The 57,178-nt window shown below is 65.6% G+C and carries 48 protein-coding genes and 1 pseudogene (2 of these 49 only partly in view); 26 read left to right on the top strand and 23 right to left on the bottom strand.

All coding sequences use genetic code 11. The features are described from left to right. Positions 1-922, bottom strand: the 5' portion of a protein-coding gene (locus tag ACZY0R_RS04695; protein ID WP_488857345.1) for a LacI family DNA-binding transcriptional regulator. 134 nt of this gene lie to the left of the window's left edge; only the first 922 of its 1,056 coding nucleotides appear in the window; the start codon lies at positions 920-922; its stop codon lies off the left edge, out of view. 122 nt (positions 923-1,044) lie between these two features. On the opposite strand from ACZY0R_RS04695, the gene ACZY0R_RS04700 reads away from it, so the two are divergent. The 9 genes from ACZY0R_RS04700 (at position 1,045) to ACZY0R_RS04740 (ending at position 8,813) form a co-directional block, all read left to right on the top strand. Continuing rightward, a complete protein-coding gene (locus tag ACZY0R_RS04700; protein ID WP_488857346.1) occupies positions 1,045-1,893 on the top strand; it encodes an SDR family NAD(P)-dependent oxidoreductase in 849 nt (282 codons plus the stop codon). Between the two features lie 85 nt (positions 1,894-1,978). Further along, positions 1,979-2,986: a Bug family tripartite tricarboxylate transporter substrate binding protein gene (locus tag ACZY0R_RS04705; RefSeq protein WP_488857347.1), complete on the top strand. Its 1,008-nt coding sequence runs from the start codon at positions 1,979-1,981 to the stop codon at positions 2,984-2,986. Between the two features lie 40 nt (positions 2,987-3,026). After that, complete coding sequence (locus ACZY0R_RS04710) at positions 3,027-4,583, top strand: class I adenylate-forming enzyme family protein (RefSeq protein WP_488857348.1); 1,557 nt, start codon at positions 3,027-3,029, stop codon at positions 4,581-4,583. Further along, positions 4,580-5,299 (top strand): SDR family oxidoreductase, encoded by a 720-nt coding sequence (locus ACZY0R_RS04715; protein WP_488857349.1) that lies wholly within the window; start codon positions 4,580-4,582, stop codon positions 5,297-5,299. The genes ACZY0R_RS04710 and ACZY0R_RS04715 overlap by 4 nt, the downstream gene beginning before the upstream one ends. Next, complete coding sequence (locus ACZY0R_RS04720) at positions 5,296-6,072, top strand: citryl-CoA lyase (RefSeq protein ID WP_488857350.1); 777 nt, start codon at positions 5,296-5,298, stop codon at positions 6,070-6,072. Before ACZY0R_RS04715 ends, ACZY0R_RS04720 begins: the two co-directional genes overlap by 4 nt. Positions 6,073-6,146: 74 nt before the next feature. Next, positions 6,147-6,689: a carboxymuconolactone decarboxylase family protein gene (locus ACZY0R_RS04725; RefSeq protein WP_488857351.1), complete on the top strand. Its 543-nt coding sequence runs from the start codon at positions 6,147-6,149 to the stop codon at positions 6,687-6,689. Beyond that, on the top strand, positions 6,682-7,539 hold the full coding sequence (locus ACZY0R_RS04730; RefSeq protein WP_488857352.1) for an SDR family NAD(P)-dependent oxidoreductase: 858 nt from the start codon (positions 6,682-6,684) through the stop codon (positions 7,537-7,539). Before ACZY0R_RS04725 ends, ACZY0R_RS04730 begins: the two co-directional genes overlap by 8 nt. Before the next feature lie 86 nt (positions 7,540-7,625). Beyond that, a complete protein-coding gene (locus ACZY0R_RS04735; protein WP_488857353.1) occupies positions 7,626-8,636 on the top strand; it encodes a Bug family tripartite tricarboxylate transporter substrate binding protein in 1,011 nt (336 codons plus the stop codon). 42 nt (positions 8,637-8,678) lie between these two features. Further along, positions 8,679-8,813 (top strand): helix-turn-helix domain-containing protein, encoded by a 135-nt coding sequence (locus ACZY0R_RS04740; protein ID WP_488859502.1) that lies wholly within the window; start codon positions 8,679-8,681, stop codon positions 8,811-8,813. Between the two features lie 174 nt (positions 8,814-8,987). Here ACZY0R_RS04740 and ACZY0R_RS04745 read toward each other — a convergent pair whose 3' ends face one another. The 4 genes from ACZY0R_RS04745 to gabT form a co-directional block, all read right to left on the bottom strand. Further along, positions 8,988-10,577 carry a gamma-glutamyltransferase family protein gene (locus ACZY0R_RS04745; RefSeq protein WP_488857354.1) on the bottom strand — a complete coding sequence of 530 codons (1,590 nt, stop codon included), beginning with the start codon at positions 10,575-10,577 and terminating at the stop codon, positions 8,988-8,990. Positions 10,578-10,634: 57 nt separating this feature from the next. Continuing rightward, entirely contained in the window at positions 10,635-11,618 is a 984-nt protein-coding gene (locus tag ACZY0R_RS04750) for a Bug family tripartite tricarboxylate transporter substrate binding protein (protein ID WP_488857355.1), read from the bottom strand. A gap of 186 nt (positions 11,619-11,804) precedes the next feature. Continuing rightward, a complete protein-coding gene (gabD, locus tag ACZY0R_RS04755; protein WP_488857356.1) occupies positions 11,805-13,262 on the bottom strand; it encodes an NADP-dependent succinate-semialdehyde dehydrogenase in 1,458 nt (485 codons plus the stop codon). Positions 13,263-13,341: 79 nt separating this feature from the next. Then, a complete protein-coding gene (gabT, locus tag ACZY0R_RS04760; protein ID WP_488857357.1) occupies positions 13,342-14,604 on the bottom strand; it encodes a 4-aminobutyrate--2-oxoglutarate transaminase in 1,263 nt (420 codons plus the stop codon). A 669-nt stretch (positions 14,605-15,273) separates the two neighbouring features. Here gabT and ACZY0R_RS04765 point away from each other — a divergent pair. Further along, on the top strand, positions 15,274-16,077 hold the full coding sequence (locus ACZY0R_RS04765) for a BPL-N domain-containing protein (protein ID WP_488857358.1): 804 nt from the start codon (positions 15,274-15,276) through the stop codon (positions 16,075-16,077). A gap of 4 nt (positions 16,078-16,081) precedes the next feature. Here the strand turns inward: ACZY0R_RS04765 and ACZY0R_RS04770 are convergent, their stop codons facing one another. From ACZY0R_RS04770 to ACZY0R_RS04785, 4 genes are all read right to left on the bottom strand, one after another. Beyond that, positions 16,082-16,477: an avidin/streptavidin family protein gene (locus tag ACZY0R_RS04770; RefSeq protein WP_045242567.1), complete on the bottom strand. Its 396-nt coding sequence runs from the start codon at positions 16,475-16,477 to the stop codon at positions 16,082-16,084. A 44-nt stretch (positions 16,478-16,521) separates the two neighbouring features. Continuing rightward, positions 16,522-18,012: a TAXI family TRAP transporter solute-binding subunit gene (locus ACZY0R_RS04775; RefSeq protein ID WP_488857359.1), complete on the bottom strand. Its 1,491-nt coding sequence runs from the start codon at positions 18,010-18,012 to the stop codon at positions 16,522-16,524. 2 nt (positions 18,013-18,014) lie between these two features. Then, positions 18,015-19,199 (bottom strand): sodium/glutamate symporter, encoded by a 1,185-nt coding sequence (gene gltS / locus ACZY0R_RS04780; RefSeq protein WP_488857360.1) that lies wholly within the window; start codon positions 19,197-19,199, stop codon positions 18,015-18,017. Positions 19,200-19,265: 66 nt separating this feature from the next. Next, a complete protein-coding gene (locus ACZY0R_RS04785; protein WP_488857361.1) occupies positions 19,266-20,369 on the bottom strand; it encodes an AI-2E family transporter in 1,104 nt (367 codons plus the stop codon). Between the two features lie 340 nt (positions 20,370-20,709). Here ACZY0R_RS04785 and ACZY0R_RS04790 point away from each other — a divergent pair, with 340 nt between their 5' ends. Continuing rightward, positions 20,710-22,206, top strand: a complete 1,497-nt coding sequence (locus ACZY0R_RS04790; RefSeq protein ID WP_488857362.1) for a patatin-like phospholipase family protein — start codon at positions 20,710-20,712, stop codon at positions 22,204-22,206. A gap of 37 nt (positions 22,207-22,243) precedes the next feature. Here the strand turns inward: ACZY0R_RS04790 and ACZY0R_RS04795 are convergent. After that, a pseudogene (locus tag ACZY0R_RS04795) lies at positions 22,244-22,808 on the bottom strand (MFS transporter); the annotation flags it as partial. A gap of 174 nt (positions 22,809-22,982) precedes the next feature. Here ACZY0R_RS04795 and ACZY0R_RS04800 point away from each other — a divergent pair. Then, positions 22,983-23,981, top strand: a complete 999-nt coding sequence (locus tag ACZY0R_RS04800; protein WP_488857363.1) for an AraC family transcriptional regulator — start codon at positions 22,983-22,985, stop codon at positions 23,979-23,981. Here the strand turns inward: ACZY0R_RS04800 and ACZY0R_RS04805 are convergent. Continuing rightward, positions 23,963-25,621 carry a 3-(methylthio)propionyl-CoA ligase gene (locus ACZY0R_RS04805; protein ID WP_488857364.1) on the bottom strand — a complete coding sequence of 553 codons (1,659 nt, stop codon included), beginning with the start codon at positions 25,619-25,621 and terminating at the stop codon, positions 23,963-23,965. The two genes, ACZY0R_RS04800 and ACZY0R_RS04805, sit on opposite strands and share 19 nt — an antisense overlap. A gap of 329 nt (positions 25,622-25,950) precedes the next feature. Here ACZY0R_RS04805 and ACZY0R_RS04810 point away from each other — a divergent pair, with 329 nt between their 5' ends. After that, positions 25,951-27,735, top strand: coding sequence for an acyl-CoA dehydrogenase (locus tag ACZY0R_RS04810; RefSeq protein ID WP_488857365.1), 1,785 nt, complete (start codon positions 25,951-25,953; stop codon positions 27,733-27,735). A 53-nt stretch (positions 27,736-27,788) separates the two neighbouring features. Here ACZY0R_RS04810 and uraD read toward each other — a convergent pair whose 3' ends face one another. Beyond that, positions 27,789-28,334, bottom strand: coding sequence for a 2-oxo-4-hydroxy-4-carboxy-5-ureidoimidazoline decarboxylase (gene uraD, locus ACZY0R_RS04815; RefSeq protein ID WP_488857366.1), 546 nt, complete (start codon positions 28,332-28,334; stop codon positions 27,789-27,791). A gap of 124 nt (positions 28,335-28,458) precedes the next feature. Next, positions 28,459-29,409 carry a LysR family transcriptional regulator gene (locus tag ACZY0R_RS04820; protein ID WP_441636420.1) on the bottom strand — a complete coding sequence of 317 codons (951 nt, stop codon included), beginning with the start codon at positions 29,407-29,409 and terminating at the stop codon, positions 28,459-28,461. A gap of 344 nt (positions 29,410-29,753) precedes the next feature. On the opposite strand from ACZY0R_RS04820, the gene ACZY0R_RS04825 reads away from it, so the two are divergent. The 4 genes from ACZY0R_RS04825 (at position 29,754) to ACZY0R_RS04840 (ending at position 32,574) form a co-directional block, all read left to right on the top strand. Beyond that, a complete protein-coding gene (locus ACZY0R_RS04825) occupies positions 29,754-31,112 on the top strand; it encodes an MFS transporter (RefSeq protein ID WP_488857367.1) in 1,359 nt (452 codons plus the stop codon). 1 nt (position 31,113) lies between these two features. Continuing rightward, positions 31,114-31,662 (top strand): hydroxyisourate hydrolase, encoded by a 549-nt coding sequence (locus ACZY0R_RS04830; protein WP_488857368.1) that lies wholly within the window; start codon positions 31,114-31,116, stop codon positions 31,660-31,662. A 76-nt stretch (positions 31,663-31,738) separates the two neighbouring features. Next, entirely contained in the window at positions 31,739-32,074 is a 336-nt protein-coding gene (uraH, locus tag ACZY0R_RS04835) for a hydroxyisourate hydrolase (protein ID WP_488857369.1), read from the top strand. Positions 32,075-32,106: 32 nt separating this feature from the next. Continuing rightward, the gene (locus ACZY0R_RS04840) at positions 32,107-32,574 is read left to right on the top strand and encodes a nucleoside deaminase (protein WP_045237026.1); all 468 of its coding nucleotides are present in this window, start codon (positions 32,107-32,109) and stop codon (positions 32,572-32,574) included. A gap of 119 nt (positions 32,575-32,693) precedes the next feature. Here the strand turns inward: ACZY0R_RS04840 and boxA are convergent, their stop codons facing one another. The 4 genes from boxA to ACZY0R_RS04860 form a co-directional block, all read right to left on the bottom strand. Next, positions 32,694-33,974, bottom strand: a complete 1,281-nt coding sequence (boxA, locus tag ACZY0R_RS04845; RefSeq protein WP_488857370.1) for a benzoyl-CoA 2,3-epoxidase subunit BoxA — start codon at positions 33,972-33,974, stop codon at positions 32,694-32,696. Between the two features lie 101 nt (positions 33,975-34,075). Continuing rightward, the gene (gene boxB, locus ACZY0R_RS04850) at positions 34,076-35,503 is read right to left on the bottom strand and encodes a benzoyl-CoA 2,3-epoxidase subunit BoxB (RefSeq protein WP_488859503.1); all 1,428 of its coding nucleotides are present in this window, start codon (positions 35,501-35,503) and stop codon (positions 34,076-34,078) included. Positions 35,504-35,610: 107 nt separating this feature from the next. After that, positions 35,611-37,269, bottom strand: a complete 1,659-nt coding sequence (boxC, locus tag ACZY0R_RS04855) for a 2,3-epoxybenzoyl-CoA dihydrolase (RefSeq protein ID WP_488857371.1) — start codon at positions 37,267-37,269, stop codon at positions 35,611-35,613. Between the two features lie 116 nt (positions 37,270-37,385). Continuing rightward, positions 37,386-38,345: a helix-turn-helix transcriptional regulator gene (locus ACZY0R_RS04860; RefSeq protein ID WP_488857372.1), complete on the bottom strand. Its 960-nt coding sequence runs from the start codon at positions 38,343-38,345 to the stop codon at positions 37,386-37,388. Positions 38,346-38,434: 89 nt separating this feature from the next. Between ACZY0R_RS04860 and ACZY0R_RS04865 the strand changes: the two genes are divergently transcribed. The 4 genes from ACZY0R_RS04865 to ACZY0R_RS04880 all read left to right on the top strand — a co-directional run bounded on the left by ACZY0R_RS04865 (position 38,435) and on the right by ACZY0R_RS04880 (position 43,975). Next, positions 38,435-38,899 carry a DUF4863 family protein gene (locus ACZY0R_RS04865; RefSeq protein WP_488857373.1) on the top strand — a complete coding sequence of 155 codons (465 nt, stop codon included), beginning with the start codon at positions 38,435-38,437 and terminating at the stop codon, positions 38,897-38,899. Between the two features lie 10 nt (positions 38,900-38,909). Further along, positions 38,910-40,454 (top strand): 3,4-dehydroadipyl-CoA semialdehyde dehydrogenase, encoded by a 1,545-nt coding sequence (locus ACZY0R_RS04870; RefSeq protein ID WP_488857374.1) that lies wholly within the window; start codon positions 38,910-38,912, stop codon positions 40,452-40,454. Between the two features lie 49 nt (positions 40,455-40,503). Next, positions 40,504-42,075 (top strand): benzoate-CoA ligase family protein, encoded by a 1,572-nt coding sequence (locus ACZY0R_RS04875; RefSeq protein WP_488857375.1) that lies wholly within the window; start codon positions 40,504-40,506, stop codon positions 42,073-42,075. Positions 42,076-42,577: 502 nt separating this feature from the next. Further along, positions 42,578-43,975: an MFS transporter gene (locus ACZY0R_RS04880; protein ID WP_488857376.1), complete on the top strand. Its 1,398-nt coding sequence runs from the start codon at positions 42,578-42,580 to the stop codon at positions 43,973-43,975. 163 nt (positions 43,976-44,138) lie between these two features. Here the strand turns inward: ACZY0R_RS04880 and ACZY0R_RS04885 are convergent, their stop codons facing one another. After that, the gene (locus ACZY0R_RS04885) at positions 44,139-45,404 is read right to left on the bottom strand and encodes an MFS transporter (RefSeq protein WP_488857377.1); all 1,266 of its coding nucleotides are present in this window, start codon (positions 45,402-45,404) and stop codon (positions 44,139-44,141) included. A 97-nt stretch (positions 45,405-45,501) separates the two neighbouring features. Here ACZY0R_RS04885 and ACZY0R_RS04890 point away from each other — a divergent pair, with 97 nt between their 5' ends. From ACZY0R_RS04890 to ACZY0R_RS04905, 4 genes are all read left to right on the top strand, one after another. After that, entirely contained in the window at positions 45,502-46,467 is a 966-nt protein-coding gene (locus ACZY0R_RS04890) for a LysR family transcriptional regulator (protein ID WP_488857378.1), read from the top strand. Positions 46,468-46,547: 80 nt separating this feature from the next. Continuing rightward, positions 46,548-47,057, top strand: a complete 510-nt coding sequence (locus ACZY0R_RS04895) for a DUF3016 domain-containing protein (RefSeq protein WP_488857379.1) — start codon at positions 46,548-46,550, stop codon at positions 47,055-47,057. 148 nt (positions 47,058-47,205) lie between these two features. Further along, complete coding sequence (locus ACZY0R_RS04900) at positions 47,206-47,778, top strand: helix-turn-helix domain-containing protein (RefSeq protein ID WP_488857380.1); 573 nt, start codon at positions 47,206-47,208, stop codon at positions 47,776-47,778. Between the two features lie 6 nt (positions 47,779-47,784). Next, a complete protein-coding gene (locus ACZY0R_RS04905; RefSeq protein ID WP_488857381.1) occupies positions 47,785-48,321 on the top strand; it encodes a GNAT family N-acetyltransferase in 537 nt (178 codons plus the stop codon). A gap of 197 nt (positions 48,322-48,518) precedes the next feature. On the opposite strand, the gene ACZY0R_RS04910 is transcribed toward ACZY0R_RS04905, so the two are convergent. The 4 genes from ACZY0R_RS04910 to ACZY0R_RS04925 form a co-directional block, all read right to left on the bottom strand. Beyond that, a complete protein-coding gene (locus ACZY0R_RS04910; protein WP_488856969.1) occupies positions 48,519-48,818 on the bottom strand; it encodes a hypothetical protein in 300 nt (99 codons plus the stop codon). Between the two features lie 12 nt (positions 48,819-48,830). Next, entirely contained in the window at positions 48,831-49,913 is a 1,083-nt protein-coding gene (locus tag ACZY0R_RS04915) for an IS630 family transposase (protein WP_488857382.1), read from the bottom strand. 318 nt (positions 49,914-50,231) lie between these two features. Further along, positions 50,232-52,286 (bottom strand): NAD(+) synthase, encoded by a 2,055-nt coding sequence (locus ACZY0R_RS04920; protein ID WP_488859504.1) that lies wholly within the window; start codon positions 52,284-52,286, stop codon positions 50,232-50,234. 230 nt (positions 52,287-52,516) lie between these two features. Further along, the gene (locus ACZY0R_RS04925; protein ID WP_488857384.1) at positions 52,517-54,079 is read right to left on the bottom strand and encodes a hybrid sensor histidine kinase/response regulator; all 1,563 of its coding nucleotides are present in this window, start codon (positions 54,077-54,079) and stop codon (positions 52,517-52,519) included. Between the two features lie 294 nt (positions 54,080-54,373). Between ACZY0R_RS04925 and ACZY0R_RS04930 the strand changes: the two genes are divergently transcribed. After that, positions 54,374-56,686 carry an ATP-dependent DNA helicase gene (locus ACZY0R_RS04930; RefSeq protein ID WP_488857385.1) on the top strand — a complete coding sequence of 771 codons (2,313 nt, stop codon included), beginning with the start codon at positions 54,374-54,376 and terminating at the stop codon, positions 56,684-56,686. Between the two features lie 25 nt (positions 56,687-56,711). On the opposite strand, the gene ACZY0R_RS04935 is transcribed toward ACZY0R_RS04930, so the two are convergent. Continuing rightward, a protein-coding gene (locus tag ACZY0R_RS04935; protein WP_488857386.1) for an MFS transporter crosses the window boundary here: on the bottom strand, positions 56,712-57,178 show its 3' portion. Its footprint extends 1,147 nt past the window's final position; only the last 467 of its 1,614 coding nucleotides appear in the window; its start codon lies beyond the right edge, outside the window; it ends in the stop codon at positions 56,712-56,714.

Below are 57,178 nucleotides of genomic sequence, written 5' to 3' on the forward strand. Positions count from 1 at the left end.
CAAGCATCAGATGGGCGGCAGCCTCCGCGGCGCGCTCGATGTCAAAGCGTAAGGTGGTTAACGGGGGATACATCAACTCAAGCGTCTCAGGCGTACCGATGCCGATCACCGAAAGGTCTCCGGGAATATCCAGCCCCGCCTTGCGCGCAACATAAATGGCTCCGGAGAGCAGGCGCGTTCCTAGTCCTATGATTGCAGTGGGGGGCGCGGAAAGAGCGAGCATGGTCGCCATTTGGGTGCGTGACGAATCGATCGCCGAGCGTGACATACAAACTAATGCGGGGTCGAACACCAAACCCGCCTCCGCAAGCCCATCCCGGTAGCCGAGCAGCTTTTCGCGCCCTGGACGAATGTGCTCGCCAGGCCCGAAAAGCGCGATGCGGCGGTGACCCAATGAAATCATATACGCCATCGCCTGCTTCACACCGCTACGATGGTCCAGATAGACCGCATCCATTGGTAGAGGCGTCTCCCGATCAAGAATCACCACCGGCAGGCTGCAGCCGCTGAACAGGCTGTTGGCGGGGTCCGCGCTCTCCAGGCTCGGCGCGGCAATGATGCCCTCCAGCCGGCGGCTCTCGAACAGCGCAACCAGTTCGCGGTCTCGCTGTGGCTGGTCCAACGTATTGCCGACCAGCATGGAGTACCCGGCGGCCTGCATATGCTTCTCGACTTCGCTGAAATGCGCCGCAAGCAGCGGGTTGCCGATATTCGAAACCAGATAGCCGACCGTCTTGCTGCGCCCGGTGCGCAGATGGCGGGCGGCAAAGCTGGGCTCGTAGTTCAGTGCCTCCACGGCCGCGTGCACCCGGGCTCGCAGCGCCTGGCTGGCATAGCCGGTGCCGTTCAGCACCCGCGACACGCTGCCGATGGAAACCCCCGCCGCCTCAGCCACATCCCTGACGGAAATCCTTTGCGTCATGGTCTTCCCTAATGAAAACGTTCCACAGTTGGACGCCAAATTTGTTGCCTGATAAGTTAGCACAAACGGAAATCGTTTTCACATTTCCGCCGACATCAACTTAAACAGCGCCAAATTATCCAATGCAACCAGACCGTCCTTCGTGCCCCGCTGCCGCATCCCCCGGCGCCGACCTTGCGGGCGAGACCACGTGTGGATCGCTGGGCGGCCGACGCATCCTCGTCGTCGGTGGCGGACAGGTCCCTTCGGCCGATGCCGGGAATCCGGTCAACAACGGACGCGCCATCTGCATGGCCCTGTCCCGCGCTGGCGCCAGCATCGCCTGCGCGGACAAGAGCACCGAGGCAGCGGAACTCACCGTACGCAGTGTGCGGGACGGCGGCGCGGTGGCCATCCCGGCCGACGTGGCCAGCGTCGCCGGCATCAAAGGCATGGTGCAGGCCGCACGGACGGCGCTGGGCGGCCTCGACGGACTCGTACTGAACGTAGGTATTAGCCGCCGCGAGCCCCTGGCGGAACTGACGGCAGACAGCTGGGATGAGGTGATGGCGGTCAACCTGCACGCGCACATGCTGACCGTGCAGCAAGCCCTGCCGCTCATGTCCATGCACGGCGCCATCGTTTTCGTGTCTTCAGTGGCGACCAGGCTGCCCGCGGGTATGAATCCGGCATACGAAGCCTCGAAGGCAGCGCTCGGTGCCCTGTGCCGCGCGACCGCGCTGGCCGGGCAGCCCAGCCACATACGCGCCAACGTGGTCATGCTCGGCCTGATCGATACGCCGATGGGCCGCGCGGCCTCCGCGGCGCGGCCTGGACGCACCGCCGCCTTGCCGTTCGGGCGGCAAGGCACGCCCTGGGAGGTCGCGCATGCGGTGCGCTTTCTACTATCGGCGCAAGCCTCCTATATCAACGCAGTGGAACTTCCCGTGGACGGTGGCCTAAGCGCAGGCATCGCGTCCGCGCCGTCCTGAATCCCGCCAGGCGGAGAGCAGTAAGCCTGGCGCGGCTCCGTCCGGAGCATGCCGCTGGCAATGACAACGACAACGGAGACATCCCATGCTTCACAGACTGATCTGTGCGGTCGCGGCCGCGCTCGCCCTGCACACCGCGGGGCCGGTACTGGCCGAAACCTATCCCTCACGGCCAATCCGATTGGTGGTGCCGTTCCCGCCCGGAGGCGCCGCGGACATTTTCGGACGGCTGCTCAGCCAGCAGCTTACGCAAAGCCTCGGGCAGCCGGTGCTGGTGGAGAACCGCGCCGGTGCGGGCGGAAACATCGGCGCGGCCGCCGTCGCCAATGCACCGGCGGACGGCTACACCTTGCTGCTGGGCACGATCGGCACCCATGGCATCAACCCGACGCTATACGCCAGCCTTCCCTACGACCCGAAGAAGGACTTCCAGCCTGTGGCCCTGGTCTCTTCCGGCGCAAATGTGCTGGTCGTCAACCCCGCGTTGCCGGCGCGCAATGTGAAGGAGCTGATCGCGATGGCCAGGCGCTACCCGGGCCAGTTGATGATGGGCTCGTCCGGCAATGGCAGCAGCATCCATATGTCCGGCGAACTCTTTGAGCATATGACCGGCACGCAACTGACGCACGTGCCCTACCGCGGCGGCTCGCCCGCACAGACCGACCTGATGGGCGGGCGGGTGCAGTTGATGTTCGACAACCTGCCCACGTCGCTGCCATTGATCGCCAAGGGCCTGGTACGCCCGCTCGCCGTGACCTCGGCGCATCGCTCGTCCGCGCTCCCGGATGTGCCGACTGTTGCCGAGGCCGGCGTGCCGGGCTACTTCGTCAGCAACTGGAGCGGCATCTTCGCGCCGGCACATACGCCCCCCGACATTGTGAACCGGCTCAATGCCGCTGTTGGCCAGGCTGTGACAAGCGCGGCGCTGCGCAAGCGTTACGCCGAAATGGGCGCCGACAGCGGCACCGACCTCGGACCCAACAGGAACGCAGGCAGCCGGCCGATGAGCGCGGCGGAATTTACCAGATTCGTCGATGAGGAGATGAGCAAATGGGCAAGGATCGTAAAGGTATCGGGAGCACGGGCGGAATGAAAGGAATGAAAGGAATGAACGGGACGCAACGGATGAAAGCATGCAGCCAATCGACTATCTGCTGAGGACCGCGAACGCCACGCCGGCGCGCATCGCATTGCAGGCCGCCGGAGAATCGCTGACCTACGGCGAACTGACGCAGAAGGTGCTGGCGCTCGCAGCGGCCTTCCAGGCGCTGGACCCCACCTCCGGATCGCGCGTAGGCATCTGCGCCGGCAATAGCGTGCAGCATGTGTTGGCGCTGCTGGCTACGCTGGCCGCCGGCAAGTGCTGGGTGCCACTGAATCCGCGCGCCTCGGTCCACGAACGGGCCCGCATCGTCGACTTCACCGAGCCGTCCATCCTGGTGATGGAAGACATCGGCCACGGCCAGGCCGGCACGATCACGCCTGGCACCCGCGTGATCGCCTGCGGGCCGCAGGCATCCGGCCCGGACAGCATTGCCGCGCTACTCGCTGCCTGGCGCGGCCGCGTCCCGCTACGCGTGCAGCGCGAACTTGGCGAAACGCAGGCCATCAAATTCACCGGCGGCACTACCGGTGCGCCCAAGGGGGTCATGCAGTCGCTGCGGTCCTGGAACACCACGGTGGTTTCCATCCTCACCGCGATGCAGTTGCGCGAGGACGAGCGCTATCTCGCCGTAGCCTCCATCACCCACGGCACATCCACTTTCCTGCTGCCAGTGTTCGCGCGTGGCGGCACCCTCGTGCTGGCGGATTCGACCAGGCCGCGCGCCCTGCTCGATCAGCTGGAGCGCGAGCGCATCACCGCGGTGTTCATGCCGCCCACGCTGATCTACGATTTGCTGGACGAGCCCGGCGTCCGCGAACGGGACTGGTCCGCGCTGCGTCACCTGATCTATGCGGCAGCGCCGATGCGCGCAGACCGGATTGCCCAGGCCATCGATGTCTTCGGCACCCTGGAGACCTCGTTCGGGCAAACCGAGGCCCCCGGCATCATTGCGTTCCTGCCCGCCGGGGAATTGCGCGATCCCGCCCGCCACGGCAGCGTCGGCCGTGCCACCTGCCTGACCGAACTCGCCATCATGGGACGCGATGGCAAGTTGCTGCCGGCTGGCGAAACCGGCGAGATCGTGGTGCGCGGCGACCTCGTCATGTCCGGCTACTGGCGCCAGCCCGGCAAGACCGCCGAGGCACTGGCCGATGGCTGGCTGCATACGGGCGACGGCGGCTACCTGGACGCGCAAGGCTACCTGTACCTGAAAGACCGGCTGCGCGACGTCATTATCACGGGTGGCTTCAACGTGTACCCCAGCGACGTGGAGAACGCGCTCGGCGCCCATCCCGCGGTGTGCCGCTGCGCCGTGCTCGGCATGGACGACCCGCGCTGGGGAGAGGCCGTGCACGCGGCCGTGCAACTGCATGCCGGCGCCACCGCCAGCACTGCCGAGCTACAGGCGTTCGTCAAGGAACGCCTGGGTTCGGTACAGGCACCAAAGCGCATTCATTTTGTGGAAACCCTTCCGCTCACTGCCAACGGCAAGGTCTCGAAGCTCGAGGTCAAGACCCGGCTCGCCGCCAGTGCAAGCAACTACGCCAGCAACAACCCTCAAGGCAAGGAGCCTCTTTCATCATGACACCAACAGATATCCTGGTAACCGGCGGCTCCGGCGGCATCGGCTGGGCCCTGTGCAAGACGCTGCGCGAGCGCGGCCACACGGTAGTGAACTTCGATCGGGTGGCACCTCCCGAGGCCGGCGTGACGCACTTCGTGGAAGTCGACATGGCCGACGCGGCACAACTCGCCGCCGCGCTCGGGGAGGCATCGGCCCGCTATGTCTTCACTGCCCTCGTCAACAATGTGGCGACCTTGCGGGCGGCGAGCGTGGAGGAAACCGGCCTTGACGACTTCGACAGGCAAATCGCCGTCAATGTCCGCGCCGCGCTGCAATGCACCCAGGCGTTGGTGCCTGCCATGCGAAAGGCGCGCCACGGCCGCATCGTCAATATCTCCAGCCGTGCCGCGCTGGGCAAGGAACTGCGCACGGCGTATTCGGCCAGCAAGGGCGCCCTGAACGCCATGACGCGTACCTGGGCGCTGGAACTCGCGGCGCACGGCATCACCGTCAACGCCGTCGCTCCGGGCCCCATCGCCACGGCGGCGTTCGGCTCCGTCAACCCGGCCCAGGATGCGCTGACGCAGCGCATTGTGAACGGCGTGCCGGTCAGGCGGCTCGGCACGCCTGAGGACATTGTTCACGCCGTCGAGTTCTTTCTCGACGAACGCGCGTCCTTCGTCACCGGACAGGTACTGCATGTCTGCGGCGGCATCACCGTGGGGCTGAGCGCATGAACGGCATCCGCACCGAGATCGGCTACACGACGCCAGATCGCATCACGCTGCGCGGGCGGGACCTTGCCACCGAGGTGATCGGCAAGCTGGATTTCGTTCAGATGCTCTGCCTGGTTGCGCTCGGGCGCCTCCCCGGCGCCGCGGAGGCGCGGATGATCGACACGCTGCTGGTGACCGCGGTCGACCACGGGCTGACGCCAAGCGCGATCAGCGCCCGCATGACCTGGCTGGGCGCGCCGGAATCCTTGCAAGGTGCGGTCGCTGCGGGCTTGCTTGGCGCTGGCGAACGCTTCCTCGGCACCGTGCAGAACATGGCGGAATTACTGCTGCAAGAAGGTGCGTCGCTGGCGGCCGATGCCGACGCAGCCGCCATTGCAGAGCATGCCCGGCGCATCGTCGCCGCCTGCCGGTCAGCCGGCAAGCCGATACCTGGCGTCGGCCATCCAATACACGCGCAAGGCGATCCGCGCGTGCCGGTCCTGATGGAGACCGCGAGCGCGAATGGCTTCCACGGCAAGTACTGTCGTCTTGCCCTGGCGCTCGGCGACGCCTGCGGCGACGGTACGCGCCGTGTCCTGCCGCTCAATGCTGCCGGCGCCATCGGCGCCATCCTCGCCGAAATGGGGCTGGACCCGCTGTTCGGCCGAGGACTCGCACTGATCGGACGCTGCGCGGGACTGGTCGCCCACCTGATCGAGGAACGCGAGCGGCCGGTCGGCCAACAGGTATGGAACCTGGTCTTGCGGCAAGACCCGCGCAACGTGCTGCCGTAAGCGGCCAACTCCTATTTGCATTATTCCCACCACGACATTACCTGCCGCGCGGCAGGAAACGGAGACAACACAACATGGCCAGACTGCCTTACTTCGATGTGGACAACGTGCCCGGCCGCCTTGGCGAGCAACTGCGCGGGCGTCCCGCCCTCAACCTGTACAGGATCCTGCCGCATGCGCCGGAGATCGCGCTCGGCTTCCTCGGTCTCGGCCGCGCCATTCTCACGGAGGCCTCGCTGCCGCCCACGCTGCGCGAGCTGGTCATCCTGCGGGTGGGCGCGCTCAGCGGCGCCAGTTACGAAGTGCATCAGCACCGGCGTGTGGCGCGCGCCGCCGGTGTGCCGGAAGAAAAAATCGATGCCGTGCTGAAGCCGGATGCCAACGGAGACTTCAGCGAACTCGAGCGCCTTGTCATCGCATTCACCGATGCCGTGGTGCATGACGTCAAGGCACCGGCGCCGCTCTACGCCAAGGTTGCGGCGGCCCTGGACGAACAGATGATGGTCGAGCTGCTGGCAACCATCGGCTTCTACATGCTGGTGTCGCGCCTGCTGGAAAACCTCGAAGTCGATATCGAAAACCCGCCGCTGGAAAAACTGGAGCTGCGTCATGACTGAATCCCTGGAAAGCCGTCCGGACCAACAACTGTTTGCACCCGCGCTTGGCGTGCCGCGCCGTGACGGCCGGCTCGCCGGGCGCCGCATCCTGGTGGTAGGCGCGGGCCAACGCCGCACCGTCGATCCGGTGCCGTCGGTAGGCAATGGCCGTGCCATGTCAATCCTGTTCGCCCGCGAGGGCGCCGCCGTGGCGTGCGCCGATATTGATGCCGGCGCCGCGCAGGATACGGTCGACCTGATCCTGCGCGAGGACGGCCGCGCGGTGCCGGTCCAGGCCGACGTTGCGGACCCCGCTCAGATCTCGCGCATGGTGGCCCAGGCCGCGGCCGCGCTGGGCGGGCTCGATGGCCTGGTGGTCAACGTCGGGATCGGCAACCAGAATCGCTTCGGCGCGGAGACGCCCGAAGACTGGGACCGGGTCCAGGACATCAACCTGCGCGCCCCGATGTTCTGCGCCCAGGAGGCCGCCGCCGTCATGCCCGCTGGCAGCGCCATCGTGTTCGTGGCCTCCACGGCGGCGATCTCGCCGCTGAGCGGCCTGCCGGCCTACGAGACTTCCAAGGCAGCCTTGACCGCGCTGGGCCGCGCGGTGGCATTCGCCGGCCAGCCCAGCGGCTTGCGTGCGAATGTGCTGGCACCAGGACTGATCGACACACCGATGGGCCGGGACGCCTCGCGCGCCCGGCCCTCGCGCGCGGCCCGTCCGCTGCCGTTCGGCCGGCAGGGCACAGGCTGGGAGGTTGCGCATGCCGCGCTCTACCTGATCAGCACCGAGTCCTCCTACGTCAACGGACAGATGCTCATCGTCGATGGCGGCCTGTCGATCGGTGCCGTGCGCGCCGCTGCCTGACGGCTGGCGCAGCATCGTAGAGGTCAAGCGGGCCTGAGCTGTGCCATGGCCAGGCCCGTCGTCACAACAATATGCAGGAGACAAACATGATGCGGAATTGCTGGAACACTTTGGGACTCGGCCGCTTCCTGGCCCTGGCACCCGCGATTGGCATGGCGCTGGGCCTTGCGCTTGGCGCGGCGCCGGCCAGCGCGCAGCCGTGGCCGGCACGGCCGGTTCGATTGATCCTGCCCAGCGCCGGCGGCAGCGGGCCCGACACCATTGCGCGAATCTTTGCCGAGCGCTTGTCGCGCACGCTTGGCCAGCCCGTCGTGGTCGACAACCGGCCGGGCGCCAATGGCGTCATCGGTGTCGACGCGGTGGCCAAGGCGCCGCCAGACGGCTACACCTTGCTATTCGCCAGCTCGTCTTCCACCGTCATCAGCCAGGCCCTGCTGCACAAGCTGCCGTTCGATGTGACGCGCGACCTTGTGGCCGTGGCGCAAATCTTCTCAGGAGGCATCCATCTGGTAGCTTCGCCGGATTTTCCCGCGCGCAACCTGAAGGAGTTCGTTGCCCTCGTCAATGCGAATCCCGGCAAGTACGACTATGCCACCTGGGGCCCGGGCTCCACCGGGCAGCTCGTGATGGAGTACCTGAAGCGGCAGGAAGGACTCGACATCCGGCATGTGCCCTACAAGACGATCGGTCAGATCTACCAGGACATGCAGGGCGGGCGGGTGAAGGTGGCCTTCGTCGACGCCACCAGTTCGGTGCCGCTGATCAAGACCGGAAAGCTGCGCGGCATCGCCATCACCGGCTCGCACAGGGGGCCGGCGCTGCCGGACCTGCCGACCATGACCGAACAAGGTTATCGTTTCGATACAGATGCCTGGTATGGTGTGTTCGCCCCGCGCGGTACGCCAGCGGGCGTGGTGGCGGCCGTGCACCTGGAGGTCCTGAACACCCTGTCCGCCCCGGAGCTGCGTGACCGATTCGTCCAGCTCAACCTGATCGATCCGCCATTGAAAAGCGCGGAACAATTTGCCCAGACCGTGCGCACGGACCTGTCCCTCTGGCAAGGCATCGCCAAAGCGAACGGCATCAGTTTAGACTGAGAAGCCAAGGACTATTTCCATTATCGCGTCCGGGCCGAACTGCTGCTTGCCGGCAAAGGGACCACGGTTCGCACTGTCGCCGCCGCCTGGGGCTACGTCAATCTCGGCCTGTTCGCAGCTGTTTACAAGCAGCGGTTTGGTGAACTGCCTTCTCAGACTCTGGGGATCAGGAGCTAGATCTTGCCGCTTAGGCCGCCCGGATGAGTGGCCTCCACGCTGGTCCTGAAACAAAAAATGCGACACCAACGGTAATGTTGGTGCCGCGATTCATTGTCGTAGCGCGGTGACTGTCACGTCAGCGGAAAGCCACGGCAACCTGTACTCATTGGCCTGGCGCGCCTGCCATCACGCTCAGAATCCTACCGCCTGCCCGTCCCGCCGCGAATCCGACGCAGCGATATACCCGTGCTCCGCCTTGTAGATCAACTGCGCGGAACCAAACTCCAGGCTATCTGGCGGCGCCACCTCGACCTTGTGCCCACGCGCGCGCAGCGCGGCGACCACGTCTGCCGGCATATGCGATTCCACATTGACCACCGGACCGTTCTCGACGCGGAAGCGCGGTGCATCGCTCATTGCCTGCGGGTTCTGGCCAACGGCGGCCAGCCGCGCCATCATCTGCACATGGCCCTGAGCCTGCATGGAACCGCCCATCACGCCGAATGACATCACCGGCGCGCCATTGCGCGTGATGAAGCCAGGGATGATGGTATGCATCGGCTGCTTGCGCGGGCCGACGCAGTTGGCGTGCCCCGGCGTCAGGTTGAAGCCCTCGCCACGGTTGTGCAGCGAGATGCCGGTGCCGGGCACCACCACACCAGAGCCGAAGCCGCGATAGTTGGACTGGATGAACGAAACCATCGAACCGGCCGCATCGGCCGATGTCAGGTACACCGTGCCGCCGGTCTTGGGCATGCCGGCGCCGGGCGTGCTCGCGCGCGCCATGTCGATCAGCGCGGCGCGCTCGGCCAGATAGGCCGGGTCGAGAAATGCCTTGGGATCGTGCTGCATCGTCGCCGGGTCGGAGACGTGGCGATGCAGGTCGGCGAACGCGAGCTTCATCGCTTCGACGCCGACATGGTAGAAGTCCGCGCTGTCACGCCCCATGCTTTCAATGTCGAAGCGGTCGAGGATGCCGAGCCCGATCAGCGCAGCCAGACCCTGCCCGTTGGGCGGAATCTCGTGCAACGTGTAGCCGCGGAAATCCTGCGACAGCGGCGTAACCCAGCTATGCGCGTGCTGCGCCAGGTCATCGGCACGGATGGCGCCGCCGGTTTCCTCGGCAAAGGCGACGATGCGCGCGGCCAGTTCGCCCTTGTAGAAGCTCTCGCCATCGCTTTCGGCGATGCGCTGCAGCGTGGCGGCCTGCTCCGGAAAGCGCCAGCGCTCGCCAGCCTGCGGCGCCTTGCCGTCGCGCATGAAGGCCTTGGCGAAGCCAGGCTGGCCGGCCAGCACGGGCACCTGTGCCGCCCACTGGCGCGCGATCTGCGGCGATACCATGAAGCCCTGCTCCGCATATTCGATTGCCGGTGCGAACAGGCGCGCGAACGGCAGCTTGCCGAAGCGGGCGGACAGTGCCTTCCAGCCTGCGACCTGACCCGGCACCGTCACCGTATCCCAGCCGACCGAAGGCATTTTCTCGCGGCCCGCGAAATATTTGGGTGTCCAAAGCGCAGGCGCGCGGCCACTGGAGTTGAGACCGTACAACTGGCCTTCGTGCCAGACCAGCGCAAACATGTCGCCGCCGATACCGTTCATTACCGGCTCCACCACCGTCAGCGCGATCGCCGTGGCGATCGCGCTGTCGATGGCGTTGCCGCCTTCATACAGCATGCGCAGGCCGGCTTGCGCGGCGAGCGGCTGGCTGGTGCTGACCGCATTGGCGGCAAGCAGCGGCATCTTCTGGGAGGGATAGGGGAAGGACCAGTCGAAAGGCAACATTAGGAGCGACTCAGTAGGATGGGGAAAATCCGGAACGCGGATGGAAGCGCGCGCCGCTTATTGCAAGGCAATGCCCGATTGCTTTACCAGCTTCTCGGTGCGCGGAATCTCGGCATTGATCATCGTGTTGAAGTCCGCCGCGCTGCCGCCGCGCGGCTCGGCGCCCGTGGCGCCCAGTTTGTCGCGGAAGGCCGGATCCTTGAGCAGCTTGTTGACCGAGACATTGAGTTTGGCCACGATCTCGCCCGGCGTGCCCTTCGGCGCGACCAGGCCATACCATGGGGCGATATCGAAGCCGGGATAGCCTTGCTCCGCGATGGTCGGCACATCCGGGGCCATCGACGAACGCTTGCTGTTCGACATACCAAGCGCACGCAGCTTGCCCGCCTTCACAAAAGGCAACCCCGTCATGATGGTGTCGAAGTACATCGACACCTGACCCGACAGCAGCGCTGGAATCGCTTCGGCTGCGCCCTTGTAAGGAACGTGAACGATGTCGATGCCGGCCATCGCCTTCAGCATCTCGCCGGCCAGGTGCGAGGTGGTTCCTGCTCCGAACGAGGCGTAGCTCAGTTTGCCTGGATTGGCCTTGGCATAGGCCACCATCTCGGGCAGCGTCTTGAACGGCAGCGACGGATTCGACAGCAGGATGTTCGGCGTGTAGGCCACAACCGTGATCTTCTCGAAGGCATCCGGATCGTAGCTGAGCTTCTTGTAGAGAAAGCGGTTGGTCACCATCGACGCGGGACCGGACATCAGCAGCGTGTAGCCATCGCCAGGCGCGCGGGCCGCGGCCTCGCTACCGATCATGGCCGCGGCGCCGGGCTTGTTTTCCACCACGAAGGGTTGGCCGTATTCCTTGCCGAGTGCAATGCCGAGCTGGCGGGAAAGCAAGTCCGTCGCGGAGCCGGCCTGGAATGGCACGACGATGCGCACCGGCTGCGTGGGCCAGTCTCGCGGGCCCTGCGCGAGAACCAGGGACGATGCCGCCATCGCCGCCACGGCGGCAATGGAACGGATGAAACGAAAACGAACCTGCATGAAACTACCCTCCTCGATTGTAGAGAATCCACTCGCTGCGCTGCGTACAGCGCTTGCCTTGGGCGGGCGGCCTCCTCTTGGACCGCCTCTACCCAGGCCGTGGCTTAAGTCAATACCAGCCTGAATCCGGACAGAAGAACACCGGGCGCCGGGCCGGGTGAACCGGCAGTGCGAGACGCGCCGGCTTCAGCGGTCGACCCCTCCCATGCACAGGTATTTGATCTCCAGGTAGTCCTCGATGCCGTACTTCGAGCCTTCGCGGCCCAGGCCGGATTGCTTGACACCGCCAAACGGCGCGACTTCGTTCGAGATCAGGCCCGTGTTGATGCCCACCATGCCGTATTCGAGCGCTTCGGCGACGCGCCAGATGCGGCCGATATCGCGACTGAAGAAATAGGAGGCGAGACCGAACTCGGTGTCGTTGGCCATGCCGATCACTTCCGCGTCGGTGGAGAAGCGGAACAGCGGCGCCAGCGGGCCGAACGTCTCTTCCTTCGCCACGCGCATGGCCGGGGTCACGTCGGCCAGCACGGTCGGTTCGAAGAAGGTGCCGCCCAGGCTGTGCCGCTTGCCGCCGGACAGCAGCCGCGCGCCCTTGGCCATTGCGTCCGCGATATGCAACTCCACCTTGGCCACCGCGTCCTCATTGATCAGCGGGCCCTGCAATACGCCGGGCTCGACACCGTGGCCAACCTTGAGCTTCGCCACGGCGGCGACCAGCTTCTGCGCAAAGGCGTCATAGACCTTGTCGTGCACGTAGAGGCGGTTTGCGCAAACGCAGGTCTGGCCCGCGTTGCGGTACTTCGAGGCGATCGCGCCCTCTACCGCGGCGTCCAGGTCGGCATCGTCGAAGACGATGAAGGGCGCATTGCCGCCCAGTTCAAGCGAGAGCTTCTTGATGGTGTCCGCCGACTGGCGCATCAGGATGCGGCCAACTTCCGTCGAGCCGGTAAAGCTGAGCTTGCGCACGACCGGATTGGCGGTCAGCTCGCCGCCGATCGCCCGGGCGTCGCCCGTCAGCACGCTCAGCACGCCCGCCGGCACGCCCGCGCGCTCCGCCAGCACTGCCAGCGCGAGGGCGGACAGCGGGGTGTCCTCCGCCGGCTTGAGCACCATCGCGCAGCCCGCGGCCAGGGCGGGCCCGGCCTTGCGCGTGATCATGGCCAGCGGGAAATTCCAGGGCGTGATCGCCGCGCAGACGCCCACCGGCTCCTTCACCACCAACAGCCGCTTGTCGCCGGCAGGGGACGACAGCACGTCGCCACTGACGCGCTTGCCTTCCTCGGCGAACCATTCGAGGAACGACGCGGCGTAGGTCACTTCGCCACGGGCCTCGGCCAGCGGCTTGCCTTGCTCGGTAGTCATCAGCAGGGCAAGGTCGTCGGCATTGGCGAGCATCAGCTCATGCCAGTTGCGCAGCACCTGGCTGCGCTCGCGCGCGGTCTTGCCGCGCCAGGCGGCCTGCGCGGTGCGCGCGGCCTCGATGGCGCGGCGCGTTTCCGCCGCGCCCATCAAAGGCACCGTGCCGATTACGGCGCCGGTCGCGGGATCGGTGACGGCGAAGGTCTCACCGCTGTCGGCGTTCCGCCACGTGCCGCCGACAAAAGCTTGCGCACGCAGCAAGCCTGCATCCTTGAGTTCCATGATGAAGTCCGTTTGGTCCTGTTGTATCCGTTTGGGTGCGTTTTGGGGTGCGTTTTGGTACGTTTGGGTCCGCCTGGGATCAGCGGGTCAATGCGTCAGCCAGGATGTCGAGGCCCTCGTCCATCACGGCATCGCTGATGGTGAGGGGGAACAGGAAACGGATCACGTTGCCGTAGATGCCGCACGACAACAGCAACAGGCCCTGTTCCAGCGCGCGGTTCTGCACAGTGCGCGTGAAATCGGCGTCCGGGCTGCCATCCGCCTTGCGGAATTCAACGGCGACCATGGCGCCGACACCGCGCACTTCGGCGATTTGCGGCACGCCGGACCTGAGGCTCTCCAGACGGTCCACCAGGCGCTTGCCCAGCACGTTGCCGCGCTCGATCAGGTTCTCGCTTTCGAGCACGTCCAGCACGGCCAGGGCGGAAGCCACCGCCAGCGGGTTGCCGGCATAGGTGCCGCCAAGCCCGCCGGGTGCCGGGGCGTCCATCACCTCGGCGCGACCGCATACCGCCGACAGCGGCATGCCTCCCGCCAGGCTTTTCGCCATCGTGGTCAGGTCCGGCGCCACTTCGTAGTGCTCCATCGCAAAGAGCTTGCCGGTACGCCCGAAGCCGGTCTGCACTTCATCGGCGATCAGCAGGATGCCGTGCTCGTCGCAAATCGCGCGCAGCGCCCTGACGAACGCGGCCGGCGCCACGTTGAAGCCGCCCTCGCCCTGCACCGGCTCGAAGATGATGGCAGCCACGCGTTTGGGATCCACATCGGCCTTGAACAGGTTCTGCAGCGCCTTGAGCGAGTCCTCCACCGACACGCCGTGCAACGCGCAAGGATACGGCGCGTGGAACACCTCGCCGGGGAACGGTCCGAAGCCAACCTTGTACGGCACCACCTTGCCGGTCAGCGCCATGCCCATCATGGTGCGGCCATGGAAGCCCCCCGAAAAGGCGATCACGCCAGGACGGCCGCTGGCGGCACGGGCAATCTTGATCGCGTTTTCGACGGCTTCGGCGCCCGTCGTGAAGAACGCCGTCTTCTTGACCGAACCGCCGGGGGCACGCTGGTTGATTTTCTCGGCCAGATCGATGTAGCTGGCGTAGGGGACGATCTGGTAGGCGGTGTGCGTGAAGCGCTCCAGTTGGCGCTGCATGGCCTCCACCAGGCGTGGATGACGATGGCCGGTGTTCAGGACGGCGATGCCGGCGGCGAAGTCGATATAGCGCTTGCCCTCCACATCCCAGATCTCGGAATTCTCGGCACGCTCGGCGTAGAAATTGCACATCACGCCAACGCCACGGGGCGTGGCGGCATCTTTGCGGCGGACCAGTTCGGCGTTCTTCATCTCTTGCTCCATCTCTTGCTTCGGTTTGGGCCAACGGACTGCGTTGTCCGCCGTTCATGTCGTCAACCGGCAGCCGGGTGCGGCATCTCGGCCGGAATGCGGTGGAGTAGAAAATTAACCGAAAATTGGCACCACCACTAGATCCATATTGATGCTTGTTGATAGGGCCATTTTTAAGAGAACTCTCTTGGCGGATTCGCTGCCGCTCCGTCCGGAGCGGTTACCGGACAGCCACGACGTGATGCATGAATCTCACGCAGGCTTCAGACGTGACAGGACGTAACGGGAACCAGCAAGCTGCTGGCGTCAAGACGGATCACCAAGGGAATTACGTTGTAATCCCGTGCGGCCTGCCTGGAGACAGTTGATGGCGGCTGGTTCCGTCACTGCCCCCGATGGGAAGTGGCACCTACTTATGAATTACTTCACCAAACCATATTGTCTTGCACGGATAATCCTGCAAATGGCACCAGGCTTTTGGCACGAACACGGCAACCTCCGGACCACTTTGCGTTGTCACGGCGGGCAGGCGGCTTGGTTTCCATGCCGGCGCGCAGGATCGTACGGGATGCTTCAAGGACGGCCAGGCTCCCGGAATCTGGTGCCGGCAAAACCTAGGGCGTAAGATCACCAGCGACGCGATGCCGCGTTGCACATCGGCGAACCATCATGGCAAAGCCCCAGATCCTGACCTATATCGATGCCGGCACGTCCGACGGGACCTCACGGCTGATGAGAATGATCGGACAGCAACTGCTTCCCGGCGCTTACGAGATCAGGGGGGTCATGGCCGATGACCTCAGGCATGACGCGGCGCTCTTCGATGACGCTGCGCTGTTTGTCATGCCGGGCGGTGCCGACCTTCCCTATTGCGCCGCATTGAACGGCGCCCCCAACGCGCGCATCCGGCGCTTCGTCGAGCAGGGCGGCGTCTACCTGGGCATTTGCGCGGGCGCGTACTACGCCTGCAGGGAGCTGGCATTCCATGCCGGAACCGAGGGCGCAATCTGCGGCGCACGCGAACTGAACTTTGTGGATGCGGTCGCGGTTGGCTCGCTGCCCCAGCTCACGGGGGGCGTCGCTTACGACGCAACGCCGAGGAGCGCCACGGCCGCGGAGATCCGGACGACCCATAGCCTGACCGCCGCCCCGACGACGCTTTATGCGCACTACCACGGCGGCTGCCGCTTCGATTTCGGCGACGCAACGAACCATGCGGCGAGGATCCTGGCCGTGTACACCGGCATCGAAGGCAATCCTCCCGCCATCGTGAGCGCAAGCGTGGGTAAAGGCTGCGCAATCCTGACCGGTGTCCACCTGGAAATCTCGGAGCGCGAGTGCAAGGACGCACTGCGCGGACACAGCGACATGGCCGCGCACTTGCACGTTTGCCGCAGGCTGGCGCGGACCGGAGAGGCGCGGCTGGCGGTTTTCCGCCAGCTGCTTGCTCACGCGGGACTCTTGCTGGGCTGACCGCTCAGGGCGTCCAGTACCAGACGGCGGAGTTGGAGAGAAAGGTCTCCCACATCGCATGCGGCTTGCCGGGATCGTCGTCGTCGCAGAGCCGCGCAAGAACCCACTGGGCTTCGATCCGTTCTCTCGATGCATCACCGAGACCGTCCTGCTCCCCCTTGGCCAGGTAGCGGCCGGCAAAGGTGGTCAGCGATGCGTGCGCCTCCGAAGCATTCTTCCAAAGCACCGTGAATCCGATCAGCGTGCCGTCGGTCATGCCATGCGCGTCGAACCACGCATTGGGATCGGGCTTGCCCACCTTGGTCTGGTAGCGGCCGGTGAAGCGGGCACCCGGCTCGATGGAAAGAATCTCAAGCCCGCCGCCGTTTCGGCCGAGCCATCGTCCAACACGGATTGTCATGGTGCCTCCTTTGCATTGCGCGGATTGGAAAATGCGTTTGACGCCTACTTCTTCCTGGCGCCGGCACTCATCGCATCGAGCGCCTTTGCCGCGGCAAGGTGCTGGGGCACGGCAAGCCCTTGCAGCGCCGTCGCCGCCGAGACCTGCGCACCTTGCGCGCTGCCGCGCGCGGCGAGATCGTTGCCGTTTGCGAAAACCAGGCGGGTCAGCGCAGCCACCTCGGCATCGGAGAGGTCGCTTGCCGTGAGGAGCAGCGCCGCGGTCGCGACGGTCCGCACGTCTTGCCGCTGGTTCGCGTACGCACCGCGCGAGATCGTGTAGGGAAAGTACGCGGTCTTCGCACCGGCCAGCGCGGCGATGCCGCGCTCGGAGAGCGGCAACAGCCGCAGCGGCACGTCCTCAAGCGCATCGCGCACGCTGTCCGCCGGCACACCGATGACCTGTATCACGGCGTCGACCTGCTTCTGGCGCAGCGCAACCAGCGCGGCGCCGATGCTCAAGTCCTGGGGCTCGATGTCCTTCAGGCCGAGCCCATGCGCCTCGAGCACGCGTACCGCGGTGACGCGCGACGCGGAGCCCGGTTCACCCATGGCGACCTTGTGGCCGCGCAGGTCCGCCATCGATGCCAGCGAGTCGTTGGCCCGCACCAGGACGTGCACGGCTTCCGGATACAGGCTGCCCAGCGCGCGCAGCGAGGCGTACGGCCCGTCCGTGGCAAAGGCGCCCTTGCCCTCATAGGCATCGAGCGCGGCATCGCCCTGCGCAAGCGCAACCGAAACCTTGCCCTCCCGCAGCAGACGCAGATTTTCCTCTCCTCCCCGCGTGATCAGGGGCACTACCCTGACCCTGGTCTCGCTCGCCAGCGCGCGGGCAAAGCGCAAATACTGTCCGTGCTCGGCACCGGCCGCGATCGCGTATCCGTCCGCCGCGCGCGCGAGCCGTGCGCGTACGCTGGCATAAGCCACCGTAAGCTCCTGCTCGATGGCCGCTTGCTCGGCAGGCGAAGCATCCTTGGGCACGGATTCGATCACCTTGCGCATCGCGTCCAGGATGGCGGCAGCGCCTGGCGCAGTATTGGTAACGTAGTCCGGCGCCTCGGCGGGCCGGTAGCCGCCGGAGGTAACCGCGATCCACCGGTCCCCCTCGCGCTTGTAGAGCGCGGTACCGTGGGCGCGGATGATGTCTCCCGCCTTGTTGCCGCCCGAGGTAATACCGGAAATGCCCTTCGGGCCCGCGCCCAGCGCGGAAACCAGGCCGGCGACGCCCGGCGCGTCCCATCCGCCGAAATCAAAGTCGCGCGCGAGCTTCAGTTGCGCATCGAAGTAGACTGTGCGGCGTGTCTCGCCCGCCGCCTTGATGTCCGCCTGGGAGCCACGGCGCTCAAGGCTGACCAGTTCCACCGTCCCGGCCGGCAGCGCCTGCACCAGGCGGTCGTTGACCCCGGCCCGCAGGCTGTCGGCATCCGGGCCGCCGCCGCAGCCGCTCAGGAGGACGGCCAGCACGGCGGCCAGCATCATGGCGATGAGGGCGCGCATGGTCAGCCTCCCACAATCGGCAGCGCAAGCCATAGCGTCAGCACCACCGCGTTCATCAGGTCGACGAAGAATGCGCCGACGAGCGGGGCGATCAGGTAACTGGTCGGAGCCGGCCCGTACTTTGCGGTAATCGCCTGCATGTTCGCCATGGCGGTCGCGGTGGAGCCCATATTGAAGCCAATGAACGCCGCGGAGGTGACGGCCGCCTCGTAGTCGCGGCCCATGAAGCGAAAGCAGACCAAAACGGCGTAGAAGACGAGGAATACCACCTGCATCGCAATGATGACAATGAAAGGCCCCGCCGACAGCGCCACCTCGATCAGGTCGAGCGCCATCATCGTCATGACGAGGAACAGCGACAGGCACACGTTCGAGATCAGGTCCGTGGCGCGGTCATCGAAACGCAGGCCGATGAATGGGCAGAGGTTGCGGATGGCGACGCCCGTCACCATGCACCACAGGAAAGCCGGTATGGTGATCGAGCCGCCGGTGAACTGCGCTGCCAGCCACCGGCTGGCCACTACCGCGGCAAAGATGCCGGCGAGGGAGCCGATCGCGCCGACGGTGGCGATTGGCGCCGCCGGCTGCATGTCGTCGCTCGCGGTTTCCTCCACCCGGGATCGCAGGTGGTAGCGCGTGATCAGGAACTGCGCGACCGGGCCGGCGATGATGCCGCCGACAATCAGGCCCAGCGTCGCCACCGTCATGGACAAGTCCATCACGGACTGCAGGTTGTTCACTTCCGCGAAGCGCTCGGCATAGGCCGCGCCGGTGCCATGGCCGCCCACGAGGGTAATCGAGCCACCGACCAGCCCGAAGATCGGGTGCAAGTCCAGAACCTTCGCCATCGCGACGCCGACCGCGTTCTGCGCGACGATGTAGGGCAGCATGATCATCAGGAAGATGACAAGCGCCTTGCCTCCCCGGCGAAGCGTGCGCAAGTCCGCGCTCAGCCCCATCCCGCCGAAGAACATCAGCAGCAGCACCGGCTTGATGCTCTGGTCGATCGTGACCTTGAAATCCGCGGTTGCCAGGGCCAGCGCGGACAGCACCGCGAAAAGCAGGCCGCCGGTAATGGGATCCGGGATGTTGTATCTCGACAGCACCCCAACCCTGCGATTGACCAGCGCGCCGATGAGTAGCACGACGACGGCCGCCAGCAAGGAGCTAAGGGGATCGAGACTCATCGGCAATTCCGTTGGAGTCAGGCAGTTCGCACAAATCCAACGCGACAAGCGGCGAGCCTGGCAGTATCAAACTGGTTTCTGGTCTCCTGGGCCGCTACCATGGTGCTGGTCCTCGACCCATTGCCAGAACAGCTGATAGCCGACCGCGAGCATTACCGGGCCAATAAACAAGCCAATGACGCCGCCGCTGACCATCCCGCCCAGAGCGCCGATCAGCACCACCGGCATCGGCACGTCGACACCCCGGCCCAGCAGCAGGGGCTTGAGGACGTTATCGGCCAGCCCTGCAACGAAGACATAGATGGAGAAGACGATCGTAGCCACGCTGGCACCCTCGGTGGCGATGACGAAGACAATCACCGGGACGGTAATCAGCGTGGCCGGCAGCTGCATGATCCCAAGCAGCAGCACCCCCAGAGCCAGCAGGCCGGCGGCAGGAATGCCCTTGAGCACGAAGCCGACGCCGATCAGCAGCATCTGGATGAAGGCAATGCCGACCACCCCCTGGGCAACCGCGCGAATGGTGGAGGTGCACAACCCGGTGATCTGCGGGCCTTTTTCCGGGTTGAAGATGCGCGAGGCAATCTGCACGGCGCTACGGCTGCCCTCCTCCCCAAAAGCCATGATGATGCCGGCGATGATCAGTGCAAAGACGAATACCAGCAACCCCCTGCCGAGACCCGCGGCCGCGCCCAGCAGCACGAGGCTGAAGTCCTTGAGCTGAGGCGCGAGCTTCATCACCAGTCCGGTCAGGTCGGTGGCGGCTTGCACCCAGAAGGCATACAGCTGCTTCCCCACCAGCGGCCAACCGGCTACCGACTCGGCCGGCGGTGGAACCTGGAACTCCCCGCTCTTGACGAGGGCCATGCCATTCTCCACCGACTCCGCCATGGCGACACCCAACAGGTAGGTCGGCACCATGATGATGCCGATCACGACCAGGATGATCAGCGTGGCGGTGCGGCCGTCCTTGTTGCCCAGCATCGGGCTGAGTTTCACCTGCAGCGGATAGAGGGTGATCGCCAGGATCAGCGACCAGACGAGCAGGTCGAAAAACGGACGGAATATCTGGAAGCAGAAAATCACCAGGACAGCGATCAGCCCGGCACGGATCAGTACATCGAGCATACCGCGGGACAGCGCCTTCTCGGAAACGGGCGTGGGCAACATCGATTGCCTCCTTGCAGGTCACTGCAAAGGTATCGGGTCGGTAAGCCAGGCCACGGCATCTCATCCCTGCCGTTACGCCATGTCCGGGCGACACGATACGTCCGGGATCGTGCCCCGGCGGGGCACGATCCCGGTTCAAGCCATAACGCGCGGACCACAATGATGCGCATCCACACAACGCACGGCACGGGCAATGCCGGCATCGGCGCGTTCGCCATACGAGGGCAAAGGCGAGACACACCCCCGATTCGGTGAGTTCTAGTCTAGGCTAGTCAGAGTGCCGGGACAACCTCAATGAGTACGCCCCGTAACAATACCCGGCGAATACCCGGAGGATCCCATGGTCCGACTGCCGACGCCTGCATTGGTGGTACTTGCCTTCCTGATCGTGCTCGGCGGCTGCGCCAGCCGCCCGGTCAACCCGCCCATCGCCCACGCCGCGCCGGATACTGGCTATCGATTCCTCACGCGCCCGCAATATTCGTCAGGCAACGAAAACCTGGTGATCCTGGCCTTCTCGGGCGGTGGGACACGCGCTGCGGCATTCTCGTACGGCGTCCTCGAGTTCCTGCGCAATACCGAAGTCGTCGGACCGAAAGGCAACAAGTCTCGCCTGCTCGACCATGTCGGTGTCATCACTGGCGTATCCGGCGGAAGCTTTACGGCGCTCGCCTATGGCCTCTACGGCGACAAGCTGTTTGACGATTACGAGCAGCGCTTCCTCAAGCGCGACGTGCAGGGGGAAATTACATTCCGTACGCTCAATCCAGGCTACTGGCCATCCCTATGGTCGAGCGGCTGGGGCCGCTCGGAACTGGCATCAGGCCTGTACGACGAAATCCTGTTCCATGGCGCGACATTCGGCGACCTCAATCGCGGGGATGGCCCCTTCATCGTCGCCTCCGCCACGGACATCTCCACGGGTGCCCGCCTGCCCTTTACGCAGACCACATTCGACGTGCTTTGCTCGGATCTGAATGCGGTGCGGCTCTCCCGTGCCGCTGCCGCATCGTCGGCGGTACCGGTGGTACTCACGCCCATTACCCTCAACAACTACGGCGGCACCTGCAACTACGAACCTCCTGGCTGGATCAAGCCATTTCTCGATGCCAGCGACCCGCCCCGGCCGGCCGCCCGCGCGACCCGTCACCTGAAGGAGGAGGCCGAATTCGGGGACAGCGTCAACCGGCCCTACATCCATATCGTGGATGGCGGTGTGTCGGACAACCTCGGCATGCGCAGCGTGCTGGATTCGCTGGAGGTCATGGAAGCACTGCATCTGATCGGCAAGCCTTCTCCACTCGACCATACCCGCAGGATCGTCATCTTTGTCGTCAATTCACTGTCCACGCCAAAGACGGCATGGGACAAGTCGGAATCCCCGCCGGGCACGCTGCAGATACTGGTAAAGGCCACAGGTGTTCCGATCGACCATTATTCCTATGAGGCGACCGAACTGTTGAAGGACAGCCAGTCGCGATGGCAATCCATGCGCCGGGTCCGGGAGTCCCGTGCGTTTTCAGCTAACAGGGATGCCGAGGTAGCCACCGCATTGCGCACGCCGGATGCAACGATCTATGCCATCGACGTGTCGTTCGCCCAGTTGACGGACAAGGCGGAACTGGATTACCTGAACGAACTGCCCACATCGTTTTCCCTGCCGGCCGAGGCTGTCGACCGGCTGCGTGCCGCCGCGGGGAAGATCATCATGGCGTCGCCCGATTTCAATCGGCTGCTGAAAGATGTCGGTGCCAGGGTCATCGCCGCCCCGGCGCCAGCAGGCAAAACAACTGGCGAGACAACAGGCGCGACAACAGGCGACCACGGTAACAAGTAGCGCTCATCGGTTACCTCACCGGCATGCCGCCTGGTATTTAGCCGCCGGCCGGCGTGGCAGTGCTTGCGGGAATGCGCGCATTTGGCGCAAGTGCGGCGTACCACAGCGCGGCCGCGCCCAGGAGCGCGCCGGCAGTGCAAACGCCTGACCAGCCCGCATGCGCGAAAATCCACGAGGAAGCCAGCGAGCCGGCGGCCGCGCCGACGAAATTGGCCGTCATGGTCCCTGCGGTAAGGCGGCTGCGCGCTTCCGGATTCAGCCGATAAATCGGCGGCACCAGCCAGCCCGAACAGCCCGATCGTGGTGTTGGAGTAGGCATAAGGCGGCGCGGCCAGCAGGAAGGTCAGCGGCGTCCAGAACATGCCGAACGAGGCGAACAAAAGCGCGCCCAGCAGGGAACGGGCACGAAACAGGGACTCATCGGTGTACAGGCGGAATACGGAAACGAGCAGGCGCGGGTAGCTCAGCCCGACCGTGTTCTTGTGGCGCGGGAGCAGGCGCCAGAGCGCCGCGGACGTAGCCAGCATCAGCACGGCGGCGACCCAGTAGACCGTGCGCCAGCTACCCAGATCGGCCAGCGCCCCGGCTGCGGCGCGCGCCAGGTGATCGAGAGCGCCAGGGATTTCCCGCCGAATTTCCCGCCGACAGACGATGCTCGCGACTGCGCCCTGATCGCCGGAAAACCAAAAAAGTGACGGGCCAATCCAGCTTATGACAAAATATATGCCCCCTGGTCACACCGGAAATGACGTTGCGGTCCGGACGTCGACGCACCCTTGAGTCAGATTTCTGGCACGGTTCCCATTTCGCTGGTCAACGGCTTCCTGTCGGGCGCGGATCCCGCCGCCATCGAACGGCTGGCGGAGTGCTCCGGCATCCCCCACGGCTTGCTGCGCCGCCCTGGCTCCCGCGTGACAGAGGAGCAGTTCTCCACGCTCTACCGCCTGCTCGCGACCGAACTGGACGACGAGATGCCGGGCATCTTCAGCCGCCCCTTGCGCAACGGCACGCTGAAATACCTGTGCCTGAGCCTGCTCGACGCCCCGCGGCTGGAAGTCGCGCTGCACCGGTTCGGCCAGTTTTTCCACCTGATCCTGGATGATTTCCGGCTGGAGTCGGGCCGCGACGGCGAAGGCGGCTGGGTCGCCATGGTGGCGGATCCGGCTGGCCCCGGCGTGACCGAACTCGGTCGCGAACTCATCATGAAGCTGGTGCACGGCATTGCCTCATGGCTGGTGGCGAAGCGGATCCCGCTGATCGCGGCGGAGTTCGATTTCGCGCGTCCCGCGCACGCAACGGACTACCTTTTTCTCTTTCCGGGGCCGGTTCAGTTCGGTAGCGCACAGACACGCATGCGCTTCGAAGCGGCTTACCTCGATATGCCCATGCGGCAACGCAAGGCCGACCTGCAGAGATTCCTGGCGCGCGCGCCGGAAGACTGGATCTTCGTCTCCTTCGCCGATCAGATGGTTTGCCACCGGGTCCGGCAATTCCTCGCCGATTGCCTTCCCGCCATGCCGACGCTGGAAGTGGTTGCCCAGGACCTGCACTATTCCGTGCGCACGCTTTGCCGGCGGCTTGCGGACGAAGGCACGACGTTCCAGGCGATCAAGGATGACGTCCGGCGCGATATCGCGATCCAGCGGCTCACGCGCTCGCCCGACGCCATCGCGGCTATCGCGTATGACGTCGGCTTCGACAACCCGACCGCGTTCCATCGCGCTTTCCGGCACTGGACCGGCAGCACGCCCAAGGCCTACCGGGGCATGGCCTGAGCGCCCGGCCAGGCGGCGGCGCCGCTGTAATGGGTGCCGAAACGCTGCCTGAGCACCAGCTTATGCAGCTTGCCGGTCGCGGTCAGCGGCAGCTCCGCCACGAACACCACGTCGTCCGGGATCCACCATTTGGCCACCTTGCCTTCAAAGAAGGCCAGCAGTTGCTGTGCATCGAGCGTGCTGCCGGCGCGCCTTACCGCGACCAGCAGGGGCCGTTCGTCCCACTTGGGATGGGCACAGGCGATACAGGCCGCCAGTTCGACTGCCGGATGCGCAACGGCGATGCCTTCCAGTTCGATCGAGGAGATCCACTCGCCGCCGGACTTGATCACATCCTTGCTGCGATCCGTGATCTGCATATAGCCGTCGGCGTCGATCGTGGCGACATCGCCGGTGGCGAACCAGCCATCCTTCTCCAGGCAGGTTTCCTCCATGCCGAAGTAGCGCTCCACGACCCAATGGCCGCGCACCAGCAGGTCGCCGGCCGAGCGCCCGTCCCACGGCAACTCGGCACCATCGGCGTCGACGACCTTCATCTCGACACCGGGCACGACCCTGCCTTGCTTGCCCTCGATCTGCGCGCGCTCCTGCTCCGTCTTTTGCGCGAAACCCTGCGAAGGCGAAAACACGGTGCCAACCGGCGACAGCTCAGTCATGCCCCAGGCGTGTACCGACTTGATGGCCAGTTCGCCCAGCGCCTTGGCCAGTTGCGGCGGGCATGCCGCGCCGCCCACGATGACACGCTCAAGGCTGTTGCAGCGCTTGCCAGTGCGGCGCATATAGTCGGCCAGGCCGAGCCAGACCGTGGGCACGCCGGCCGACACCGTCACGCCTTCCTGGTCGAACAACGCCGACAGGGACGCACCGTCGAGCGCCGGGCCCGGCAGCACCAGTTTCGCCCCGACCAGCGCCGCGGAGAACGGCAGCCCCCAGGCATTGACGTGGAACATCGGCACGACAGGCACCACGGTGTCCGACGCACGCAGGCAAAGCGCGTCCGGCAGCGCCGAGGCATAGGCCATCAGGCAAAGCGAACGGTGCGAGTACAGGACGCCCTTCGGGTTGCCGGTCGTGCCTGAGGTATAGCAAAGCACCGCCGCCAGCTGCTCATCCAGGCGGGGCCAGTCGAAATGGCCGGGCTGCCCGCCGATCAGCGCCTCGTAGCTTTCGAGCGGCAGCGCCGGTGCCTGCGGCAGGCTGGCGCTGTCGCACAGCATGACCCATGACTCGACATGGGGACATTGCGGCGCAATCTGCTCGACCAGGCCCAGGAACGAGGCATCGAAGCAGACCACGCGGTCGCGGGCATGATTGATGATGTAGGCGATCTGTTCCGGGAACAGGCGGGGGTTGATGGTATGACAAACCGCGCCAATGCCGGTCACGCCGTAGTACAGTTCCATATGGCGATAGCCATTCCACGCCAGCGTGCCCACGCGGTCTCCGGCGACGATGCCGCGGCCCTTCAGCGCATTGGCCAGTTGCATGGCGCGAACATGGCAGTCCCGGTAGGTATAGCGGTGAATGTCGCCCTCGACGCGCCGGGATACGATTTCCACCGTGCCGGAGTGCCGCGCCGCCTGCTCAAGCAGCGAGGACAATTGCAGAGGCGCGTACATCATCTGACCGAACAGGTCCATAGTCTTGTCTCCTGACAGGCGGTTTGTCGTTATCCCGGATGCATTCGGCGGTCATGGCGACGCCGGCTGCGAGGCATTCTAGAGGTGCCTGCCCCCTCCGGCACTGACAGGAATGGCCGAACTAGTGACAAATCCGGCCAATCGGGCCGGGGTGGCCGGCAAGCGGCCAGGGCGGCGCAAAGCGGCAGGTTTTGTCAATCAATGGGCAGGTTTGGTTATTCCCGCATGCCGCGGCGGGCGCTACGATCCGGTATCCGGAGCATGCGGTGCCGGCATCCGCCCAGATGCACCATACCCTGTGCCGCAATCCCAAAATGGAGACCCCAAAAATGACCTATCGTGCCCCGCTCAAGGACATGCTGTTTGTGATGAACGAACTGGCCGGCCTTGACGCTGTCAGCCAGTTGCCCGGCTTCGAGGACGCCACGCCCGAGACGGCGCAGGCGGTGCTCGATGAGGCCGCCAAGTTCAACGAACAAGTGCTGGCGCCGCTCAACCGCATCGGCGACACCGATCCCAGCAGCTGGAAGGACGGCGTGGTCACCACCACGCCCGGCTTCAAGGACGGCTTCCGCCAGTTCGGCGAAGGCGGCTGGCAGGGCGTGCTGCATCCGCAGGAATTCGGCGGCCAGGGCTTGCCCAAGCTGATCGCCACCGCCTGCAACGAGATGCTGAACTCGGCCAACCTGTCGTTCGCGCTGTGCCCTCTGCTGACCGACGGCGCCATCGAAGCCCTGCTGACCGCGGGCAGCGATGCGCAGAAAGCCACCTTCCTGCCCAGGCTGATCTCCGGCGAATGGACCGGCACCATGAACCTGACCGAGCCGCAGGCCGGCTCGGACCTGGCGGCGGTACGCACGCGCGCCGAGCCACAGGGTGACGGTACCTACAAGGTGTTCGGCACCAAGATCTTCATCACTTACGGCGAGCACGACATGGCGAAGAACATCGTCCATCTCGTGCTGGCGCGCACGCCGACGGCACCCGAGGGCGTCAAGGGCATCTCGCTGTTCATCGTGCCCAAGTTCCTGGTGAACGAAGACGGCTCGCTGGGCGCACGCAACGATGCGCACTGCGTGTCGATCGAACACAAGCTGGGCATCAAGGCCAGCCCCACCGCCGTGCTGCAGTTCGGCGACCACGGCGGCGCCATCGGCACGCTGGTGGGCGAGGAGAATCGCGGCCTGGAATACATGTTCATCATGATGAACTCGGCGCGTTTCTCGGTCGGCATGCAGGGTATCGCGGTCTCCGAACGCGCCTACCAGCAGGCGGTGGCCTTTGCGCGCGAACGCGTGCAAAGCCGGCCGGTCGACGGCTCGGCCCGCGAGGCGGTGACCATCATCCATCACCCCGACGTCAAGCGCATGCTGATGACCATGCGCTCGCTGATCGAAGGCGCGCGCGCGGTGGCCTACGTGGCCGCGGCGGCATGCGATACGGCGCACCAGCATCCGGACGAAGCGGTGCGCAAGCAGAACGAGGCTTTCTACGAGTTCATGGTGCCCATCGTCAAGGGGTGGAGCACCGAGCTGTCGATCGATGTCACCAGCCTTGGCGTGCAAGTGCACGGCGGCATGGGCTTCATCGAGGAGACCGGCGCGGCGCAGCACTATCGCGATGCCCGCATCCTGCCGATCTACGAGGGCACGACCGCGATCCAGGCCAACGACCTGGTCGGCCGCAAGACGGTGCGCGACGGCGGCGCCGTGGCGCGCGGCATCTGCGCGCAGATCGCTGAAACCGAGGCGGCGCTGGGCAAGCATGGCGGCGCGGCTTTCTCCGCGGTGCAGGCGCAACTGGCCAAGGGGCGCGCGGCGCTGGAGGCGGTGGTGGCGTTCGTGGTGGCCAATGCCAAGTCGGATCCGAATGCCGTGTTCGCCGGCAGCGTGCCTTACCTGAAGCTCTGCGGCATCGTGTTCTCGGGCTGGCAGCTTGGGCGTGCGATGCTGGCCGCGGATGCGAAGCGTGGCGAGGATCCTTCCTTCTGCGATGCCAAGATCGCGACCGCGCATTTCTTCGCGGAGCACATCCTGTCGCAGGCGTCGGCCTTGCGCGATGCCGTCGTGGCAGGCGCGGTGCCGGTCAATGCGTTGAGCGAAGCGCAGTTCTGAGATCGCACGGTAGCAGGCAAAGAAGAAAGGCGGCCCGGCAGGGCCGCCTTTTCTCATATTCCCTGCACAGGGTGACCCGCCGCAAACCCGATGCAGCGCTGCAGCCTCCCGCGGGTAATGGCCTGCACATGGTCCAGGGCTTCCTCCAGCTCGCGCGCGGTGCTGCGGCCAGTGCGCTTCTCCAGTTCGAAGAAGATTCCGTCCCGCGTGTAGTGCCGCACGCAGATGATGAAGGGAAAGCCATGCCGCACCTGATAGGCCTGGTTCATCGACTGCAGTTGTGCTTCCTCGCTTTCCGCCAGCCCATCCAGCCCCGCGCTCTTTTGCTCCGCGCTCGACGCCTCGGTCAGCGCGCCGGCGCGGATGGCACGTGCCGAGAGCGGCGGATGGCGGCACAGGAAAGCCGTCTGGGCCGCCGCGTCGCGGCGGCGGATCGCGGCCATCATCGCGTCGTGCAGCGCGGCAACCGTAGGGAAGGGGCGTGCCTCCCAGGCCGCTTCGGCCACTTCGGGAGAATGCTCGAACACGTCGCCCAGGGCGCGCGTGAACGTGGCTTTGTCCATGGCATTGATGGCGTGGAGGTCGTGGTTCGCTTGCATGGGATGTCGTCGTCCGGTTCGGGGGTGAGATGAATCGATGCGCCGAGTATAGGGACGAAGGCGGTCCGGGCAGGAGGGGCTGGCTCCTATAGCACGTATAGCAATTCCGGATGGAGACGCGCCGCTAGGCCTGCCTGGGCATGTCGCGCAGGCGCCGGAGTTCCTCGGAGGCGTCGGTCAGCAAGCCACGCAGCCACACGTGCGAGGCAGAGCGATGGCGCGACGGGTGCCACAACTGGTAGAACCGCATGAACGGGAACGAGATCGGGGAGCCGACGATGGCCAGCGGCAGGCTTGCCGCGTAGTAGTTGGCGAAATGCCGCGCGGTGGTCAGGATCAGGTCCGTGCCCGGGATCAGGTTGGGCGCCAGGCTGAAATACGGGCAACTGACCTTGCGGTCGCGGTGCAGCCGCAGCGTGCCCAGGCCGGTCTCCACCACGCCGCGCTGGCCGCGCGAATACGGCATCGGCACGATATGCGGTGCCTGCAGATAGGCTTCGGCCGTCATCTTGCCCGCTTTCGCCAGCGGATTGTCGTCGGCGAGCACGCAGACGACTTCGTCTTCGAGCAGCACCGACAGATGCAGGTGCTCAGGCGGGCTGGGCCAGTTGCCGATCACGATATCCACGGTGCCTTCCGCCAGGGCCTGTTCGTAGTCATATTGCGGCCCGAGCGCCTGCGTCACCAGCCTGGCCCGCGGCGCCGATGCCCTGAACGCCTTCACAACGTGCGCGAAGAAGGTCGGGGCCAGGTAGTCCGGCATCGCCACCGTGAAGTTCTGTTCCGTGGTGGCGGGATCGAAGGCTTCCTCGTCGACCAGTAGCTTGTCCAGCGCGACCAGCGCGGCCTGGGCGCTGCGGGCCAGTTGCACCGCGCGCTCGGTCGGCACCATCACGTTCTTTTCCCGGTTCAGCAGCGGGTCGCCGAAGATTTCGCGCAGACGTTTGAGCGCCGCGCTGATGGCGGGCTGGGATTGGTTGAGGCGGATCGCCGTGCGCGATACGCTTTGCTCCGCGATCAGCGTGCACAACACACGCAGCAGATAGGTGTCGAACGGGTCGTCTGCTCGGATCACTCCAACACTCCTTGTTCGGGACATGCCCGGCGGCCCGGATCGCCCGACAACTGGCGCCACACGCGATTGTCCGCCGACAAAACCGGGCTGGCGCGGCGCGCTTCGCCGCCCCTCCTCCTTCTTCTACCATCGATGCGCCGCCAGGCGCGATTCGGTCGAACCCGGACACTTGCCTGCGCCTCAGGCGTCTCATACGCCCCGGTTATCGACGCGGATGCGACGCCGATATCAACTCTGATATGCGCTCTATAGCAGGCCCCCGGTTAACTTTGCCCGGCGCGCTCATGTACTCTGCCTCAAAGCAAATGCAGCCCGCATGTACGGGACTCAACCAAGGAGACACCATGTCTGCAACGGAGCAGATCGCCCCCCTTTACACCGCCAGCGCGGCCGGCACGGAGGACAGCGTCTATCGCAAGGTTTCGTGGCGGCTGTTGCCGTTTCTCGGCGTGCTGTGGATTCTCGCCTGGCTCGATCGCGTCAACATCGGCTTCGCCAAGCTGCAGATGCTGGATGCCCTGCGCTTCAGCGAGGCGGTATACGGGTTGGGCGCGGGGATTTTCTTCCTGGGCTACTTCCTGTTCGAAGTGCCGTCGAACATGCTGCTGCAAAAGATCGGCGCGAAGAAGACCGTGATGCGCATCACCATCGGCTGGGGCGTGATCTGCATGCTGCAGTCGCTGGTCACCACGCCCTCGCAGTTCTATGTGCTGCGCTTCCTGCTCGGCGCCTTCGAGGCAGGCTTCTATCCGGGCGTGATCCTCTATCTCACTTACTGGTATCCGAGCGAGCGCCGCGCGCGGGCATTCGGCACCTTCATGTCGGCATCGGCGATCGCCGGCGTGCTGGGCGGCCCGATCGCGGGCTGGATCATGACGTCGATGGCCGGGGTCAACGGCATGCATGGATGGCAATGGCTGTTCGTGCTCGAAGGCATTCCCTCGGTGCTGGCCGGCGTGGTGGCCTTTTTCTACATGACTGACAGGCCGGAGCAGGCCGGCTGGCTCAACACGGAAGACAAGCGCGTGATCCGCGAAGGGCTTGAGCGCGACAACCTGGCGCTGGGCGAGCGCGGCACCGACTGGCGCACGCTGTTCCGCAATCCCAAGGTCTGGCTGCTGATCGCCATCTTCTTCTGCCTGCTGTGCGCGAACTCGACCCTGACGTTCTGGATTCCCACCATCATTAAGGACGTGGGCTTTACGACACCGGTCGCCATCGGCTGGATTGCCGCGCTGGCCTATCTGTGCGGCGCCGTTGGCATGATCGCCAACGGCGCGCATTCGGACCGCAGGAAGGAGGTGCGGTGGCACTTCAGCGCGCCCGCCATCTGCGGCGCCCTGGCCATGGGCGCGCTGGCGCTGTTGATGGACTTTGGCAGCCTTTCGCCGGTCTTTGCGCTGCTGGCCATGACCATCGCGCTGGCCGGGACCATGAGCGCCATCCCCGTGTTCTGGCAACTGCCCAACCGCTTCCTGGCCGGCGGCGCGGCGGCGGTGGGCGTGGCGCTGATCAACTCGGTGTCCAATCTCGCGGGCTTCGGCGCGCCCTACCTGATGGGCCTGGTGAAGAACGCCACGGGACGCATTGCACCGGGGCTTTACCTGGTGGCCGCCATCGAACTGCTGGCAGCCATCCTTGTGCTCATCGGGATCGCAGCCACCGCAAAAACCATGAAGTCCAGGAAGACCCAGGAGGCCTGAGATGAAAGACCATCGCATCGATTCCAACGCGCTTGCCGAACACGTCGATCAACCCCGCAGGCAGTTCGCCATCGGCAGCGCCTTGTTCGGCAGCGGCATGCTGCTGGCTGCAAGCGGCCTGGCGGCAACGCCGCAGGCAACCGCGGGCACGCCGGCCCCGGCGCAGGACGTAGGCCCGATCGTGCTGCATGGCGTGAGCCCGCGGCTGACCATCCATACGCTCGACACTTACCATGGCGCGCCCGCCACCGGCTTGCGCGTGGACTTCTCCGTGCTGAAGGACGGCAAGCCCACGCTGCTGCGCTCGCTGACGATCAAAGCAAACGGCCGCGCGGATGAGCCCCTGCTGATCGACGACAGCTACCGCGCCGGCAACTACGAACTCCTGCTGCACGTGGACGACTACTTTGCAATGCGCCAGGCGAAGCTGCCGCGGCCGAGTTTCCTGTCCAGGGTACCGATCCGCTTCCAGATCGCGGATACGCGCGAGCGCATCCACCTGCCGGTCCAGTTCGGGCCGTGGAGCTATACCTACTACCGCGGCAGCTGAAGACAACGGCCCGGGACAACGGCACGAACACTCTCACTGACTCTCTCACTGACTCTCTCAACTACGGAGCAAGCAGATGGCAGGCATCAGCACACACGTACTCGATCTCGCCAGCGGCAGGCCCATCGCGGGCATGCAGATCGACCTCTTCGACCTGGGCACGTCGCCGCCCACGCTGCTCAACAGCACGCGCAGCAACGCCGACGGGCGCACGGACGCGCCCATACTGCCGGCGCCGCAGGCGCGTGCCGGCGAGTTTGAGCTGCGCTTCCAGGTCGGCGCGCATTTCAAGGCGGCCAACGCCTTTGCCGACGTGATCCCGGTGCGGTTCTCGGTAGCCGACCCCAAGCAGCACTACCACGTGCCACTGCTGTGCTCGCCGTGGTGCTTTTCCACCTACCGCGGCAGTTGAAACAACCCGAAATCTTTCCCCGGAGTCCACGCATGACACAAGCAGAACAACACCTCATCGAATCGATCCGCCTGGCCATGGGCAATGTCCGGGAGCGCAACACCTGGCCCTTCGGCGCGGTGGTGGTCAGGAACGGCGAGGTCATTGCAAAGGCGGTCAACGAAGTGGATGCCACCTGCGACCCGACCGCCCACGCCGAGATGCAGGCCGTGCGCGCGGCCGGCGCCGCGCTGGGCAAGCCGGATCTCACCGGCTGCACGGTGTACGCCAGTGGCTATCCCTGCCCGATGTGCCTGACCGCGATGTACCTGGCCGGCGTCGGCAAGGTCTACTACGCCTACTCCAATGAAGCCGGCGCGCCGTACGACCTGTCGGCCGAGCGCGGCTACATTGAACTGGCAAAGCCGGTGGCGGAGCGGGAAATGACGCTGGAGTGCATCCCCGTTCGCGATGAAGGCGAGGACCTGTATGAAGCCTGGCGCAAGCGCCAGGCCGTTTGACCCGCAGGCAGGATCGCATCAGGAGAACGGCGTGATTGCGTCGCCTGGCTATGGGTTTTGAGCAATAGGCACGGTTCGGGTGCGGCGCGTCGTTCCCGGCGGGCGCCCACCCTCGAAAATCAATACGTCTCCAGATGCAACCGCCCATCCTTCTTCAACGCGGCGCCGACGGTGTCCCACGACAATCCCGCCTGTTCCGCCACATCCTTCAACGCCAGCACAACCCCCTCCTCCATGCTCTTCAGCCCGCAAACATAAAAACAGGTGTTCGGATCGGCAAGCAAGGGCCCCAGGTCGGCGGCGCGTTCGCGCATCACGTCCTGCACATAGCGCTTGGGTTGACCCGGTGTACGCGAGAAGGCGAAGTTGGTGTCGATGAAGTCCTTGGGCAGGCTCTGCAGCGGTCCGAAATACGGCAGCTCCTCCTGCGTGCGCGCACCGAAAAACAGCATCAGCTTGCCCCCCTCAAACTTTCCGGACTTGCGCAACCGCCTGCGCCATTCGGTCATGGCCCGCATAGGCGCGCTGCCGGTGCCCGTGCAAATCATCACGATATTCGAGCGCGGATGATTCGGCATCAGGAAGCTCGCGCCAAACGGCCCGATCACCTCCACCTTGTCCCCTACCTTCAGATCGCACATATAGTTTGACGCCACCCCGCGCACCGGATTGCCCTGGTGGTCCTCCAGCACTCGCTTGATGGTCAGCGAGATATTGTTATATCCCGGCCGCTCGCCATTGCGCGGACTGGCAAGCGAATACTGCCGCGCATGGTGCGGCCGGCCGCCGGCATCCACACCAGGCGGCACGATGCCGATCGACTGGCCTTCCAGCACCGGGAAAGGCGAAGTGCCGAAGTCCAGCACGATGTGGTGCGTATCGTACTCGCGGCCGACCGCGGTAACGCGCGCATTGCCGGTGACGGTGGCGGTGATCGAGCGGGACGCGGCCTTGGCGCCGTAGAGATTGGTATAGGCATGCGCGGCCGACCACGGCGGCACGGTAGCACCATACTGCGCGCTGTTGAATACGTCGTCGCCTGTGACCGCGGCAGGCAGCGTCACCGCCGCGGATTCAAGGACCGGCTCGGCGTCCGCCGCAACGCCTTCGGCAGCCAGTTGCTCGGCTGACATCTCGTCAGGCAGCGTCTCCCAGCCAAGTTGCTCCGTGATGCTGTACGCCTTGACGCGCGGCATGGTGCGCCAGTTGTCGATCGACCCGGTCGGGCACGGCGAGATGCAGGCCATGCAGGAGTTGCATTTGTCGGCATCGACCACATAGTTGCGCGAATCGTGGGTGATGGCCGAGACCGGGCAGGTAGCCTCGCAGGTATTGCAGCGAATGCAGATCTCGGGGTCGATCAGGTGCTGCCTGATGACCTGGATGTCGGACATGTCCATGGCAATCTCCGGGGGTGAAGCGGCCCCTGTGGCCGGGGCCTTCGGGCGTGGGGTCCAGCAGTCCCCCGCCCTTGTCGCTTGTCTCTTTTCTCTTGTGCCGCTCAGTTGAAGCGCACGTACTCGAAATCCACCGGCTGGCGGTTGATGCCCATCACTGGCGGTGCGATCCAGCCGGCGAACTTGCCCGGCTCGACCACGCGGCCCATCAGGCTGGCCACGAAGGCGCGGTCGGTCTCGCTCGGCAGCCACTGGTCGACGTTCGCCTTCCATTCGGCGTCCGAGATCACCCGGCCTTCCGGCGCGATCTTCACGCCGGAAAGCGCGCCGATATTGCGGTGGAAGGCCTTGTGCGGCACCTTCAGGCGGAACGGGATGCCGGCCTTGTCGATGACCCGGTTCCAGCGTTCCACACCGGCAACGCTATCCTTGATGTAGTCGTCGCGCAATACCTCGTTGAGCGCGTTGAGCATCGGCACTTCCTTCTCGACAAGCTGGCCGCCCACCGCCTGCAGGACCTTGTAGGTCTGGCCCTTGAGCACGTGATCGTCGGTGCGCTTGCCTTCCTCGTAGCGGCCCTTGAGGCCGGTGCTGTAGAAGGTGGCGGCGTTGCTCGACTCATCCGCGCCGAACAGGTCGATGGTCACGCTGTAGTGGAAGTTCAGGTAGCGCTGGATGGTCGGCAGGTCGATCACGCCGGCGGCGCGCAGCCTGGCGGGATCGTCGGTCTTCAGTTCGTTCATCACCTGGCAAGTGCGCTGGATCACGCGCGATATGCCGCTCTCGCCGACGAACATGTGATGCGCTTCCTCGGTCAGCATGAACTTGGTGGTGCGGGCGAGCGGATCGAAAGAGCTTTCGGCCAGCGCGCACAGCTGGAACTTGCCGTCGCGGTCGGTAAAGTAGGTGAACATGAAGAACGACAGCCAGTCCGGGGTCTCTTCATTGAACGCCTGCAGGATGCGCGGATTGTCCTGCTGGCCGCTGCGGCGCTCCAGCAGCGCTTCGCCCTCTTCGCGGCCGTCGCGGCCGAAGTACTTGTGCAGCAGGTAGACCATCGCCCACAGGTGGCGGCCTTCCTCCACGTTAACCTGGAACAGGTTGCGCAGGTCGTACATGCTCGGCGCGGTCAGGCCGAGGTGGCGCTGCTGCTCCACCGACGCGGGTTCGGTATCGCCCTGGGTCACGATGATGCGGCGCAGGTTGGCGCGGTATTCGCCGGGCACGTCCTGCCAGGCATCGTCGCCCTTGTGGTCGCCGAAATGGATCTTGCGGTCGGCTTCGGCGGGGTTCAGGAAGATGCCCCAGCGATAGTCCGGCATCTTCACATGGCCGAAGTGCGCCCAGCCCTGCGGATCGACGCTGATGGCGGTGCGCAGGTAGATGTCGAAGTTCTGCGAGCCATCCGGCCCCATGTCGTTCCACCAGCTAAGGTAGTTGGGCTGCCATTGCTCGAGCGCGCGCTGCAGCGTGCGGTCTTCGCTGAGGTTGACGTTGTTGGGGATCTTGTCGCTGTAGTTGATGCTGGACATCATGGTCTCCGAAGCTGGCTGTGCATGTGGTGGAGCGTGTTCGATTTCGGGTGCGGCGCCCCACCCGGACATGCGCCGCACGACGATGCTTTAACTAAAGAACAACGTCAGACGCGATTCCAGTCGAACGCGGCCTTGTCGCCCTTGCCGTAGACCTTGAGCGCGCCCTTCTCGCCGACGGCGTTGGGACGCTGGAAGATCCAGTTCTGCCAGGCGGTAAGCCGCCCGAAGATGCGGGTGAACATGTTCTCCTGGCCATTGAAGCGCAGGTTGGCTTCCATGCCCGTGAGCGCATCGGGCGACATGGACGCGCGCTCTTCCAGCGCAATGCGCACTTCGTCGGTCCAGTCGATATCGTCCGGGTTGGCGGTGACGAGGCCGACCGCGAACGCAGCGTCAGCGTCGAGCGGCTGGCCGGCCCTGGCGCGCACCGCATCCAGCGCCGGTTGTTCGTCGTAGAAGCGGCGGCCCAGGCGGCTCTGACCGGTCACCATCGGGTACAAGCCGAAATTGGTCTCGGCCACGGTGATCTTCGGAGCGCGCGCTTCGTCGTCCGGCAGCGCCAGGTGGTAGCTGCGGTCACAGGCCAGCGCCAGTTCGAGGAACGTGCCGGCAAAGCAGGAGCCCGGCTCGATCAGGGCGAACAGGCTGCGCGATGACACATCCAGCCGCGAGAAAGTACGGCGCAGCAGGCCGATGGTTTCGCGCACCAGCCAGTGATCCTTGTTTGGAAGCAGCGTGGCATCCATGGCCAGCACGTTGGCGGCATCGCCTTCGGTCTTGATCAGCCAGGTGCCGATGTCGAGCTCGTTGGTACGCATCGACAGGATGGCGTCTTCCAGTTCGCGCGCCAGTTGCAGCGGATACCAGGCGGCGCCGGCTTCGGCGATGGCGCTGACGCTTTGCGGTTGTGGGCCCGACGGCGCCTTGACGGTGAAGGTGGCCTTGCGGCCGGCGCGGTCGATCTCCACGGTGACGTGCGTGTAGCGCAAGGCATCGTCTTCCAGCGTGCGCGCAACCGGAGTCAGCGCCACGCCGCGCGCACCGGCCGGACGGTCGCTCTGCGCGGCCAGGGCCAGCGCGCGTTCCTGCACTTTCTGCGCGAACACGGCGGGCTTGGCGATGTCGTCCACCAGGCGCCAGTCCTTGGCGCGCTGGCCGCGCACGCCTTCGGTGGTGGTGCAGAAGATATCGGCGAGGTCGTGGCGCACGTGGCGCTTGTCGGTCACGCGGGTCAGGCCGCCGGTGCCCGGCAGCACGCCCAGCAGCGGTACTTCGGGCAGGCTCACGGCGGAGGAGCGGTCATCGACCAGGATGATCTCGTCGCAGGCCAGCGCCAGTTCATAGCCGCCACCCGCGCAGGCGCCGTTGACCGCGGCGAGGAACTTCAGGCCGCTGTGCTTCGACGAATCCTCCAGCCCGTTGCGCGTTTCGTTGGTGAACTTGCAGAAGTTCACCTTCCAGGCATGGCTGCTGACGCCCAGCATGAAGATATTGGCGCCTGAGCAGAACACCTTGTCCTTGCCGCTGGTGAGCACCACGGTACGTACTTCGGGATGCTCGAAGCGGATGCGGTTGGCCGCATCGTTCAGTTCGATGTCGACGCCGAGGTCGTAGCTGTTGAGCTTGAGCTTGTAGCCGGGGCGCAGGCCGGCGTTCTCATCGATGTCCACCTCCAGCGTCGCAACGGGACCGTCGAACGTCAGCTTCAGGTGCTTGTATTGGGACGGGTCGGTCTGGTAGTCGACGCGGGGCGCGGTAGTCATGAGTGTCTCCTCAGCGATGAAGCACAATAGTGCATGGGTCGTGATTCAGTGAACGAACTATAGTTCATGCACTGAAATTCAGTCAAGCAATATTGTGCATCTTTCAGGGGAGAGGCTCAGAGCGGCAGTTGCATGGCGTAACGCACACGCTCCCGGAGCGCGAGGAAGGTGGATTCGAGCGGTTCCGCGCTGGTGTCGACCGTGAAATCCGCCTTGGAATAGAAGGCCGCGCGGCCTGCCAGGATGTGCCGCAGGTCTTCCATCGCCTCCTTGCTGGCCGCCATCGGGCGGAAGTCCCCCTGGGCGCGCACTCGGTTCATGTGATCTTCCGGGCTGGCCTGCAGCCACACCGTGGTGCAGTGGGCCAGCAGCAGGTTGAAGGTTGCCGGGTCCGACACCAGCCCGCCCGGCGTGGCGATCACTGCCTCCGGATAGATCTGGATGGCCTCCTCCAGGGCGCGCCGCTCATAGCGGCGGTAGGCGTTCATGCCGTAGAGGCCCTGGATTTCCGAGATGCTGCAGCCGGCAAACTTCTCTATCTCGCGGCTCAGCTCGACAAAGGGGAAGCCAAGATCCTCGGCCAGCATGCCGCCAAGCGTGGATTTGCCGGCGCCGCGCAGCCCGATCAGCGCCACGCGCGGGCTGCGCGCGGCATTGCCGCCGCCGGTGCCCAGCATCTCGCCCACGGCGATGCGCACGCGCCGCAGCGTGCCTTCGTCCCGGTGTTCGAGCAGTTCCCTGATCAGCAGCCATTCCGGCGAAGAGGTCGACACGTCGCCCAGCAACTCCGCCAGCGAGCAATGCAGCGCCGAGGCGATCTGCAGCAGCACCAGGATGGATGCGTTGCCGCTGCCGTACTCCAGATTGGCGAGATGCCGCTCCGAGACGCCGGCCGCCAGCGCCGTGGCCTTGCGCGTCAAACCCCGGCGCGCGCGCAGTTCGCGCGCGCGCTCGCCCAGCGCGACGAGAAAGGCATTTTTCTCATGGGAGCCGGCTTCGACGCCGGCGCCGTTGCCGTGCGCGGCGTCTCGGGCGTCCCGCGTTAACCCCGCTTCATGCAATATAGTGCTTGACATGGTTTGGTGACGGCTCTATGTTTCATTCATGCACAATAATGCATGAAACGCGGGTATGCAACCCGGCTAAGTCTAACGGAGCGTCTTTCATGTCCCCCACCGAATTCCGCGAGCAGATCGCGCGGCTCACGGCCCGCATTGCCGGCCGCCCTCTCGATGCCTCCCTGGATGCCTGGCTCAATGCCGAGCACGGCGTCGGCAGCCCTACCTATAGCGCACTGAAGAACGCCTGCGAGACCGGCGTGGCCGAGGGCTGGCTGTGCGACCGCGAGGGCGGCGGCATCCGCTATGGCCGCATCTTCAAGCCGGCCGCCGACCTGCATGGCTTTTCGGTCGACGTGGTCGATATGAAGGACATCGTCGGTCCGCATCACACCCATCCCAATGGCGAGATCGACCTGATCGTGCCGGTCGATGCCGGCGCCGAGTTCGACGGCCGCCCCGCCGGCTGGCTGGTCTGCCCACCGGGCAGCGCGCACCGGCCCACCGTCACCCGTGGGCGCGCGCTCGTCCTTTACCTGCTGCCCGAAGGGCGCATCGACTTCACCCGCTGAGAACCGCTTCATGACCGAATTGCTTTCCAACTATCTCGGCGGCCGCTGGCAGGCCGGCTCCGGCAACGGTGCGACGCTGTCCGACCCCGTGCTCGGCGATGCACTGGTGCGCGTCGATGCCACCGGGCTCGACCTCGCGGCCGGCTTTGCCTTTGCGCGCGAGCAAGGCGGTGCCGCATTGCGCGCCATGACCTATCGCGAGCGCGCCGCCATGCTGGCCGCCGCGCAAAAGATCCTGCAAGCCAACCGAGATGCGTATTACGAGATCGCCACCTCCAACAGCGGCACCGTGCACAACGATTCCGCGGTGGATATCGATGGCGGCATCTTCACGCTCGGCACCTATGCGAAGCTCGGCGAGTCGCTGGGCGACCGCCGCTACCTGATCGACGGCGATGCCGCGCGCCTCGGCAAGGATCCGCTCTTCCAGTCGCAACATGTGCTGGTACCCACGCGCGGCGTGGCGCTCCTGATCAATGCCTTCAATTTCCCGGGCTGGGGCTTGTGGGAGAAGGCCGCGCCGGCGCTGCTGTCGGGCGTGCCCGTGATCGTGAAGCCGGCGACGGCCACCGCGTGGCTGACCCAGCGCATGGTGAAGGATGTGGTCGAGGCGGGCGTGTTGCCGCCCGGCGCGCTCTCCGTGGTGTGCGGCAGCGCGGCCGGACTGCTCGACCAGTTGCAGCCGTTCGATGTCGTCTCCTTCACCGGCTCGGCCGAGACTGCCGCGCTGATCCGCTCGCATGCCGCGGTGACGCAGCGCTCGGTACGCGTCAATATCGAGGCCGACAGCGTCAACTCGGCCCTGCTGCTGCCCGGCGAGTCCGCAGGCAGCGAGGCGCTGGATCTGCTCGCCAAGGAAGCCGCGCGGGAAATGACCGTCAAGTCCGGGCAGAAATGCACGGCCATCCGCCGCATCTTCGTGCCCGATGCCTTGTATGGCGCTGCCGCCGAAGCCATCGGTGCACGCCTGCGCAAGATCACGGTGGGGAATCCCCGCAACGAGTCGGTGCGCATGGGCGCCCTGGTCAGCCGGACACAACTCGCGTCCGTGCGCGAGGGGCTCGGCTATCTGCAGGCGCAAACCGAAGTGCTGCACGACGGCGCCACGCATGCGCTGGTCGATGCCGACCCGGCCGTGGCCTGCTGCATCGGCCCCACGCTGCTGGGCGCGCGCGATGCGCACGCCGCCGGTCGCGTCCACGACACCGAGGTGTTTGGCCCGGTGGCCACGCTGCTGCCCTACCGCGACAGCGCCCACGCGCTGGCCCTGGTGCGCCGGGGCCAGGGTTCGCTGGTGGCGTCGCTGTATGGCAGCGATCCCGGTGCGCTGGCCGCCATCGCTGTCGAGCTTGCCGACAGCCACGGACGCGTCCACGTGATCTCCCCCGAGGTGGCCCAGCTGCACACCGGCCACGGCAACGTCATGCCGCAGTCGCTGCATGGCGGCCCCGGCCGCGCCGGCGGTGGCGAAGAACTGGGCGGGTTGCGCGCGCTGAACTTCTATCACCGGCGCAGCGCCGTACAGGCCGGCACCCATGTGCTGGAACGCTTGTAGGCGCCCGCCGCCGGCGAAATCAATACACCACAGATACGGGGAGACACGCATGACAGCCGAACCACAGGTCCAGCCGCCCGGGACGCCGTTCAACTTCGCCCAGCACCTGATCGCGTGCAATGCGCAGCGGCCCGGCAAGGTCGCCTATATCGACGACCATGGCCACATGCGCTATGGCGAACTGGCCGACCGCATCCGCCGGCTCGCTGCCGCGCTGCAGGCTTGCGGCATCCACCGCGAAGAGCGCGTGCTGTTGCTGATGCACGATTGCAACGACTGGCCGGTGTGCTTCCTCGGCGCAATGTACGCGGGCATCGTGCCGGTGGCGGTCAACACCCTGCTCACCGCCGATGACTACGCCTATATGCTGCAGCACAGCCGCGCGCAGGCGGTGCTGGTTTCGGGCGCGCTGCTGCCCGTGCTGCAGGAGGCCATCGCCCAGGGCGGCCATGAGATCGGGCGAGTGATCGTCTCCCGGCCCGCCGGGCCGCTTGCGCACGGCATGATCGCGCTCGATGCGCTGATCGATAGCCACGCGCCGCTACCGGCGCCGGCTGGTACCGGTCCCGACGATCCCGGCTTCTGGCTCTATTCGTCGGGCTCCACCGGGCGTCCCAAAGGCGTGCTGCACAGCCAGGGCAATCCATACTGGACCGCCGAGCTTTACGCGAAGCCCATCCTCTCGTTGTGCGAGAGCGATATCTGCTTCTCGGCGGCCAAGCTCTACTTCGCCTACGGGCTCGGCAACGGCCTCAGCTTCCCGCTCAGCGTGGGCGCTACCGTTGTGCTGATGGCCGAACGGCCAACGCCGGAAGCCACCTTCAAGCGCTGGCTGGAAAACCAGCCGACCGTGTTCTTCGGCGCGCCCACTGGCTACGCGGGCATGCTCGCCGCGCCCGGGCTGCCGCAGCGGGAACAGGTCTCGCTGCGCCTGTGCTCGTCCGCCGGCGAGGCCTTGCCGGCCGACATCGGCGAGCGTTTCACCGCGCGCTTCGGCTGCGAGATCATCGACGGCATCGGCTCGACGGAAATGCTGCATATCTTCCTGTCCAACCGTCCGGGGCAGGTGCGCTACGGCACCACCGGCTGGCCGGTGCCCGGCTATGTGGTCGAACTGCGCGACGAAGACGGCCGGCCGGTGTCCGACGGCGACGTCGGCGACCTCTATATCCAGGGCCCAAGCGCGGCGCTGATGTACTGGGGCAACCGCGAGAAATCGCGCGAGACCTTCCGCGGCGGCTGGACCAAGAGCGGCGACAAATACGTACGCAACGCCGACGGCAGCTACAGCTACGCCGGCCGCAGCGACGACATGCTCAAGGTCAGCGGCATCTATGTATCCCCCTTCGAAGTGGAAGCCACGCTGATGGTGCACCCCTCGGTGCTCGAAGCCGCCGTGATCGGCGTCCCCGACGAAGCGGGCCTCACCAAGACCAAGGCCTTCGTGGTGCTCAAACCCGGCGCGCAGGTAAGCGAGACGGAGCTGAAAGCCTTCGTCAAGGAACGGCTGGCGCCATACAAATACCCTCGCATCATCGAGTTCATGGACGCGCTGCCGAAGACAGCCACGGGGAAGATACAGCGGTTCAGGCTGCGGGAAATGGAAAGCGCGCCAGCGTGAGAAACAAGGCAGGAGCACGCCAGCGCCCAACGGCATAACAAGCGCCCGCCCTCTCCCCGCCCCCCTCTCCCGCAGCGGGAGAGGGGAGCCAACCAGCGCAAAAAAGAGCGATGCAAAGCGAGCCCCCCACGCGATGCGAAGCGAGCCGTCAAGGTGTACCAGGCCGTATGGGGCACCTCGGGATCCGGCGAAAAGAGCGGAAAAGAGGGACCCATGTTTGAGTATCGCCTTAAGGCGATGCGAGTTTGGGTCCCGGCCGCTCTTTTCGCCGGATCCCGAGGGGGTGTCGCCCCATCCGGCGCGCCTTCTTTGCCTACTTTCTTGGCAAGACAAGAAAGTAGGTCGCCCCCCGCAGGGGGGTGAAACCGCCTTTGACTTTGCAGTTAAGCCTTTGACGTTAAGCAGTTGACGTTAAGCAGCTGACGCCAAGCAGTTGCAATTGCAACCCCACCAAACAAAAACAAAACACCCAAATCCCAAAAGGACCAAAAGGAGACACCCCATGCCCCAAATCGACATCCACAAACTAGCCGACGAAGCCCGCTTCAACCGCTTCCACGCCCAAATCCTCCTCTGGTGCGCCCTCATCATCATCTTCGACGGCTACGACCTCGCCGTCGTCGGCATCGCACTCCCCTCCATCATGAAAAGCATGGGCGTCGACGCCACCAGCGCCGGCTTCATGGTCAGCTCCGCGCTGTTCGGCATGATGTTCGGCGCGATCTTCATGGGCACCATCGCCGACCGCATCGGACGGCGCCGCGCCATCGCCATCTGCATCCTGCTGTTCAGCGTCTTCACCGCCGCGGCGGGCTTCACCAGCGATCCCATGACATTCAGCGTCACGCGCTTCCTGGCGGGCCTGGGCATCGGCGGCGTCATGCCGAACGTGGTGGCGCAGATGACCGAATACTCGCCGCGCAAGATACGCGGCACCATGGTCACGCTGATGTTCAGCGGCTACTCCGTAGGGGGCATGCTGGCCGCCCTGCTGGGCAAGGGCCTGATCGAGAGCTACGGCTGGCAGTCGGTGTTTATCGCTGCGGGCCTGCCGGCGCTGCTGATCCCGTTCATCCTGAAATCCCTGCCGGAGTCGATGCCCTTCCTGGTCAGGAAGGGCCAGATCGACACGCTCAAGGCCATCGTTTCCCGGCTGGAACCAGGCTACCGGCCGCAGGCAGGCGACCAGTTCGCCCTGCCCGCCGGCGACAAGGCCGGCGATGCGCCCATCGGCAAGCTGTTCCAGGACGGACGAGGCTTCAGCACCGTGATGTTCTGGGTGGCATTCTTCATGTGCCTCTTCATGGTCTACGCGCTCAGCTCATGGCTGGCCAAGATGATGGCCAGCGCCGGCTACAGCCTGGGCTCGGCGCTGACCTTCGTGCTGGTGCTGAACTTCGGCGCCATGGTCGGCGCCATCGGCGGCGGCTGGCTGGCCGACCGTTTCAATATCAAGTACGTGCTGGTCGGCATGTACGCGCTGGCCGCCGTATCGATCACGCTGCTGGGCTACCCGGTACCCACCCCGCTGCTGTTCGTGCTGGTGGCGCTGGCCGGGGCCTCGACCATCGGCACGCAGATCGTGACCTATGCCTATGCCGGGCAGTTCTACCCGATGGCGGCGCGCGCCACCGGTATCGGCTGGGCATCGGGCATCGGCCGCAGCGGGGCGATCCTGGCGCCGATCGTGATCGGCGCGCTGGTGGGCATGTCGCTGCCGCTGCAACAGAATTTCATGGCGATCGCCATTCCGGGCGTGATCGCCATGATTGCGGTCCTGCTGATCGACCATCGCCGCTCGGCTTCGGCGCAACACGCATCCGCCCTGGCAGAACAGGCGCAAGCGCCCGGCCAGGCTGGCGGGCCGCGCATGGGTCCCGGAGTACAGCACTCCGGCTGAAGGCCGCGCATCCAATGTGCGGCAGCAGACATTCGCCACTCGCCTCCAGGTGCAGACTCAGCCCTGTACGTGAGTGGCCCCCAAGCGCCGTACTTTCGCCTCGCCATGCCTTTTTTCCCGTGCTGGCGAGGCGTCTTTCGCCGGACGCGGCAAGCGGTGCTTGTCATTTCGCCAGCCGTGCCCCCGGCCATGCCCGCACAAGCAACGCCCCGATTGCCGTCGCCGTCGACAACGCCGTGACGGCCATCCATCCCCACCGCGCCAGCATGAGGCTGCCCAGCGCGGCACCGGCCGCCATGCCCACGAACATGCCGACGAACAGCACCGCATTCAGCCGGCTGCGCGCGCCAGGCTCGATACCATAGACGATGGTCTGGTGCGCGACCAGCGAGACCTGCACGCCAAGGTCGAAGCCCAGCGCGCTGGCCGCGATCAGCCACAGCCGTGCGTGCGGCGCCAGCAACGGCGAGAACAACATCCCCGCGAACGAAACCGCGGCCAGCGCGGCGCCCAGGCGCGTGACCAGCTCGGGGCCCTTGCGGTCGGCCAGGCGGCCGGCCAGCGGTGCGGCGAGCGCGCCGGCTGCGCCGGCCAGCCCGAACGCGCCAGCGGCCGCGCTGCCCAGATGAAACGGCGCGCCATGCAGCATGACGGCCAGCGTCGACCAGAACGCGCTGAAACCGATTGACAGCAGCCCCTGCGCCAGGGTCGCCCGGCGCAGCGCGCCATGCTTGCGCCACAGGCTGGCCAGCGAGCCGAGCAGCGCGCTGTACGCGAGATGCGTGGTGGGCTTGAAGCGCGGCAGTGCGCGCCATGCCACCGCGCCGATCAGCGCGATGCTGGCCGCCGCGATCACGAACATGATCCGCCAGCCGAAGTGCTCTGCCACAAAACCACTGAGCACGCGCGAGAGCAGGATGCCGAGCAGCAGCCCCGTCATCACCGTGCCGACGACCTTGCCCCGGTGCGACTCCGGCGCCAGCGTGGCGGCCGCCGGCACGATGTCCTGCGCCATCGTGGCGGCCAGCCCGATCGCCAGGCTGGTGGCCAGCAGCAGCCCGATGCCTGAGGCGGCGCCGCTGGCCAGCAGCGCGGCGCTAAGCACGGCGGCCTTGGCCAGGATGATGCGCCGGCGGTCATAGCGGTCGCCCAGCGGCGCCAGCAGCAGAATGCCCAGGGCATAGCCCAGTTGTGTGAGCGTGGGGACCAGCCCTACAGCCCAGTCGGACGCACCGATATCCGGACCCAGCACGCCCAGCATGGGCTGGCTGTAATAGAGCGATGCCACGGCCAGGCCGGCGCCGGCGGCAAGCAGCAGGACCAACCGGGCGGGCAAGCCGGTGGCGGCACCCGTCTCGGCCGCCGGGACCGCCGGAGCCCTGGCCGGGTGTGTGGCGGCATTTGCATCTGTAACGCGAATGGATGACATAGCGGAAACCCTCGGATCGAAAACGAGACTGGAGTTTGCCGGCCCCTGGTTCAGCGCGGTAGTACTACACTCTGCACAATTGCTATGCATCCGACGTATGACCAACTTAAAACCGCCCTCCCCCGCTACGCCAGCGCCCGCCTCGACCGACCGCATCGAACTGATGCAGACCTTTGTGCGGATCGTCGAAGCCGGCAGCCTGTCGGCGGCCGCCGCGCAGATGGGCACCACCCAGCCCACGGTGAGCCGCCGCCTGCAGAACCTGGAGCGCTCGCTGGGCCTGCGCCTGCTGCAACGCTCCACGCATGCGATGAAACTCACCGAGGACGGCGAGCGCTGCTTCGGGCGCGCCAAGGAACTGGTAGCGGGCTGGGAAGCGTTCGAAGCGGACTTGCGGGGTGCCGGCGACGAACCGGCGGGCACGCTGCGGGTGGTGGTGCCACATGCGTTCGGCCAGCAGCAACTGGTGGGGCCGCTGGCGGCATTCCTGCGCCGTCACCCGCGGGTGACGGTCGAATGGCTGCTGCACGACCGGACACCGGACTTCATCGCCGAAGGCATCGATTGCGCCATCCACGTGGGCGAGGTCAGCGACCCGTCCGTAGTGTCGATCCGGCTTTCCGAAGTGCCCCGCATCGTCGTGGCGGCGCCATCGGTACTGGAAGCCAGGGCGATGCCCTCGCATCCGAATGAGCTTGCCGGCCTGCCCTGGCTATCGCTGCGCACCTTCTACCGCAATGAGGTGTCGCTCACCCATGCGGCCACGGGCGAGACCCAGCGGCTGGCCTTCCACCCGCGCGTCGGCACCGACAGCCTGTATGCGCTGCGCAGCGCCGCGGTCATGGGGCTGGGCGTTTGCGTGGCGTCGGCGTGGCTGATGGCGGACGACATCGCGCAGGGACGCCTGCTCCACCTGGTACCGCAGTGGCAGGCTTCCTCGCTGCCCATGCAACTGGTCTATCCCTACGCGAGCTTCTATCCCGCCAAGCTGCGCCGCTTCGTGGAAACGATGCGGCAGACCGTACCGGCGACGATGGCGGGCAGCGCGGTACTGGCGCCCTGAGCGGAGCCGCCGCGCCCCGGAACAAGCCCTCCGCGCGCGCGGTCGAACCGATCAGGCCGTGAGGAAAGCGGGAGGTCGCAATGTCCAGGTCCCTTTGTTTCGCCGCCGCCGCTTTGGCAGCATTATTCGGCGCCGGCGCCCTGGCGACGCCTCCGGGCGGCAGTCTCTCGGTCAGCTTCATCGATCCGCAGAGCTACACCGACGCCGCCTACTCCCACCCGTATGCAAGCGAGAAGGATCTCGCCGCTGTGGAAAGCGATATCACGCGGCATCTGACCCGGCTGGCCGAGCGCAAACTCGCCCCGGGCGACTCGCTCAAGATCGAAGTGCTGGACATCGACCTGGCCGGGCGCTTCGAACCGTTTCGCTTCAACGGGCAGGAAATCCGCGTGGTCCGTGATATCACCTGGCCCCGGATGACGCTGCGCTACACCCTGAGCCATGACGACCGCATACTGGCAAGCGGCGAGGAACGGCTGGCCGACATGAACTTCATGATGTCGGTAAATATGTACTCGAGCAGCGACCCGCTGCGCTATGAGAAGCCCATGCTGGATGACTGGTTCGACAGGCGGATCGTCAGGCACTAGCCCGCCCCACTAGCTGCGCCCGGCGCACGCCTCCCCCGCAAGCCCTCCCCCTTTGACAGCAATGCCCAGGCGCGGCCGCATGGTCCGCGCCTTGCCGCTTATCCGCTGCATCTTGCGTAATTCCCACAAAAGAGATAATTTCCCTAATATGGAACGAACCGAACATGACGATATTGCCCTCGACCGCCAGATCGCGCAGCGCCTGAAGGCACTCAGGGCCGAGCGAAGCTGGTCGCTGGACGAACTGGCCAAGCGCAGCCACGTCAGCCGCGCCACCTTGTCCCGGCTGGAAAATGCGGAAGTCAGCCCGACGGCGAGCGTGCTTGGCAAGCTCTGCACCGCCTACGGCCTGACCATGTCGCGGCTGATGCGGATGGTGGAAGAAGATTTCGTGCCGCTGGTACGCCGCGGCTCGCAACCCGTCTGGACGGATCCGGACAACGGATTCCGGCGGCGCTCGGTGTCGCCGCCGGCGCAAACGCTGGCTGGCGAAGCCCTGGAATGCGAACTGGAACCGGACACGCGCATTGACTACGAAGAGACCCCGAGGCAAGGCCTGGAGCACCATCTGGTGATGATCGAAGGACAGCTGGAAGTGACTGTCGACGGGCAAACCCATGCACTGCGGGCCGGTGACTGCCTGCGATACCAGCTCTTTGGACCCAGCACCTTCGTGACGCCCGCGCAATCCCCGGCCAGATATTTCCTCTTTATCGTGTGAGATCACATGACCAGCGACACGCAAACCCGCATCTCGATGCTGCCAGCGGACGACATCACGCCTCGTCTGGGCGAACTGGCAGCCCTGTTACATTCCTGCGTGCAGGACGGAGCCAGCATCGGCTTTGTCCTGCCGTTCATGATGGGGGACAGCGAGGCCTTCTGGAAGGGAAACGTCTTGCCGGCGGTGCGTGGCGGCGCGCGAGTGCTGCTGATCGCGCAGCAAGAAGGAAAGATCGCGGGATCGGTCCAACTGGACTACGACACACCGCCCAACCAACCGCATCGCGCGGAAGTGCGCAAGCTGCTCGTCTATCCTGAATACCGCCGCCAGGGGATCGCACAAGCCTTGATGGCCGAAGTGGAAAAGCTAGCCCGCCAACTCGAGCGGAACTTGCTGACACTGGACACCCGCACCGGAGACAAGGCCGAGCCGCTCTATGCTTCGCTGGGGTACCAGACGGCGGGGGTGATTCCGGGGTACTGCAGGGATCCGTTTGGCGAACGGCTGGATGCAACCACGATCATGTACAAGGCGATTTGAAGCACCCCGAGCGCCCGCGGCCCCCGCAGACACGAAGAAGCGAAGAAGCGAAGAAGCGAGGAATTGTGCAAGAAAACGCGTAGCGCCAACCAACGATTCGGTGTAGCCGTGTGGAGCGCCCCCAAGGGCGGGCCACACCGACCCGCGATGCGAAGCGAGCCGTCAAGGTGTACTAGTACAACATCCCGTAAATGGCTTTAATAATTATCGGGCTGCAGATATAGGTGCAGGAGCGTGACGACCAGCTCGGCCATCTCGTCGAGTGTACCGTTGCCTGGCAACGGTTCCCAACGCCCGCTATGGCTGCGAAAGGCGGCGCCATAACGATTGCGGCCGAGCTCGGTCAGCCGAGCCACCACGGTCGGCTCCTCGTCGTCCAGACGTTTGATCAGCAGGTGACGCCCGTAGGCTTGCGTGATGATCTGCTCGTGGCCGAGCAGGCTGCGCAGTTGCCGCTGCAATTCGGCAGCGTAATGTTTGGCGGGTAAGGCTGGCATGTCGTTCCTCGATTACGATGCGCCGGTTTGTAGCGGATAGCCCCGGAAAGTCCATTTGAACGGGCGTGCCGCCCGATTGTGCGCGTGGACAAACTGCTCGGTGCGCTCGCGCAGGTGCGCGGTGCTGGCGTGGCTCGCGTGGCGCAGCACCCGGCGCGTGTAGCGGGCAAACCAGAGTTCGATCTGATTGACCCAACTCGCGTGCAATGGCGTGAAGTGGAAGTGAAACCGCCCATCGTGCCGGGCGTTAAACGCCTGCCAGACGGCCTGGGCGCGATGCGTATTGAGGTTATCCCACACGACGTGCACCTGTTTGCCCGGGTACGCGCTTGCCACGCGCTCCATGAAGGCGACCAGATCGTCCTGGGTGCGCCGGTCGCGGCATTCTGCCAGCACCTGTCCGGTATGCACGTCCAGCGCCGCAATCAACGCCTGGGTGCCGTGACGAATATATTCAAACTCGCGCCGACGCAGTCGCCCCGGCGCGGGTGCCCGTCCCGGGTGCTTACGTTCGATGGCCTGAATGCCGCTCTTCTCGTCGATACTGAGTACCACGGCGTTTCGCGGCGCCTTACGGTACAGCTTGCAAATGCCGTTGACCTTCTCGCGAAAGGCCGGGTCTGGGCTATGTAGCCTTTGCTGGACCCGGTGCGCACGCACGTCGCCGGCCTGCAAAATGCGCTGCACCTGGCTGCGGCTGATCTGCTCGACAACGCCACGCTCCACGGCGCGCACCACAATCTCGTCGAGCGTGGGCGTGACCCGCCCCTCAGGTTCCTGCGTCTCACACGCCAGCGCGATCAACTGTAGTCGCTCCTCGTGCGTGATGCGCGGCGGACGGCCGCTGCGCTCGCCCTCGCGAATGCCTTGGGCACCTTGCTGGGCAATGCGCTTGCGCCACAGGCAGACCGTTTGCGCCGATACACCCAGTTCCCGCGCAATGACCGTATTGGAGTGGCCCTCGTGCGCCCACAACGCGATTCGCGCGCGCATCACATCTCGCTGCGGCGCCGTCTTGCGCTCGATCAGCGATTGCAGTTCCTGTCTTTCTTTCTTCGCCAGCTTCACTGGCATTGCTTGGCGGCCTCGGCTCATCCCGCCATCATATCCGAGGTGATTAAATATTCAAGCTATTTACGGGATGTTGTACTAGGCCGTATGGGGCGCCTCGGGATCCGGTGAAAAGAGCGGAAAAGAGGGACCCATGTTTGAGTATCGCCTTAAGGCGATGCGAGTTTGGGTCCCGGCCGCTCTTTTCGCCGGATCCCGAGGGGGTGTCGCCCCATCCGGCGCGCCTTTTTTGCCTACTTTTTTGGCAAGACAAAAAAGTAGGTCGCCCCCCGCAGGGGGGTGAAACCGCCTTTGACTTTAAGCCTTTGAAGTTGAATTCAAAGCCCCTCTGAGCCTCACACCTCACACCTCATCCGGCACCCCCTCCAAGTCCTTCATCCACACAACAGACTCCGAATCACTAGGCGCCCGCCAATCCCCCCGCGGCGACAACGACCCACCCGACCCCACCTTAGGCCCATTCGGCACACAAGACCGCTTGAACTGGCTCGTCCGGAAAAACCGGTCAAGAAAGATCCCGAGGTTCCGCTTGATATCCGCCACCTTGTACTCATTACGCGCCACATGCAGCCCCTCGGGCCAGCTCCCCTTATCGCGATCGCCCCAGGCGCTCATGGCAAGAAACGCAATCTTGGTCGGCGTAAACCCAAACCGCAACGTGTAATACAGGTTGAAATCCTGCAGCTCATACGGACCGATGAAATTCTCTGTCTTCTGCTGTGGCGCATCGACCGAGTCGCCCGGCACCAGTTCTGGACTGATCTCCGTCCCAAGCACGTCGAGCAATACGTCAGACCCCGCGTCGCCGATCTGTCCCGTCTCCGCTACCCAGCGGACCAGATGCGAGATCAGCGTCTTCGGCACGCTGCCGTTCACGTTGTAATGCGACATATGGTCGCCAACGCCATAAGTACACCAGCCAAGCGCAAGCTCGCTGAGGTCGCCCGTGCCGATCACGATAGCGTGGCTGGAATTGGCAAAGCGGAACAGGTGGTTAGTGCGCTCGCCCGCCTGCACGTTCTCGAACGTCACGTCGTACACGGGCTTGCCCGACGCATACGGGTGCCCGAGATCCTTGAGCATTTCGATGCAGCTCGGCCGGATATCGATCTCCTTCGACACGCAGCCCACCACCTCCATCAGCTTGCGCGCCTGGAGCAGCGTGCGGTCGCTGGTGGCGAAGCCGGGCATGGTGATGCCGAGGATATTGGTGCGGGGCAGCTTCAGCCGGTCCATGGCCTTCGCGCACACGAGCAGCGCATGCGTTGAGTCCAGCCCGCCGGAGACACCGATCACCACCTTGGAGATGCCGCTGGCCGACAAGCGCTGGACCAGCGCCTGCACCTGGATGTTGTAGACCTCGCTGCATCGTTCGTCCCGGCGCCGGGCGTCGGACGGCACGTAGGGGAACCGCTCCACCGTCCGGCGCAGCGGCAAGGCCTTGTCCAGCGCCGTATCGACGGCAAACGGAATCACCCTGAACTTCGCGACCTCCGCGCCATGGCGCCGCACCGAGTGGCCGAAGGTGGTCTGGTGCATCCGCTCGCGCGACAGGCGTTCGAGGTCGACGTCGGCAAAGGTCAGGTGCGAGCTGTCCGCGAAGCGTTCGGACTCGGCCAGCAGTTCGCCGTTCTCGTAGATCAGCGCCTGCCCGTCCCACGCCAGGTCGGTGGACGACTCGCCCTTGCCGGCCGAACTGTAGACATAGGCCGCGAGGCAACGCGCCGATTGCTGGCTGACCAGTTGATGCCGGTAGCCGGACTTGCCGACCACGATATTGGATGCCGACAGGTTCACCAGCACGGTGGCGCCCGCCAGCGCCGCGAACGACGACGGGGGAATCGGCACCCAGACGTCCTCGCAGATCTCCACGTGGAAGCGGAAGAACGGAATGTCCCGCGCTTCGAACAGCAGGCCGGCGCCAAACGGCACTTTGTTTCCGTCCAGCAGCACTTCGCTCACCGCCGCGCTGTCCGCCGCGCTGAATTGCCGTGCCTCGTAGAACTCCCAGTAATTCGGCAGGTAGGACTTCGGGACGACACCGAGCACCTGCCCGCCGGCGACCACCGCCGCGCAGTTGAACAACTGATGCTCGACCCGCAGGGGCAGCCCGACCACCAGCGTGGTGGCAATGGTCCTGGAGGCAGCCACGATCTCTGCCAGGGCAGCCTCGCACGCATCGAGCAAGGCCCGCTGGTGAAACAGGTCGTCGCAGGTATAGGCGGACAAGCCGAGTTCCGGGAAGGCCACCAGCGCCGCGCCCTGGCTGGCGGCTTCCCTGGCCAACGCAATCGTCCCGGCTGCATTGAAGGCGGGATCGGCCACGCGGCAGACAGGCACGCCCACCGCCACGCGGGCGAAACCGTGGGAATAGATATTCAGGAACTTGTTCGTCATGTCACTCATGTCAGTCATCCTTGCGCTGCGCGTCGCAGCGTCCCGGCGCCTGCCAGGCGCCGGAGCGAGTTGTGCGGTACATGGCGCAATTCTACGATGCGCGTCCTTCCGGCGCTGAAGTCTGCCGGCGCGCAACGGCGCAGGCACGGCCGGGACGGGCTGCACCCGACGCCGGACATTGCGGCGTTTTCAACGATCGGGAAGGAATGACCGGTGCCGGCAGGCAAACGCTACTCGCCACGGGCGATCCGCCGCCCCACCGTTGCCAGCAGCATCTCCAGGTGGCTCATCTCGATCGGCTTCACCATATGGGCGTGGAAGCCGGCGGCATGCGTATCCTCATGGTCTGCCGGTTGCCCGAACCCGGTCATCGCGACGAAGACCGTGCCGGGCAGTTCCGGCTGGGCCCGCAGGATCTTCAGCAATTCGAAGCCGTCCATGAGGGGCATGGCGATGTCGATCAGCGCGAGGTGCGGCGAAAAACGGGTGGCTATCGCGCGGGCCGTTTCCCCCTCGTAGGCGACCGACACTTCATGGCCCAGCATCTCCAGCAGCATGGCGAGACTGTCAGCCGAATCCCGGTTGTCATCCACCACCAGCACGCGCAATGCGCCGGTCCGCGGGGACGTATCGGCAGCGGTGTCCGCGGGCTGATGCTTGATGCAGGGCATCTGGATGGTAAATGTGCTGCCCTTGCCCAGCCCGGCGCTGGAGGCCCGGATGGTTCCGCCATGCAGTTCCACCAGCGAGCGGCACAGTGACAGGCCAATGCCAAGCCCGGCATTCTGGGCTTCGCTGATGGGGCTGCGTTGCACGAACAGGCTGAAGATGTCTTCCAGCGCGTCATGCTGGATGCCGCACCCCTGATCGTATACCCGCAGCTCAAGCAAGCGGCCGGTCACCTCGCCGCTGATGGCGATGCGGCTGCCCGCCGGCGAGAACTTCGCGGCGTTGTGCAGCAGGTTCTGCAGGACCTGCACTAGCCGGGTGAGATCGGCCCGGAACGCCACGGGCTCATCGGGCAGGCTGACGTCGACTTGCTGCCCGCGCAAGTCCAGCACGGGGCGGGCGGACTCGATGCCACGCTCCACCACGTCGCGCAGGTCGACATTGCGCAGCCTCAGTCCCACCTTGCCCGAGGCAATGCGCCCCACATCCAGCAGGTCATCGACAAGCCGCGTCAGGTGGCTGATCTGCCGGTCGATCATGTCCCGGCAGCGCGCGGCATGGGGACTGAGGCTGGTATCCAGCCGCATCAGGTTGATGGCATTGCGTACCGGCGCCAGCGGGTTGCGCAGTTCATGCGACAGCGTCGCGAGGAACTCGCTCATGCGGCGGCTCGACGCTTCGATTTCTTCCAGCCGCCGTCTTTCGCTCATGTCCCGGACCACCTTGGCAAAGCCGCTGACGGCCTGGCTCTCGTCGTAGATCGGTGTGATCGTCACGTTGGCCCAGAACAGCGTGCCGTCCTTGCGCACCCGCCAGCCCTCGTCTTCGAAGCGCCCTTCCGCCCGGGCGCACCGCAACTCGTAGTCCGGCCAGCCGCTGGCGACGGCCTCGGGCGTGTAGAACACCGAGAAATGCTTGCCAATGACTTCCGCCGCCGCATAACCCTTCATCCGCTGCGCGCCCGGGCTCCAGCTCGAAATATGGCCGGTCCCGGTCAGGGTGAAGATGGCGTAGTCCTGGATGGCGTCCACCAGCGCGCGGTAGCTCGTCTCGCTCGACTCCTCGACTTGCGGGGTGGGCGAAGCTGGCGAGGAGGGCGCATTCAGGCTGCGGGGCTCTGTCATGGCGGAGACGTAAAGCTTTGCAGGGCGGATGCCCTGGCGGCGCAAGCTTGCCGGCGCCGCCCTGCTGCAATGCCCGGGATGCGCGGGATGCAAAATTGTGGCACGGTTTGGGCAGCGCAGCCAGATTAGGCAAGATGCCGGCCGGCCCCACCCCGGTACTGTATATTCATACAGTTCGCCGCAGCAGCACGTTCATCTCGTGATTTCCCCTACCAAGTGCGCCATCCCCTACACCGGGAAGGTTGCCTCCTTGCCGATCCCGCCCGCCACGTCTCCGACACAGGAGCGAGGCTGATGACGTACACCGTCGCCGTGCGTGCCTTGTGCGAATTCACCGCCAAGCAAGGCGATCTCGACGTGCGCTTCACGCCTTCGCCTACCGCCGCCGACGGCATGGCAGCCCATGCCCTGGTGCAGTCGCGGCGAGGCGCCGCGTACCAGTCCGAGATCAGCCTGCAGGGCGAGTTCAGGAACCTGCGGGTGCGCGGGCGCGCCGATGGCTACGATCCCGCCCGGAACCTGCTGGAAGAAATCAAGACGGTGCGCGGCGATTGGACCGCGCTGCCCGAGAACCATCGGCAATTGCACCTGGCCCAGGCGAAGATCTATGCCTGGCTGCTATGCGAAAAACTCGGTCTCGCCGGCATGCAGGTGGGCGTGGTCTATTTCGACGTGGCGAGCCAGCAGGAGTCGGGCTTCAGCGAGCAGTTCGGGGCCGGGCAACTCCGGGCATTCTTCGAAGAGAAGTGCGAGCGCTTCGTCAACTGGGCCTTGCAGGAGAGCGCGCATCGCGCGGTGCGCGACCAGGCGCTGCAAGGCATGGCCTTTCCCCATGCCTCGTTCCGGCGCGGGCAGCGTGACCTGGCCGAAGCCGTCTATCGCGCCGGACGCTCGGGCCGCTGCCTGCTGGCGCAGGCCCCTACCGGCATCGGCAAGACAGCAGGCACCTTGTTCTCCATGCTCAAGGCGGTGCCCCAGGGCCAGGTCGACAAGGTGTTCTATCTGACCGCCAAGACCACCGGCCGCCAGATGGCGCTGGACGCCGCGCAGGGACTGCGCGACGGTAACGCCGGCCTGCGCCTGCGGGTGCTGGAACTGACCGCGCGCGACAAGGCCTGCGAGCAGCCGGACCGCGCCTGCCACGGCGAATCGTGCCCGCTCGCGCGCGGGTTCTACGACCGCCTGCCGGCAGCACGGCAGGACGCCGCCGGGCAGGCCCTGCTCGATCGCGCAGCCTTGCGGCAGATCGCACTCAGCCACGATATCTGCCCGTACTACCTGGGCCAGGAAATGGCGCGCTGGGCGGATCTCGTGATCGGCGACTACAACTACTACTTCGACCGCGCCGCCATGCTGCATGGCATGACCGCCGCCAACGACTGGCGCGTCGGCGTGCTGGTCGACGAGGCGCACAACCTGCTGGAGCGGGCGCGCAAGATGTACTCGGCGGAGCTGGATCCCGCGGTGCTGCCCGAACTGCGGCGCGGCGCGCCAAGGCCGCTCGCCAGCGCGCTGCGCCGGCTCTGCGGCCAGTGGAACCTGCTGGCGAAGGCGCAGGAGAGCGCTTATGCCGCGTACCCGGAAATTCCCGGCCCGTTTATCGCGGCGCTGGAGCGCACGGCATCGGCCATCCTGGACCAGCTCACCGAAGCGCCGGAAAGCGTGGGCCCGGCGCTGCAGCGCTTCTATTTCGATGCCCTGCACTTCTGCCGCCTGGCCGAGTCGCTCGACGCGCATTCGGTCTTCGATGTCAGCAAGGAGGCTGGCGCCGCCGAATCCGCAACGCGCCCCGCCTGGAGCAAGACAGGCAAGGGCCGCCTTGCCGTGCGCAACCTCATCCCCGCTCCCTTCCTGGCGCCCCGGTTCGCGGCGGCCCATGCCACCACGCTGTTCTCCGCCACGCTGACCCCCGCGCGCTTTGTCAGCGACACGCTGGGCCTGCCACGCAACACGGTCTGGCTGGAAGTGCAGTCGCCCTTCCGCGCCGACCAGTTGGCGGTGCGTATCGCCGGCAATATTTCCACGCGCTACCGCGACCGCGAGCGCTCCGTGCGCCCCATCGTGGACCTGCTGGGCGCGCAGTACCGGGCGCGTCCGGGCAACTACCTCGCATTCTTCAGCAGCCACGATTACCTGCGGCAAGTGGCGGACGCCTTTGAGCAGCGCTGCCCGGATATTGCCGTGCGCCGGCAGTCGCGCGCCATGACCGAGGCCGAGCAGGCCGAGTTCCTGGCGGCCTTTGCGCCCGGAACCTGCGCCATCGGGTTCGCGGTGCTTGGCGGTTCCTTCGCGGAGGGCATCGACCTGCCGGGGGAGCGGCTCATCGGCGCCTTTATCGCCACGCTCGGCTTGCCGCAGCTCAACCCGGTCAATGAACTGACCATGCGCAGGATGCAGTCGGCATTCGGCTGCGGCTACGAGTACGGCTACCTCTATCCCGGCCTGCAAAAAGTCGTGCAGGCGGCCGGGCGCGTGATCCGCACCGAGGCGGACCGCGGCGTGGTGCACCTGATCGACGACCGCTTCGCACGGCCGGAGGTGCGCGCCCTGTTGCCGGCCTGGTGGGAAGTCGCAATCGAAACCGGCGAGACGCCGGGGAGTGCCTAGCCTTACGTAAGCCGCCATGCAGCCGCTACGGCGGCGAGACCAGGTGCCGCACCCGCGGCGGCGCCGGGCCGCGATGCAAGGCATGGACGCGGGCCTGGATCGCCTTGTCGTTGGCGCTGAAGCGCTCGTGCTGGCGCAGGTGCTCCAGCCACGACTCGATCACAAACGTTTCCACGTAGCGGCCGGGCGCTTCCATGTCCTCGAACAGGCTCCACGACAGCGCCCCGCCGCGCCTGCGCACGCGCCGCATTTCGCGGGCAGCGGCGAGAAACGCGGCGGCATCCCCCGGGTCGGTGTGGTATTCGACGGTGATCATCACCGGCCCGCGATCGCCGGCGGTCTCTTCGGAAAGCGGCACGCTGGCATCGTGCGGCGACGGCGTGAGATCCAGGTCCGGCGAATCGGCCAGACTCCAGCGCAAGGCCGCCACGGCGGCCAGCAGCATGCCCGAGCCGGCCACCTGCAGCGCCAGGTCCGTCCCCTTGAGCGAGG

Source organism: Cupriavidus sp. F041, assembly GCF_057814235.1.

Excerpts from the sequence above, each read along its gene's own strand:
- ACZY0R_RS04885 (WP_488857377.1), bottom strand. The coding sequence starts at position 45,404 with ATGTCATCCATTCGCGTTACAGATGCAAATGCCGCCACACACCCGGCC.
- ACZY0R_RS04750 (WP_488857355.1), bottom strand. The coding sequence starts at position 11,618 with ATGCAGGTTCGTTTTCGTTTCATCCGTTCCATTGCCGCCGTGGCGGCG.
- ACZY0R_RS04720 (WP_488857350.1), top strand. The coding sequence starts at position 5,296 with ATGAACGGCATCCGCACCGAGATCGGCTACACGACGCCAGATCGCATC.
- ACZY0R_RS04860 (WP_488857372.1), bottom strand. The coding sequence starts at position 38,345 with ATGTCAAGCACTATATTGCATGAAGCGGGGTTAACGCGGGACGCCCGA.
- ACZY0R_RS04770 (WP_045242567.1), bottom strand. The coding sequence starts at position 16,477 with ATGACAATCCGTGTTGGACGATGGCTCGGCCGAAACGGCGGCGGGCTT.
- boxB (WP_488859503.1), bottom strand. The coding sequence starts at position 35,503 with ATGTCCAGCATCAACTACAGCGACAAGATCCCCAACAACGTCAACCTC.
- ACZY0R_RS04765 (WP_488857358.1), top strand. The coding sequence starts at position 15,274 with ATGGCAAAGCCCCAGATCCTGACCTATATCGATGCCGGCACGTCCGAC.
- gabD (WP_488857356.1), bottom strand. The coding sequence starts at position 13,262 with ATGGAACTCAAGGATGCAGGCTTGCTGCGTGCGCAAGCTTTTGTCGGC.
- ACZY0R_RS04905 (WP_488857381.1), top strand. The coding sequence starts at position 47,785 with ATGACCAGCGACACGCAAACCCGCATCTCGATGCTGCCAGCGGACGAC.
- ACZY0R_RS04745 (WP_488857354.1), bottom strand. The coding sequence starts at position 10,577 with ATGTTGCCTTTCGACTGGTCCTTCCCCTATCCCTCCCAGAAGATGCCG.
- ACZY0R_RS04840 (WP_045237026.1), top strand. The coding sequence starts at position 32,107 with ATGACACAAGCAGAACAACACCTCATCGAATCGATCCGCCTGGCCATG.
- ACZY0R_RS04895 (WP_488857379.1), top strand. The coding sequence starts at position 46,548 with ATGTCCAGGTCCCTTTGTTTCGCCGCCGCCGCTTTGGCAGCATTATTC.
- ACZY0R_RS04825 (WP_488857367.1), top strand. The coding sequence starts at position 29,754 with ATGTCTGCAACGGAGCAGATCGCCCCCCTTTACACCGCCAGCGCGGCC.
- ACZY0R_RS04735 (WP_488857353.1), top strand. The coding sequence starts at position 7,626 with ATGATGCGGAATTGCTGGAACACTTTGGGACTCGGCCGCTTCCTGGCC.
- ACZY0R_RS04925 (WP_488857384.1), bottom strand. The coding sequence starts at position 54,079 with ATGACAGAGCCCCGCAGCCTGAATGCGCCCTCCTCGCCAGCTTCGCCC.
- boxA (WP_488857370.1), bottom strand. The coding sequence starts at position 33,974 with ATGGACATGTCCGACATCCAGGTCATCAGGCAGCACCTGATCGACCCC.
- ACZY0R_RS04805 (WP_488857364.1), bottom strand. The coding sequence starts at position 25,621 with ATGGACCTGTTCGGTCAGATGATGTACGCGCCTCTGCAATTGTCCTCG.
- ACZY0R_RS04710 (WP_488857348.1), top strand. The coding sequence starts at position 3,027 with ATGCAGCCAATCGACTATCTGCTGAGGACCGCGAACGCCACGCCGGCG.
- uraD (WP_488857366.1), bottom strand. The coding sequence starts at position 28,334 with ATGCAAGCGAACCACGACCTCCACGCCATCAATGCCATGGACAAAGCC.
- ACZY0R_RS04875 (WP_488857375.1), top strand. The coding sequence starts at position 40,504 with ATGACAGCCGAACCACAGGTCCAGCCGCCCGGGACGCCGTTCAACTTC.
- ACZY0R_RS04775 (WP_488857359.1), bottom strand. The coding sequence starts at position 18,012 with ATGCGCGCCCTCATCGCCATGATGCTGGCCGCCGTGCTGGCCGTCCTC.
- ACZY0R_RS04715 (WP_488857349.1), top strand. The coding sequence starts at position 4,580 with ATGACACCAACAGATATCCTGGTAACCGGCGGCTCCGGCGGCATCGGC.
- ACZY0R_RS04920 (WP_488859504.1), bottom strand. The coding sequence starts at position 52,286 with ATGACGAACAAGTTCCTGAATATCTATTCCCACGGTTTCGCCCGCGTG.
- ACZY0R_RS04730 (WP_488857352.1), top strand. The coding sequence starts at position 6,682 with ATGACTGAATCCCTGGAAAGCCGTCCGGACCAACAACTGTTTGCACCC.
- ACZY0R_RS04705 (WP_488857347.1), top strand. The coding sequence starts at position 1,979 with ATGCTTCACAGACTGATCTGTGCGGTCGCGGCCGCGCTCGCCCTGCAC.
- ACZY0R_RS04725 (WP_488857351.1), top strand. The coding sequence starts at position 6,147 with ATGGCCAGACTGCCTTACTTCGATGTGGACAACGTGCCCGGCCGCCTT.
- uraH (WP_488857369.1), top strand. The coding sequence starts at position 31,739 with ATGGCAGGCATCAGCACACACGTACTCGATCTCGCCAGCGGCAGGCCC.
- ACZY0R_RS04785 (WP_488857361.1), bottom strand. The coding sequence starts at position 20,369 with ATGTTGCCCACGCCCGTTTCCGAGAAGGCGCTGTCCCGCGGTATGCTC.
- ACZY0R_RS04870 (WP_488857374.1), top strand. The coding sequence starts at position 38,910 with ATGACCGAATTGCTTTCCAACTATCTCGGCGGCCGCTGGCAGGCCGGC.
- ACZY0R_RS04915 (WP_488857382.1), bottom strand. The coding sequence starts at position 49,913 with ATGAGCCGAGGCCGCCAAGCAATGCCAGTGAAGCTGGCGAAGAAAGAA.
- boxC (WP_488857371.1), bottom strand. The coding sequence starts at position 37,269 with ATGACTACCGCGCCCCGCGTCGACTACCAGACCGACCCGTCCCAATAC.
- ACZY0R_RS04930 (WP_488857385.1), top strand. The coding sequence starts at position 54,374 with ATGACGTACACCGTCGCCGTGCGTGCCTTGTGCGAATTCACCGCCAAG.
- gltS (WP_488857360.1), bottom strand. The coding sequence starts at position 19,199 with ATGAGTCTCGATCCCCTTAGCTCCTTGCTGGCGGCCGTCGTCGTGCTA.
- ACZY0R_RS04900 (WP_488857380.1), top strand. The coding sequence starts at position 47,206 with ATGGAACGAACCGAACATGACGATATTGCCCTCGACCGCCAGATCGCG.
- ACZY0R_RS04790 (WP_488857362.1), top strand. The coding sequence starts at position 20,710 with ATGGTCCGACTGCCGACGCCTGCATTGGTGGTACTTGCCTTCCTGATC.
- ACZY0R_RS04700 (WP_488857346.1), top strand. The coding sequence starts at position 1,045 with ATGCAACCAGACCGTCCTTCGTGCCCCGCTGCCGCATCCCCCGGCGCC.
- ACZY0R_RS04890 (WP_488857378.1), top strand. The coding sequence starts at position 45,502 with ATGACCAACTTAAAACCGCCCTCCCCCGCTACGCCAGCGCCCGCCTCG.
- ACZY0R_RS04810 (WP_488857365.1), top strand. The coding sequence starts at position 25,951 with ATGACCTATCGTGCCCCGCTCAAGGACATGCTGTTTGTGATGAACGAA.
- ACZY0R_RS04830 (WP_488857368.1), top strand. The coding sequence starts at position 31,114 with ATGAAAGACCATCGCATCGATTCCAACGCGCTTGCCGAACACGTCGAT.
- gabT (WP_488857357.1), bottom strand. The coding sequence starts at position 14,604 with ATGAAGAACGCCGAACTGGTCCGCCGCAAAGATGCCGCCACGCCCCGT.
- ACZY0R_RS04910 (WP_488856969.1), bottom strand. The coding sequence starts at position 48,818 with ATGCCAGCCTTACCCGCCAAACATTACGCTGCCGAATTGCAGCGGCAA.
- ACZY0R_RS04865 (WP_488857373.1), top strand. The coding sequence starts at position 38,435 with ATGTCCCCCACCGAATTCCGCGAGCAGATCGCGCGGCTCACGGCCCGC.
- ACZY0R_RS04880 (WP_488857376.1), top strand. The coding sequence starts at position 42,578 with ATGCCCCAAATCGACATCCACAAACTAGCCGACGAAGCCCGCTTCAAC.